Annotated in this window: 49 protein-coding genes, 3 tRNA genes and 2 rRNA genes (2 of these 54 running past the window's edge); 8 read left to right on the top strand and 46 right to left on the bottom strand. The window is 39.0% G+C overall.

The features are described from left to right. The 8 genes from motA to bsdcttw_RS00735 form a co-directional block, all read right to left on the bottom strand. Window positions 1-655, bottom strand: partial view of a flagellar motor stator protein MotA gene (gene motA, locus bsdcttw_RS00770; RefSeq protein WP_185257561.1) — the 5' portion only. 131 nt of this gene lie to the left of the window's left edge; only the first 655 of its 786 coding nucleotides appear in the window; its start codon is at window positions 653-655; its stop codon lies off the left edge, out of view. A gap of 155 nt (window positions 656-810) precedes the next feature. Next, the gene (locus tag bsdcttw_RS00765; protein WP_185257560.1) at window positions 811-1,701 is read right to left on the bottom strand and encodes a LysR family transcriptional regulator; all 891 of its coding nucleotides are present in this window, start codon (window positions 1,699-1,701) and stop codon (window positions 811-813) included. 303 nt (window positions 1,702-2,004) lie between these two features. Then, window positions 2,005-3,168, bottom strand: a complete 1,164-nt coding sequence (locus bsdcttw_RS00760; protein WP_207726473.1) for an SDR family NAD(P)-dependent oxidoreductase — start codon at window positions 3,166-3,168, stop codon at window positions 2,005-2,007. A 74-nt stretch (window positions 3,169-3,242) separates the two neighbouring features. Continuing rightward, window positions 3,243-3,833 (bottom strand): TetR/AcrR family transcriptional regulator, encoded by a 591-nt coding sequence (locus tag bsdcttw_RS00755; RefSeq protein ID WP_185257558.1) that lies wholly within the window; start codon window positions 3,831-3,833, stop codon window positions 3,243-3,245. A 287-nt stretch (window positions 3,834-4,120) separates the two neighbouring features. Beyond that, on the bottom strand, window positions 4,121-5,353 hold the full coding sequence (locus bsdcttw_RS00750) for an RtcB family protein (RefSeq protein ID WP_185257557.1): 1,233 nt from the start codon (window positions 5,351-5,353) through the stop codon (window positions 4,121-4,123). A 108-nt stretch (window positions 5,354-5,461) separates the two neighbouring features. Next, window positions 5,462-7,582, bottom strand: a complete 2,121-nt coding sequence (gene feoB / locus bsdcttw_RS00745; protein ID WP_185257556.1) for a ferrous iron transport protein B — start codon at window positions 7,580-7,582, stop codon at window positions 5,462-5,464. Window positions 7,583-7,692: 110 nt separating this feature from the next. Beyond that, on the bottom strand, window positions 7,693-7,917 hold the full coding sequence (locus tag bsdcttw_RS00740; protein WP_185257555.1) for a FeoA family protein: 225 nt from the start codon (window positions 7,915-7,917) through the stop codon (window positions 7,693-7,695). Window positions 7,918-8,065: 148 nt separating this feature from the next. Continuing rightward, entirely contained in the window at window positions 8,066-8,659 is a 594-nt protein-coding gene (locus bsdcttw_RS00735; RefSeq protein ID WP_185257554.1) for a flavin reductase family protein, read from the bottom strand. A 400-nt stretch (window positions 8,660-9,059) separates the two neighbouring features. Here bsdcttw_RS00735 and bsdcttw_RS00730 point away from each other — a divergent pair, with 400 nt between their 5' ends. Then, entirely contained in the window at window positions 9,060-9,944 is an 885-nt protein-coding gene (locus bsdcttw_RS00730) for a VOC family protein (protein WP_185259640.1), read from the top strand. 118 nt (window positions 9,945-10,062) lie between these two features. Continuing rightward, complete coding sequence (locus tag bsdcttw_RS00725) at window positions 10,063-10,605, top strand: beta-class carbonic anhydrase (protein WP_185257553.1); 543 nt, start codon at window positions 10,063-10,065, stop codon at window positions 10,603-10,605. Between the two features lie 33 nt (window positions 10,606-10,638). Here the strand turns inward: bsdcttw_RS00725 and bsdcttw_RS00720 are convergent, their stop codons facing one another. Next, entirely contained in the window at window positions 10,639-11,838 is a 1,200-nt protein-coding gene (locus tag bsdcttw_RS00720; RefSeq protein ID WP_185257552.1) for a DUF438 domain-containing protein, read from the bottom strand. A 22-nt stretch (window positions 11,839-11,860) separates the two neighbouring features. Further along, window positions 11,861-12,091 carry a DUF1858 domain-containing protein gene (locus bsdcttw_RS00715; RefSeq protein WP_185257551.1) on the bottom strand — a complete coding sequence of 77 codons (231 nt, stop codon included), beginning with the start codon at window positions 12,089-12,091 and terminating at the stop codon, window positions 11,861-11,863. Window positions 12,092-12,435: 344 nt separating this feature from the next. Here bsdcttw_RS00715 and bsdcttw_RS00710 point away from each other — a divergent pair, with 344 nt between their 5' ends. Then, on the top strand, window positions 12,436-13,605 hold the full coding sequence (locus bsdcttw_RS00710; protein WP_185257550.1) for an iron-containing alcohol dehydrogenase: 1,170 nt from the start codon (window positions 12,436-12,438) through the stop codon (window positions 13,603-13,605). A 235-nt stretch (window positions 13,606-13,840) separates the two neighbouring features. Here bsdcttw_RS00710 and bsdcttw_RS00705 read toward each other — a convergent pair whose 3' ends face one another. The 9 genes from bsdcttw_RS00705 to bsdcttw_RS00665 all read right to left on the bottom strand — a co-directional run bounded on the left by bsdcttw_RS00705 (window position 13,841) and on the right by bsdcttw_RS00665 (window position 25,322). Next, on the bottom strand, window positions 13,841-15,685 hold the full coding sequence (locus tag bsdcttw_RS00705) for a beta-N-acetylhexosaminidase (RefSeq protein WP_185257549.1): 1,845 nt from the start codon (window positions 15,683-15,685) through the stop codon (window positions 13,841-13,843). Continuing rightward, window positions 15,676-16,578, bottom strand: a complete 903-nt coding sequence (locus bsdcttw_RS00700; protein WP_185257548.1) for a Gfo/Idh/MocA family protein — start codon at window positions 16,576-16,578, stop codon at window positions 15,676-15,678. Before bsdcttw_RS00700 ends, bsdcttw_RS00705 begins: the two co-directional genes overlap by 10 nt. A 27-nt stretch (window positions 16,579-16,605) precedes the next feature. Beyond that, a complete protein-coding gene (locus bsdcttw_RS00695) occupies window positions 16,606-19,017 on the bottom strand; it encodes a glycoside hydrolase family 9 protein (RefSeq protein WP_185257547.1) in 2,412 nt (803 codons plus the stop codon). 12 nt (window positions 19,018-19,029) lie between these two features. Next, complete coding sequence (locus bsdcttw_RS00690) at window positions 19,030-19,821, bottom strand: ThuA domain-containing protein (RefSeq protein WP_207726472.1); 792 nt, start codon at window positions 19,819-19,821, stop codon at window positions 19,030-19,032. Between the two features lie 35 nt (window positions 19,822-19,856). Then, on the bottom strand, window positions 19,857-20,582 hold the full coding sequence (locus bsdcttw_RS00685; RefSeq protein WP_185257545.1) for a 6-phosphogluconolactonase: 726 nt from the start codon (window positions 20,580-20,582) through the stop codon (window positions 19,857-19,859). Between the two features lie 22 nt (window positions 20,583-20,604). Beyond that, window positions 20,605-21,555: an ROK family protein gene (locus tag bsdcttw_RS00680; RefSeq protein WP_185257544.1), complete on the bottom strand. Its 951-nt coding sequence runs from the start codon at window positions 21,553-21,555 to the stop codon at window positions 20,605-20,607. Between the two features lie 121 nt (window positions 21,556-21,676). Then, complete coding sequence (locus tag bsdcttw_RS00675; protein ID WP_185257543.1) at window positions 21,677-23,296, bottom strand: DUF3502 domain-containing protein; 1,620 nt, start codon at window positions 23,294-23,296, stop codon at window positions 21,677-21,679. Between the two features lie 109 nt (window positions 23,297-23,405). Then, complete coding sequence (locus bsdcttw_RS00670) at window positions 23,406-24,308, bottom strand: carbohydrate ABC transporter permease (RefSeq protein WP_185257542.1); 903 nt, start codon at window positions 24,306-24,308, stop codon at window positions 23,406-23,408. Between the two features lie 54 nt (window positions 24,309-24,362). Then, the gene (locus tag bsdcttw_RS00665; RefSeq protein ID WP_185257541.1) at window positions 24,363-25,322 is read right to left on the bottom strand and encodes an ABC transporter permease; all 960 of its coding nucleotides are present in this window, start codon (window positions 25,320-25,322) and stop codon (window positions 24,363-24,365) included. A gap of 329 nt (window positions 25,323-25,651) precedes the next feature. Here bsdcttw_RS00665 and bsdcttw_RS00660 point away from each other — a divergent pair, with 329 nt between their 5' ends. Together bsdcttw_RS00660 and bsdcttw_RS00655 are read left to right on the top strand one after the other, a co-directional pair. Next, window positions 25,652-26,722 carry a LacI family DNA-binding transcriptional regulator gene (locus tag bsdcttw_RS00660; RefSeq protein WP_225903755.1) on the top strand — a complete coding sequence of 357 codons (1,071 nt, stop codon included), beginning with the start codon at window positions 25,652-25,654 and terminating at the stop codon, window positions 26,720-26,722. A 21-nt stretch (window positions 26,723-26,743) separates the two neighbouring features. After that, window positions 26,744-26,944 carry a hypothetical protein gene (locus bsdcttw_RS00655; protein ID WP_185257540.1) on the top strand — a complete coding sequence of 67 codons (201 nt, stop codon included), beginning with the start codon at window positions 26,744-26,746 and terminating at the stop codon, window positions 26,942-26,944. A gap of 154 nt (window positions 26,945-27,098) precedes the next feature. Here the strand turns inward: bsdcttw_RS00655 and bsdcttw_RS00650 are convergent, their stop codons facing one another. The 12 genes from bsdcttw_RS00650 to bsdcttw_RS00595 all read right to left on the bottom strand — a co-directional run bounded on the left by bsdcttw_RS00650 (window position 27,099) and on the right by bsdcttw_RS00595 (window position 39,931). After that, window positions 27,099-27,734 (bottom strand): GyrI-like domain-containing protein, encoded by a 636-nt coding sequence (locus bsdcttw_RS00650; protein WP_185257539.1) that lies wholly within the window; start codon window positions 27,732-27,734, stop codon window positions 27,099-27,101. Between the two features lie 272 nt (window positions 27,735-28,006). Continuing rightward, window positions 28,007-28,897 carry a serine hydrolase domain-containing protein gene (locus bsdcttw_RS00645; protein ID WP_185257538.1) on the bottom strand — a complete coding sequence of 297 codons (891 nt, stop codon included), beginning with the start codon at window positions 28,895-28,897 and terminating at the stop codon, window positions 28,007-28,009. Window positions 28,898-28,910: 13 nt separating this feature from the next. Next, window positions 28,911-30,044, bottom strand: a complete 1,134-nt coding sequence (locus tag bsdcttw_RS00640; protein WP_185257537.1) for a YcjF family protein — start codon at window positions 30,042-30,044, stop codon at window positions 28,911-28,913. Between the two features lie 33 nt (window positions 30,045-30,077). Then, entirely contained in the window at window positions 30,078-30,302 is a 225-nt protein-coding gene (locus tag bsdcttw_RS00635) for a hypothetical protein (RefSeq protein WP_185257536.1), read from the bottom strand. 304 nt (window positions 30,303-30,606) lie between these two features. Continuing rightward, window positions 30,607-31,806, bottom strand: coding sequence for a sialidase family protein (locus bsdcttw_RS00630; protein ID WP_225903754.1), 1,200 nt, complete (start codon window positions 31,804-31,806; stop codon window positions 30,607-30,609). A 53-nt stretch (window positions 31,807-31,859) separates the two neighbouring features. Beyond that, window positions 31,860-32,735 (bottom strand): carbohydrate ABC transporter permease, encoded by an 876-nt coding sequence (locus bsdcttw_RS00625; protein WP_185257534.1) that lies wholly within the window; start codon window positions 32,733-32,735, stop codon window positions 31,860-31,862. A 21-nt stretch (window positions 32,736-32,756) separates the two neighbouring features. Next, the gene (locus bsdcttw_RS00620) at window positions 32,757-33,722 is read right to left on the bottom strand and encodes an ABC transporter permease (RefSeq protein ID WP_185257533.1); all 966 of its coding nucleotides are present in this window, start codon (window positions 33,720-33,722) and stop codon (window positions 32,757-32,759) included. Between the two features lie 94 nt (window positions 33,723-33,816). Beyond that, on the bottom strand, window positions 33,817-35,457 hold the full coding sequence (locus bsdcttw_RS00615) for a type 2 periplasmic-binding domain-containing protein (RefSeq protein ID WP_185257532.1): 1,641 nt from the start codon (window positions 35,455-35,457) through the stop codon (window positions 33,817-33,819). A gap of 58 nt (window positions 35,458-35,515) precedes the next feature. After that, complete coding sequence (gene pdxA, locus bsdcttw_RS00610) at window positions 35,516-36,517, bottom strand: 4-hydroxythreonine-4-phosphate dehydrogenase PdxA (protein ID WP_185259639.1); 1,002 nt, start codon at window positions 36,515-36,517, stop codon at window positions 35,516-35,518. A 49-nt stretch (window positions 36,518-36,566) separates the two neighbouring features. Beyond that, a complete protein-coding gene (dapA, locus tag bsdcttw_RS00605) occupies window positions 36,567-37,460 on the bottom strand; it encodes a 4-hydroxy-tetrahydrodipicolinate synthase (protein WP_185257531.1) in 894 nt (297 codons plus the stop codon). Between the two features lie 42 nt (window positions 37,461-37,502). Next, window positions 37,503-38,669 (bottom strand): iron-containing alcohol dehydrogenase, encoded by a 1,167-nt coding sequence (locus bsdcttw_RS00600; protein WP_185257530.1) that lies wholly within the window; start codon window positions 38,667-38,669, stop codon window positions 37,503-37,505. Continuing rightward, window positions 38,663-39,931, bottom strand: coding sequence for a four-carbon acid sugar kinase family protein (locus bsdcttw_RS00595; protein WP_185257529.1), 1,269 nt, complete (start codon window positions 39,929-39,931; stop codon window positions 38,663-38,665). Before bsdcttw_RS00595 ends, bsdcttw_RS00600 begins: the two co-directional genes overlap by 7 nt. A 520-nt stretch (window positions 39,932-40,451) precedes the next feature. Here bsdcttw_RS00595 and bsdcttw_RS00590 point away from each other — a divergent pair. Then, a complete protein-coding gene (locus bsdcttw_RS00590; protein WP_185257528.1) occupies window positions 40,452-42,248 on the top strand; it encodes a sigma-54-dependent Fis family transcriptional regulator in 1,797 nt (598 codons plus the stop codon). Between the two features lie 129 nt (window positions 42,249-42,377). Here the strand turns inward: bsdcttw_RS00590 and bsdcttw_RS00585 are convergent, their stop codons facing one another. Beyond that, entirely contained in the window at window positions 42,378-44,090 is a 1,713-nt protein-coding gene (locus tag bsdcttw_RS00585; protein ID WP_185257527.1) for an alpha-amylase family protein, read from the bottom strand. Between the two features lie 28 nt (window positions 44,091-44,118). Further along, the gene (locus bsdcttw_RS00580) at window positions 44,119-45,105 is read right to left on the bottom strand and encodes an adenylylsulfate kinase (protein ID WP_225903753.1); all 987 of its coding nucleotides are present in this window, start codon (window positions 45,103-45,105) and stop codon (window positions 44,119-44,121) included. A gap of 147 nt (window positions 45,106-45,252) precedes the next feature. Between bsdcttw_RS00580 and bsdcttw_RS00575 the strand changes: the two genes are divergently transcribed. Beyond that, window positions 45,253-46,071 carry a helix-turn-helix domain-containing protein gene (locus bsdcttw_RS00575; RefSeq protein ID WP_185257526.1) on the top strand — a complete coding sequence of 273 codons (819 nt, stop codon included), beginning with the start codon at window positions 45,253-45,255 and terminating at the stop codon, window positions 46,069-46,071. A gap of 274 nt (window positions 46,072-46,345) precedes the next feature. Here the strand turns inward: bsdcttw_RS00575 and mscL are convergent, their stop codons facing one another. Further along, window positions 46,346-46,771 carry a large conductance mechanosensitive channel protein MscL gene (gene mscL, locus bsdcttw_RS00570; RefSeq protein ID WP_185257525.1) on the bottom strand — a complete coding sequence of 142 codons (426 nt, stop codon included), beginning with the start codon at window positions 46,769-46,771 and terminating at the stop codon, window positions 46,346-46,348. A 329-nt stretch (window positions 46,772-47,100) separates the two neighbouring features. Between mscL and bsdcttw_RS00565 the strand changes: the two genes are divergently transcribed. Further along, the gene (locus bsdcttw_RS00565) at window positions 47,101-47,589 is read left to right on the top strand and encodes a hypothetical protein (RefSeq protein WP_185257524.1); all 489 of its coding nucleotides are present in this window, start codon (window positions 47,101-47,103) and stop codon (window positions 47,587-47,589) included. A gap of 247 nt (window positions 47,590-47,836) precedes the next feature. On the opposite strand, the gene bsdcttw_RS00560 is transcribed toward bsdcttw_RS00565, so the two are convergent. The 12 genes from bsdcttw_RS00560 to rrf all read right to left on the bottom strand — a co-directional run. Further along, complete coding sequence (locus bsdcttw_RS00560; RefSeq protein WP_185257523.1) at window positions 47,837-48,670, bottom strand: hypothetical protein; 834 nt, start codon at window positions 48,668-48,670, stop codon at window positions 47,837-47,839. Window positions 48,671-49,299: 629 nt separating this feature from the next. Next, on the bottom strand, window positions 49,300-50,082 hold the full coding sequence (locus bsdcttw_RS00555) for a PHP domain-containing protein (protein WP_185257522.1): 783 nt from the start codon (window positions 50,080-50,082) through the stop codon (window positions 49,300-49,302). A 632-nt stretch (window positions 50,083-50,714) separates the two neighbouring features. Then, window positions 50,715-52,382, bottom strand: a complete 1,668-nt coding sequence (locus bsdcttw_RS00550) for a DUF2326 domain-containing protein (protein ID WP_185257521.1) — start codon at window positions 52,380-52,382, stop codon at window positions 50,715-50,717. After that, window positions 52,376-52,603: an ABC-three component system middle component 6 gene (locus tag bsdcttw_RS00545; protein ID WP_185257520.1), complete on the bottom strand. Its 228-nt coding sequence runs from the start codon at window positions 52,601-52,603 to the stop codon at window positions 52,376-52,378. Before bsdcttw_RS00545 ends, bsdcttw_RS00550 begins: the two co-directional genes overlap by 7 nt. A 20-nt stretch (window positions 52,604-52,623) precedes the next feature. Next, on the bottom strand, window positions 52,624-53,160 hold the full coding sequence (locus bsdcttw_RS00540; RefSeq protein WP_207726471.1) for a hypothetical protein: 537 nt from the start codon (window positions 53,158-53,160) through the stop codon (window positions 52,624-52,626). A 13-nt stretch (window positions 53,161-53,173) separates the two neighbouring features. Continuing rightward, window positions 53,174-53,398, bottom strand: coding sequence for a hypothetical protein (locus bsdcttw_RS00535; protein ID WP_185257518.1), 225 nt, complete (start codon window positions 53,396-53,398; stop codon window positions 53,174-53,176). Window positions 53,399-53,562: 164 nt separating this feature from the next. After that, window positions 53,563-53,832: a helix-turn-helix transcriptional regulator gene (locus bsdcttw_RS00530; protein ID WP_185257517.1), complete on the bottom strand. Its 270-nt coding sequence runs from the start codon at window positions 53,830-53,832 to the stop codon at window positions 53,563-53,565. Between the two features lie 355 nt (window positions 53,833-54,187). After that, window positions 54,188-54,258: transfer RNA gene (locus bsdcttw_RS00525), tRNA-Cys, on the bottom strand. Window positions 54,259-54,281: 23 nt separating this feature from the next. Beyond that, window positions 54,282-54,353, bottom strand: a tRNA-Asn gene (locus bsdcttw_RS00520). 97 nt (window positions 54,354-54,450) lie between these two features. Next, window positions 54,451-57,365, bottom strand: a 23S ribosomal RNA gene (locus bsdcttw_RS00515). Window positions 57,366-57,569: 204 nt separating this feature from the next. Next, window positions 57,570-57,642, bottom strand: a tRNA-Ala gene (locus bsdcttw_RS00510). An 18-nt stretch (window positions 57,643-57,660) separates the two neighbouring features. Beyond that, window positions 57,661-57,671: ribosomal RNA gene (gene rrf, locus bsdcttw_RS00505) — 5S ribosomal RNA — on the bottom strand; it runs 107 nt beyond the window's last position.

The following is a 57,671-nucleotide window of genomic DNA, read 5'->3' as shown; positions in this document are numbered from 1 at the left end:
TAAGCAGTGCTTCTTCATGGCTCTTAACCTTTAATTTTTTAGCGAAAGGATTCCACAATACATATCCGGTAAAGATACCAAGGATAGTTGCAATAAAGGCTGCCGCAATGGCTTCAGCCATGGCTGCTGTATCATCGATATGTGACATGGCCGCAATCAGACCGAATACGGCACCCAATACACCGAGGGTAGGTGCATACATACCCGCTGAAGAGAAAATACTCGCATTTACTTCATGTCTTGCTTCCATGGCAGAAATCTCTGAATCCAGAATGTCAGCAATGACCTCCTGATCAATTCCGTCTATTACCAGACGAAGTCCCTTCTTAATAAAAGGGTCCTCGATTTCACTTATCTTACTTTCCAGTGCCAGCAGACCTTCTTTTCTGGCTACATTGGACAGTTCTACAATCAGCTTGATAATTTCTGACTCTGACATACCTTTTTGCTTTGTAAATAGGACTTTGAACAGCGCTCCTAAACTTTTAAGATTTTCTGCAGGGTATGAATTTAGTATGGTAGCAACAGTACCTACTATAATTACGAAAAAAGCTGCCGGATTCGCTAATACACTGAAATTAATATGTTTAAAAATCATCGCGCCGATTACGGCTATCAGACCGACTATAACTCCTAATATTGTTGTTATTTCCATTAGGCTTGGCTCCACCTTTCGTTACTTATGCATTCTTTTTTGTCGAAATAGTCCTATTATACCAGAAAAATAGAGACTCTTATCACATATTCTAAAGTGCTGGCAGATAAGATGTCTAATACAAATTTCTTATGTACTTATATTGAAATCTTATGTTAAATCTTATGTTCACTGCGAACTACCTCTAAAAAATATTTTAGAGAAGGATTTTCATTGTTTTTATTATAAACAACGCTCATATCAATATATTCAAGCCCTCCTTCTACCGGTATCTTTACCATATCAAGACCTTTTACTTCACAGCACATCTCCGGCACTATGGCAATTCCCTGATTCATACCCACATAGATATTCATGATATCCATATCTTCAACACTGGTTATTTTTTCAGGCAGAATTCCTTTTTCACTAAAAAAGGAGATTAAATGCTCTTTACTCCTTTCCATTCCAACAAGATTTAGAACAATGCAGTTTTGAGAAGATATTTCTTCTTTGGTGAGACTCTGCTTTTTCGAAAGCGGGTTCTTCTTATTAACCAGGGTATATGCCTTACATCTTGCAAAATTCTGAAATCGAATCTCTGAGTGATCCGTAAAGTCATAGGGAATCGTCAAGGTGCAATCATATTCTCTGTTTAGCAGATCCGCAGCAACCGTACTGACCTTTACCCGTTTATAATTAACACTAATTCCCGGATATTCTTTATAGAGTTTACTTACCAGCTCAATGACATAAGCATTTTCATCCCATCCGGTAATGCCTATATTTAATGTTCCGGAGAATTTCTGAGAGATATCCCTGCATTTATCAACTGTATAAGTGAAGTCATTCAATAGTTTTATCCCATCCTGGTAGAGTGCACGTCCTGCCTCTGTAAGCTTGAACTGCTTTGAGGCTCTGTCTATCAGCTCAAAGCCTAAATCCTGTTCCAGGGATTTAATCTGCTGACTGATTGCCGGTTGAGCAACATGGCATTTTTGAGCGGCTTTGGTAAAACTTTTGTATTTTGCAACTTCAATAAAATATTCCAGTTTCATCAAATTCATCTAGGGATCATCCTCCGCTGATTATCTTTAGAATACACTTTTATTCTATATTAATAATACCATATTGGCACCCTGAAATAAATACAAAGAAGGTCTGAAATTAGTGGATTTGTTTACAAATTATACAAAAAAAGATAAGAAGCCCCACGGACAATGTGGTGACCCCAAAAAGTTAGACCGAATCTAACGATTGGAGGTCGGTACATTGTCCGTGGGTCTACATTTTCGATATTTTCTACTAACCTTTGACAACGCCGACTGTTTTCAGTCGTTTACCGGCCTTACCAGGTCTTTTTGATTGCCTTATCTATAATTTTGCGATTGAGACATTATATTAATTATTTCTTGTAGATTCTCAATCCAACTATTTATAAGTTTTGTATCGTCTGCCAATTGTGCTGCATTCTTTTCATAACCTTGTAGTAGTTTAAGTTGATGTTCATAAAAACACTGCCACTTTATAAACATCTCCTTGCTATCTAAAAAGTTGCCCCACTCATTATTGTGAATCTGACCTTGCAGTGTTTCAATTTGTATTTTAAAGCTCTCGGCAGGCATCCCCATTTGTTTTTTAAAATCAGAAAGTATAAACTGTTTTTGGAACAGTTTTTTCTCCTGCCAATTTTGATATTGGTCAAAAAAAACATCTGCAAAACTCTTAAACAAGAATGACAATTTATCAAAATCAACCTGTGTTTGCATACTATTTAATTTTTCCTTACCACCACTGATTAAACCACTTTCCATTAGCACTTGATAGGACATGATTTCTTTTCCGTTATACTGTTTTGCCTTTACAACAGAAACGGCATAGCCCACCCCTGCAATCTCAGCATCTGTTATAAACTCCTCAAGTGATTTGTAAAAGTCTTCTACTGTGATTCCCATTGAAGCTGCTACAGTTTCTACCGCTTTGACAGCGGTATCTGTTTTTACAAATCCGGGGGCTATTGAATATGTAATAATGCCCATTCCGTCAATTTCTTCACATAAGGTGTTGCAAAGCTCCACCTGTGCTGTCTTGAAGATTTCATAAGCCGACATATACGGATTTGTATCCCCTGATGGTACAAAGACAATAATTCCGCCTGTTTTCTTCATTGAAGAAAGGAATTTTTTTGTTAAAAGAACAGGAGCTCTCAGGTTCACAGCATAGCTTAAATCCCAATCGGATATTGAAACCGTATCAATCGCTCCCATCGGAACAATGGCGGCGTTATTTATCAGAACATCAAGACGCGTGTATTTATCCATAATATATTCGTATAATTTATCAATCTGCTTTTCATCTGTAATGTCAATCTGAAAAAAATCCACGGTTCCATTAAGGCTTTCCTCATTTATCAGTTTTTCCGCCTGCTTTCCTCTGTCAGCATCTATTTCCGCAATAATTACATGAGCGCCCATGTAAGCAAAAGCCCGTGAAGCCTCAATGCCGATTCCACCTCCACCGCCTGTAATCAACACTATTTTATTTTGAAGTGCGTTTCTGTCATAATTATTTTTCTCCAGGATCATATTGTTCCTCCTTGAAATGTGTACTATTTTTCATAGTTATTACTTGCTCTTAGTATATCAACAAACCAGTTAGTTTCCGGGTAAGGTATATCAGGATTAAGGGCAATCATTTCCACATATGCCTCTATGGAGAGCCAAAATGTCATTGCCAACGCCATAGGATTTCCTTTGCGAATGATTCCTTGACGTTGACCTTCTTCTATAGTAATAATTGATTTCACAATAATATCGTTTTGTTTTAGTTTTTCTTTTATATGGATTGGTAAGTTCTGATTGCTTTGTGCATGTTTTATTAATACAAAATATTGAGCATAATCATGGTCTGATTTTATTACATCGAAAATATGGCTTGCTGATTTTAAAAAGTAATTAATAGGATTATCATACTGAGGGAAATATTGTCCTGTACGTCCTGCTAATGCAATGTTAATCAATTCTTCATGTAAAATCTCAATTGATTCAAAATAATGATATAGCAAGCCAAGGCTCATTCCTGCTTCCTCTGCAATATCATTTATTTTAGTTGCTTCATAACCTTTGCAAGCGAAAAGCTTCAGACCAGCTCGCAAAATATCTTGTCGACGTTTTTCTTTTTGTTCTTCTCTTTTGGTCATTACATGCCTCTCTTGTTAAAATAAATTTCATTGAAATTATTTTTAATATTCTATCAAATTTTCATCTATACGTCAATATGGATGTCAGCTTTTTATGTTGAGGCTACTTTTGAAAGACAAAATAATAAGGTTCCCAGTAATCGGTTATTGTTACCGAAAGTCTGAAAACCTTTAAATAAGCCATTTCTATCATGATTTTTTATCTTTACTTGACATCAAACATATTGTCTCCACGTATTCAAAAATTTTATTTTGAAAGTATTAGAATAGTAAATAGATTAGTTTTACTAACCTTTGACAACGCCGACTGTTTTCAACCGTTTTACCGGCCTTACCAGGTCTTTCTGGTTTTCCATCACTTCATCAATATCTTTATAGGCAAAGCGGCTTTCCTCAGCTACATCACTTTTTTTAAGTTTCCCTAAGGTAACACCTTGCTTTTGCAAGTCATTCATAACTTCTTCCGCAGTGAAGTTTTCCATGGCACCTTTTCTGGAATATCTTCTGCCTGCCCCATGGGAAGAGGAACGAAAGCTCAATTCATTTCCCAGTCCTTCCACCACATAGCTGTAAGACCCCATGGCTCCCGGAATAACTGCCAGTTCTCCGTCGTTTGCTCTTGTAGCTCCTTTACGGTGGACCCATACCTCCTTACCGTAGTGGTTTTCCAGTGCTGCATAATTGTGGTGGCAGTCAATTTCCATGGTATATTCAACCTGTATTCCAGTATACTTCCCAATCCATTTATCTAAAATAGCTTTTACCGCCAGCATCATACGAAGTCTGTTTTCCTCTGCAAAGTCTAGTGCAAGATTCATCCAGTTAATATATTGCCTTCCTTCTTTGGTATCCACAGGCAGAAAAGCAAGGCGGTATTCATCCGGAATCTGACTATGCCATTTCTGATTCAAATCTCTGGCCTTCTGATGAAAAGTATCACATATCTGCTTTCCGAAGTTACGGCTTCCAGAGTGTATCATAATACTAAGATATCCTTCATCATCCTCCTGCAACTCGATAAAATGATTACCGCCTCCAAGAGTACCCACCTGATAGAAGCCTGCTTCCAGCTGTCCCAACAGCTCAGCGTTTTCTTCATATTTGGAAAGCTCCTCAAAGGCTCTCTCCAGAGTATTGCAAGGCTGCTCATGGGTATGATGTTTAAATCCGGTGGGTACATTTCTTAGAATATCTCCTACCATAGCCTGAACCAAGCTTCCGCTTCCGGTCTGTATGTTCTTAATCTCTTCCGTCCGGATATTAGTCCCAGCAAACGCCATACCGCAGCCTATATCCACTCCGACTGCATTGGGTATAATAGTGTCCTTTGCCGCAATAACTCCGCCGATTGGCATTCCCATGCCGACATGGGTATCCGGCATAAGAGATACCCACTGGTGCAAAAAAGGCAATTTGGATAGATTATATGCCTGCTCCAGACAACCTTTCTCTATACTCTCCTCACTCTTTAACCACACCTTAATGGGTATTTCCGTATTTTTATCTGTAATAACAAACATACAATCACTTCCTTTCATTGTCTATTATCTGTTTTTGTTTGCTATGTTATGATGATATTTTAAATTTTATTTTGAAGAACTGTCTTAGCGATACTTTTAAACCAAATATTAGAAAATCAGATATATTAGTTTTGCTATACAGGTGGTAGTAAAGCATACCAGAATCGCTATTGCAGTAGGCAGCACAGCAGATACAATCGTCCACTTTACACTACCGGTTTCCTTGCGGATTGTCATTAAGGTGGTGGCACAGGGCCAATGCAGCAGACTAAATAACATGGTATTCAGAGCGGTCAGATATGTCCAGCCGTTGTCCGTTAATACTGTCCTTAAGGCTTTAAGGCTGTCATATTCCATCATAGAACCATTGGCCAGATACGCCATTAAAAGAATGGGCAATACGATTTCGTTTGCCGGTAAACCCAATATGAATGCCAGCAGAATAAAACCATCTAATCCTATAACCTTTGCAAAAGGGTCGAAAAATTCCGCCATGTGGGTCAGCAGGCTTGCATCCCCTATACTGACGTTAGCCAATATCCAGATGACCGCTCCCGCAGGGGCTGCGACTACTACAGCTCTCTTTAATACAAATATCGACCTGTCAATCATGGAAGTATACAATACTCTTCCTATTTTTGGCACTCTGTAAGGCGGAAGCTCCAGGGTAAAGGTGGAAGGAATTCCTTTGAGTATGGTCTTTGATAATAGAAAGGATACTAAGAGAGTAACTCCTATCCCGATTACTATCATAAAGCTTACTGCCAGTGCAGGAACGATACCGCCGGAGGAGCCTGTTATCAGGAATACACTGGCAATAGCTATGAGGGTGGGGAATCTGCCGTTACAGGGGACAAAATTGTTGGTTAATATCGCAATCATTCTCTCTCTTGGGGATTCAATGATTCGGCAGGATACGATACCTGCGGCATTACAGCCAAATCCCATTATCATCGTAAGGCACTGCTTACCATGGGCACAGGCTCTCTTAAACAGGTGATCCATATTAAAGGCGACTCTTGGCAGAAAGCCTAAGTCTTCCAGAATAGTAAAGAGCGGAAAAAAGATTGCCATGGGAGGGAGCATAACAGATACTACCCAGGCCAATGTCCGGTACAAGCCAAGAATTACAACTCCGGTCATCCAGTCAGCTACATGGAGAAAGTGAAAAAGCTGTATAAACTTATCTTCTAATCCGAATAAAAAAGCAGCTAAGAGTGCCGACGGAACATTCGCTCCGGCTATGGTAATCCAAAATACTACCGCCAGGCATAAAAACATAATCGGTATTCCAAATCGCCTGGAAGTGACTATATTATCAATTTTTCTGTCCCTCTCATTGGAGGCACTTTCCTCGTTCATGTATTTTCCCTTTAGCTCTTCTATCTTACGATAGATGGCTTCGGATATTTCATCCCTTAGCATCTCCTTCTCAAACTGTACTTCTCCCACATTAATTCCTGCGGCCTGAACCGTTTCCTCCAAACGTTCGCCTCCAATATGGGAAGCCATCGTCTGATAGAGTTTTTCATCTCCGTCTAACATCCGAAGAGCCAGCCATCTAGCCGGGACTCCGTCACAGATATCCGAAAGCTTGGAGTGCAGTTCATGGATATACTTTTCTACCTTAGGACTATATTCTACCAGCTTCGGAGCCGGTGTAACCTCCCCCCTTGCCACTTTGATAACTGCTTCTTTTAGCTCTGTCATGCCTATGCCGCTTCTGGCAGCACACATAACCACCGGAATTCCGAGTTCTTTTTCAATCCCTTTTCCATCAATATAAATTCTTTTCTTTTTTGCTTCATCTATCAGATTAATGCATAACACAACCTTAGTCGTAAGCTCCATTACCTGAAAAGCCAAATTTAAGTTACGTTCAAGACAAGTTGCATCAGTCACTACAATTACTGCATCGGACCCGCCAAAGCAAATAAAATCCCTGGCGACCTCTTCTTCTACCGAAGAGGCAAAAAGTGAATATGTTCCCGGTAAGTCTACCAGTATATTTTCTTTTCCTCCGTAGGTGAACTCTCCTCTTGCGTTGACAACTGTTTTCCCGGGCCAATTGCCGGTATGCTGATGCAGTCCTGTAAGCTCATTAAATACCGTGCTCTTTCCGGTATTGGGGTTCCCCGCCAAGGCAATGACATACTGTCCCTCTTTTCTCTCCACATGATAGAGATCCGTCATTGCACTATTTTGGGTCGATTGATAGGTTAGACCCATGATATTCCTCCCTTTATTTCAACAAATGGTTTCTGGCTTCACATGAAGTTTGATTCAAAACTTTCATTGGCTCAAACTTGTGTAGGATATATGCGGCTTTCGTCTTCCCGCTATTCGATGACACTGATCAAATCTGCTTCTTCTCTTCGCAGTGCAATCATGGTTCCTCTGATACCGTAAACTGTTGGATCACCGGAAGGGCCTCTACGTATAACCTCAATTCTGGCCCCTCTTGTAAGACCAAGTGCAAGCATTCTCTCACGCAATAAATCAGATGCTTTTAATTCCAGGACTGTCGTGTGTCTTCCTACTGATATATCTGTTAGCTTTGTCATAAAATCGCCCTCCCAGGTTTTAGATTAATTTAACTTTCTTAAATAAAACTAATTCCATAGTATGAAGGGTAGAAAAAAAGGTTCCGCATTTGATGAATATTGTTAGAATATCATGTATTTGCTTTTATTTCCCTGTTTTACATCTTGCTTACATCAGATGGGGATTTGCTGTATCCGGTATGTCAAGATTCTTTTTCAATGCAAGCCCTTCTTTGAAAACACCTCCCACCGGCTGCTTAAGGTTATAATACTGCATTCCCATCAATAACAGCGGATTGACTTTGAGTGGGTCTATGGTCCCTTCCGTTAAGCATTCTTCTTTCGCGTAGGTAGATACAATCTCTCCAAAGAATACCTCAAAGCCATGTACGGTTGTGGTCTGGATAACTTTACATATATAATTCATAGGTGCCTCTTCGATTAACGGAACTTCTCCCTGTTCCTCGAATACGGTAGTAAAGAGACTAGACTTATTCGTGCTCTTACCTGATACCATTCCTGCATAATCCGTTTTTTGAACCATATCGGCGGATGGCAGGTTAATACTGAAATAGCCGGATTCTTTTATTCCCATCGTACTATGGTGTGTGCTCTTTAGGGAAATATAGAAAACGGGTTCCATGCATACTACTCCAAAAGCTCCAATAGTTGTATAATTGGCCTGTCCATTAACCATTGCACCAATAATAACCACCGGTGTTGGATTGACCATAGGATAATTTTTTACTGCTATTTTGTTCATAATAACTCCTTTCGTGGATATCAAATCTTTGATTTGATATTCCTTATCCGTAGTTGAAAAAACATCTTATGTTTTTTTCAACCTAACATGTATGTTGTTAAATTAACTGGCCGCCAGTAGGATAAATTATAACGGGAATTCTAAAAAAATATAGACTTTTTCTTACAGATAAGATATCATATGTTTATAGTGCGCCCCAGATTAGTCCTATATTATCTTGAGGCTGTTTAAAAGTCCATTACAGAATTTGCAACAGAATAAGACAGAACTTATAACACCGATGTGAGATATCCCGGTGTTTTTCTTTACCTCTCATTCCGTTTTTGGGTTTGCGGCACGTTGGTACCGGCTATACTTAACCATGAATGAAATTAATAAAAGAAAGGATAAGTGTGAAAGTATGCAGAATATAACTCCCCATCTTTGGTTTGACACAGAAGCATTAGAAGCTGTTACCTGGTATACTGAACTTTTTGAAGATTCCAGTATAACAGAGGTTGTAACTATTCCGGATACCCCTTCCGGAGATGCAGAATCCGTAGAATTCAAGCTTTCTGGTCTTACTATGAATGCCATCAGTGCCGGTCCTTATTTTAAGTTCAATCCTTCTATCTCTTTTATGGTTTCCTGCCGGACAAGAGAAGAAGTGGACAAGCTCCACGGGGCATTTATGCAGGGCGGAAGTGAGCTTATGCCTCTTGGCGAATACCCCTTTAGTGAACATTATGCATGGGTGGCGGACCGTTACGGATTGAACTGGCAGTTAATGTACCAGCCAGAGGAGGTATCACAGAAGATCAGACCGGTTCTGCTGTTCACGTCAGATGTATGCGGAAGAACCGAAGAAGCTCTCTCTTTATACGGCTCTATCTTTAAAGAATCTCAACTGAAATTTGTAAATCGGTATAAGCAAGGTGAAGCACCTAACAGTAAAGCCATCATCAATTATTCTGAAATCAGTCTCCTGGGAACGGAATTTATATTAATGGATAACGGCTACGAAGGAGATTACACCTTCAACGAAGCAATCTCCTTTATGATTCCCTGCAAAGACCAGGAGGAAATCGATTATTACCATAATAAGCTTTCCTTCGTGCCGGAAGCCGAGCAGTGCGGCTGGGTAAAGGATACTTTCAATGTGTCCTGGCAGATTGTTCCTGAAAATCTTGGTGAAATCTATTTCAGTGGCAGCGAAGAAGAGATTCAACGGGTGACAGCCGCATCTCTTCAGATGCACAAGCTGGATATTGATACTTTGTTAAAAGCCAAAGCCGGAACCCTTTAATAGCAGCAATAACCCTTTTCTTTTAGATTCTGCAAGCTTACCTGAAATTTTGGGTATATAATTATGATATAAGTGCTTGGGCTGCACAGCTTGCAGATGGAAAGGGTGGAGTATCATTATGATAGATGAAATATTGGAGTACAACCGGGCTTTTGTTGAAAAAAAAGAATATGAACAGTTTATCACCAGTAAGTTCCCCGATAAGAAGCTTGCCATTGTCTCTTGTATGGACACAAGGCTTACCAAGCTGCTTCCGGCGGCTTTAGGCCTAAAGAACGGTGATGCCAAATTTATTAAAAATGCCGGCGGAATCATATCCCATCCTTTTGGAAGTGCTATGCGAAGTCTTTTAATCGGAATTTATGAGCTGGGCGTGGAAGAGATTCTTGTTATTGGGCATACCGACTGTGGTGCCAGACATACGGACAGCCATAAGCTTCTGGAAAAGATGAAAACACGTGGAATCTCCCAAGAGAATATTAATATGCTGGAATATTGCGGCATTGATTTTAATTCCTGGCTGGGAGGCTTTAAGAATCTGGATGAATCCATCAAAAAGTCTGTAGAGCAAATCAAAAAACACCCCCTGGTTCCAGAAGGTGTTATTGTACATGGCTTGATAATCGATTCTCTGACAGGTGAACTGACCCCTGTTATCTGAACCGTCTTATAAGTTATATCTAGTTGCTGGAAATTACTCGGGACCAACCAGTCTTTTCTCACCGGTAATTTCCTGTATGGGTTTAATATCCTGGGTTACCTCCAGTACTCCGAGGAATTCTCCCCCTTCGCTGCGAACTGCGAAATAACGGATTAGAATATATTTATCCTTCATCTTAATCCAAAAGTCCTCATTATCCTTCTTACCGCTCTTAAAATCAGCTACCAGCTGCTCCACAATATGCACACTGGCCGGTGGATGACAATTGGATACATTCCGTCCGATAACAGCTTTTGTACGCGGGAATACTCTGTCAGGACCCTGTGAAAAGTATTTCACCACATCATTCTTATCTACAAAGGTAATATCAAAGGGCAGCGTATCCAGCATGCGGACAAGCTCTTCTAAGTGGAATACACCTGTTGGCATCGTTATAACACCTGCCTGGCTTTTCTCCTCTTTGACAGCCGGCTGGTATTCCTCCACCGGATTCCATGCCGGAACCTTCTCTACCAGGTACCCCAGTTCACCGCTCTCTGCGGCAATCTTCTTCCATTCATCCTGTGTAAGTGTTTCTAAAAGCATGGGCAGCAGTATATTCTCTTCCTTAAAAATCATTTCTGTAATTTTTGTGATAGCCTCTTCTGCTTTTTCCTGTATCTGTACCCACTCCAGGTTGTTCAGATTATTCTGCAGTTCTTTTATCATGTCCCGGATTTCATCATCTACACCCCACATTACTTTAGGCGGTGCGGTAATCCCGTACTTTTCCATATAAGGAAAGATAAGATTCTCCTTTCGCAGATAATGAACATCAATGGAAGATAACTTTTGAAGGCCGTTAGCAACATTTGATAGGTTTTCTTTTGTATCCTCTTTTAAGTAAGGTCTTAATTCCTTTTCTATGATTTTCTCAATAACGCGATTTTCTCTGATTAAAGTATTGGCCGGATGCCCCGGTATCTGGGTCTGGTCTGTGGGCTGGTGAATTTCTTCAATGGAACCCTTAAAAACAGCTGCATGTACATCACACAGACGCTGTATTTCCTCCACAGGAAGACCTCCGGCCATCAAAGCTCCTTCTGCTTCTGATATTTCAGTTGCCGAAACCCCTTGAAAAGCTGCTTCAAATATACCTTTTACTTCTTCTACCGTCTTACCTTCATGGAGCTCCGTAATCACCTGCTTTAGTACCTTTTGCCGATACTCTCTGTTGTTAATACTCTCGCTCATAGTACATCCTCCTTTAATCTATCTATTCTTTGATATCATAACCTTTCTCAATCAACTTTTCTTTGAGGATAGAAAGGTCTATTTTCTTCATCTGTGCTCCTTTGGGCAGGGTCATAAATCTTCCTGCCGTCATAAGCATTCCGGGTTTCGTAATATCCGTAAACCCTAGTTCTGAAAGTATTTCAGGCAGTGCATCATCGCTGCTGCACAGTTCATAAACTGATTTATTTAAATCTATTATTTTCTTTTCCATAAGTACTTGTCCTCCAATCAGATTATTGACGGTTAAATATTCTTTAAGCAGTAATATGTAAAAAACCCATAATTACTTTCCTGCGAAATTTATACCCTTAATATATCAAAACATTGAGCTGCATTCGGTGATTTAAATCATTATCCAAATAAATAATAATCTGTTAGGGAAACTCTGAATGTTTTAATAATAACTTCATACACTTGAACTTAAGCAGGTTTCACGTATCATATTAAAAAAGCTTGACTTGTAGTTAACTCTATGGCGTATACTAGAAAGTAATAAATATCCAGTTTATGGGTTTCTGGCTAAAAACCCAAATAATCAGAAAAAGGATGCAGCATATGAATTTTAATTATTTTATCCCTACGAAATTACTATTTGGCAAGGGCCAGCTTAATAATCTTCATTTAGAAAAACTCCCGGGAAAAAAAGCCCTTATTGTGATTTCCTCCGGAAAATCAATCCGGGAAAATGGATATTTGGACAGGCTTGAGAAAGAACTTGTCCTTGCAGATGTTTCCTATGCCGTATTTGATAAGATTCTTCCCAATCCAATTAAATCCCATGTAATGGAAGGCGCTGCCTTTGCAAAGAAAGAGGGCTGTGATTTTGTCATCGGCCTTGGAGGCGGCAGCAGTATTGACTCAGCCAAGTCTATTGCCGTTATGGCAGCTAATGAAGGAGACTATTGGGATTATATTGGCGGTGGCAGCGGAAAAGGACTTCCCGTACCTAATGCCCCCCTTCCTGTAGTAGCTATTACTACTACGGCTGGTACCGGTACGGAAATTGATCCCTGGACTGTTATTACGAAAGAAGATACAGAAGAAAAGATCGGCTTTGGCTATGATAAGACTTTCCCGGTTCTCTCCGTTGTCGACCCGGACTTAATGCTAACCGTTCCGCCCCACCTGACCGCTTATCAGGGTTTTGATGCCTTATTTCATAGCACTGAGGGGTACATCAATAAAACTGCTTTTGTTATGAGTGATATGTATGCCTTAAAAGCTATTGAATTAATCGGAAGAAGCCTTCCCTCTGCCGTAAAGAATGGCAAGGATGACAAAGCCAGAGAAGAGGTTGCTCTTGCCAATACTCTATCCGGCATGGTAGAATCCACCTCCGGCTGCACCTCCGAGCACTCCTTAGAGCATGCTTTAAGTGCTTATCACCCAAGCCTGCCTCATGGAGCAGGTCTCATAATGATAAGCCGCGCTTATTATACTCATTTTGCTATGTCCCATAGCTGTGATGATAGGCTTATTCATATGGCAAAGGCATTAGGTAAGAAAGATGCGAAGGAGCCTATGGATTTTGTATATGCCCTTACAGAATTACAGGAGGCTTGCGGGGTTTCGGAGCTTAAGATGTCTGATTACGGAATAAAAGAAGCAGAACTGAAAAAGTATGTGGAGAAGGCTTATGAAACCATGGGCGGGTTATTCGAGGTTGACCCGGCTCCGCTTACAAAAGGAGACTGCCTTGCGATATTAAGGGCGTCTTACCGCTAAAAGAATAAATAGATAAGGGAAGTATTTCTATAACAAAGGGCTGCAGGAATAGAAGGCTCCGGTGAGATGTCTTGACATACTACACTTTTTGAGTGAGGCAAGATATCTCTCCAGAGCTTCCTTTCATGACAGCCCCTTATCTTTTGCTAATGTATCTTTTGCTAATGCATCTTCTGTTAATGTATCTTTTGCTAATATATCTTTTGTTAATGTATCTTTTGTTAATGTATCTTTGCTAATTTAATTTTCTTAAATAATCCGCATACCAGAATATAACCTCACCAATACGGTAAAGCTCCGCTTCTTTACTGGTACTGCGCCATAGTTTCTTATATTCATGATACCAATATTCCAGGCGTACAGCCAGTTCATTAATCTCTTCTTTCTTGATTACGGTATCACAGCCGGATACGACCCCGCCGATTTCATTCCACAGCTTAATGCCTTCTGCCGCCAGAATATAAGCGCCATAAAGACTTCGTTTTTCTCTCTTTGCCCCTGAAATAATTTCATATATCCTTTGAATTGCTTTCTCTAAAAGAGCATTTGCTATTCTTACCTTTTCCAGGGTTATTTCTTTTAATACCGGTGAATAGGGCTCACGTTTAAGCTGCCCTGTTTTGAGCTCCTTAAAGCAGATAACTTCAAACCAGGATACCACAACCGCCTCATCCAGCTGAGAGATAATATGCAAGAATTGCTTTGATGGGTCTCCATATTCCAGATAGGATATAGATTCGTTTAAAGCTTCGAATTCGGGAATATGTTCATTCCACGAGTTCACTGCCCCGTATATTAGGCCAGCAGTAGAAAATTCTGGGTGATTGATGTGCCCAAAGTCACCCCAATCCGTATTTAAAATACCTATGGCTCCATATTTTCTTCCGAAAGAACACATTCTTTTGATGTTATCATAGGAAGTTCTTAAATCATTTATCAGCCGGTTCCAGCCACTGACTCCCGGACATATATACTGTGTTGCCCCAGCCATTGCAAGTTTTTTTGTGCCTTCCTCACTATGGTCAGGCGCATAGCCCCAATTCAAGCAGATAGTTTCCTTCGGCAACTCTTGAATTGCCTCGGGTATCTCACATATGATATCTCCCCAAAACATGGGTATTTTTTTCATAGAGATAATAAATGCACAAATCCGTTTCAAAAAGATAATATACATTTCATTGGTCCCGATTTTATCTGAAAGGCCCTTACTTCTCCCTTTTCCAAGGTCAAAGGTCTCATCTGCACAGATGTTAAAAAACTGCGATGAAAATAGGGGCATATATTCTTCTATCATTCTGACAACAAATTGAAAACTTTCTTCTGAGGATATGTCCAGAGTATGATGTGCCATTCGTTCATAAAAAGAGAAGGGTTCCTGATCTGAATTCTCAAGTTCACATAAATGGGCATATGTATGGGTTCGCAAAACCTTATATAGATGGCCAAAGCTTGCAATAGAAGGAATAAGGTCAATATGGAGATTCTTGCAGTAGCTGTCAAATTCAAGTATTTCCTCCGCTGTAAGCGGCGTATCATCACGCCATACTTCACTGAAATCACGGAACAAGAAACTATGTTCAATATACAGCTGCAGCTGATTCAGCTTATAGTAAGCAGCTTTATCTGCCAGTGCTTTCAGGGTTTCCAGCGTTGGTATTCTGCCTCTGGTAATATCATGATAATAACCACGATTCGCCATATCCGGAAAGTCCTTTATCTCAACTCCTTGCAGTACTGCTCCCTGCTCTTTTATAATCTGTCTAAGAGTTTGGATTCCATAAAGAATTCCGGCATTGCTCCCGCCGCTTATTTCCACCCCTAATTCTGTAATAGACAGATGATATTCCTCTGTTTTTAAAGTATTATTAAAGGAGAAAAAGATATTTCCCTCTGTCTTGCTTCCCTTGCTGATAGGACAATCAAATCCCAATTCCTGATAAATAGCTTTTTTCAATATCCGGGCATGTAAAAAGGTCTGGGAATCACTCTCAGGGGATAAAATTATCCTACAGTTATAACATAATCGAAAGCATTTCTCCCCAGTAAACTTAATACAAACCGGCTCAGGTATTAAATACATTCTATCTCCTTATTCTGCATTACACTGCTGTTGTACTTTATAGTAATCCATTCGCCGGGGTTTTGTATTGCCCATCTGCCGGCCTGCTGCATTGCCATAATCTCCAAGGTCTCTTCCTTGGCAACCGGAAGCTGCTCCCTGTCTTGAAAGAAATGCAGTAATTTATTCATAAAATTCATATAGTAGTCCGAAACAGCAATTTCCTTAATACCCTCTCTTTTTGTTGACGCAAATAAATGAAAGGGCATTTTATTGCCTTGAGTAAAGGTACACATTCTGCCCGTCTCATACTGATACAGAATATGAACAGCTTCACCGGACAGATGAGCCTGACACCTAATAGCACCCGGTCCCATTAAAGCTTCTAACATCTCAAACTGATGAATCGAATAGTTTACCATATCTCCCGGACCGGTGGTAGAACAATACTCTATTTCCTCTGTCTCCATTTTTTGAAAACTTAAAAGTTCCATGCAAAAACGTTGGGCAGAGCAAGTAAACACTGGTGTATGATATTCTTCAGCTAACCGGAACATTCTGGCTGCCGCCTCAAAGGTAGGAGCAAATGTCTTATCACAATAAACCGGTTTTCCGCTCTTTAACGCTTCCTGTGCCAATGACTCATGAGGCAGGCAATCATCCGCGCACATTACCATGATAGCATCCACACTCTCAATGAGCTCCTCATAGGTTTTACAATGAATACAATTATATTTTTCGCACCAGGCCTCGGTCGTTAAGCCATATACGGCATCCGGATGATCCATTTCTGCAAAGGCATGTGTTACTTTGGCATCTATCCCGTATAACTCTGCTGCCAGCAGAAGATACTCCGGATAATGATTGGAATGCCAATTATCCAGGTATTGATCCACAAATCCTATTTTTATCATCACAACCTCCATGCTGTAAAAGATATGTTATCTTTCATTCTGATATATTTTAGCCAGCAGCCATAGCCACCTGCAGGCAGAAGAGGTCCAAACCTCTTTATATGTTGCATTATTGTTATGGGGCCAATAGGGAATATCTTCATTTTCATTTGTCTGAATACCTACCGGCAGTTCTCCTGTCATTTCACCAGGCATAACCGCATATTGCTGAGCGTAACGTTCCCCTTCCCCATACATCAGGGACTGATGAAAAGGATTTCTGCCGCCAATCCAATAAAGCTGTTCTTTGGCAAATGACAGCAATTCCTTATCCTTTAGATATGCTCCTGCTACGGCAGCTCCCTTACCCATGGCAAGATGGATAGCCGTATTCCCGCGAAAAGAGAACCAGACCGGAAAATTACGAACATAATAACCGTCCTTTAATTCAACTCCCGCTTTAAGCTGCTTCTGATAATTAACCTTCTGTTCCTCGTAATCCACCAGAAGATGCATTATTTTAAAAGTGTCCTTATATTCTGTTTCACTTTCATGGTATAAGCCTGCCGGTATCATATGATAAGGACTAGCATATTCCATTAGTTGTTTCAAATACTCCCCGTAAAGCTGTATACCCCGCTCCCACTTCGGTAAATCCGAATGTTCCGGCTGAGAAAGGCATAAGCGCTCCAGTGCCTCTATAAACATATACTCCCTTGATTGATGGCTGTAGTGAACAATTTCCTTCCTGCTCTCATCCCGATAGAAAAACCCGGTAAATTCACCGGCCTTTACCTCCTGCTCCTGACAATTAAGAAGTCTCTCTCCGTACAAGGCAGCCTTGCCACTATAGACTTCATCCTTCGTCTGCTCAAAAAGAATAGAGGAAGTCCAGACAATTAAGGAATAGTACTGGGATTTTGAAGAGGAGTAGGTATGCTCCCACATAATCGGCAGCTCCATCCCCACTTCTTCAAATCGGTTAATGCCAAAGGTATAATCTTCTTTTGCTGCCTCCAGGCATTTCCAGGCAAGCTCTTTGTCCTTATCCGCCAACAATTTGGAGGCCACTGCGCAAATCCCGCTGCACAGAAGATTTTCGAAGGCATGGTTATGACAGCGCACCTCCACATCATCCTCATCCCCGATACGATTGTTGGTCCAGCGAACCAATCCCGCACTGGTGGCGCGGTACCCGTCTCCGAATCGGCTGTTCAGGACAAATTCCAGTCCCCACATAGCTTCTTCCAAAAGACGTTCTTGAAGCAGGGTTCCATAAATATCCTGCTCAGTTTTGTGCTCTTTTATCTTTTGTTTTTCAAGGGCGTCTGCCATCTCTAGCAACGCCAGGGTTACCTCTGCCGTATGAATCAACTGCTGTGACATATCCCCTGCATCATGCCATCCTCCCCCAAAGGACAGGAGCGTTCCATTATGCTTCGCCACAACATCCTGATGACATTTTCCATGCTTTCCGGGAACGGGGTAACCGCATCTTTCACAGAATATAAAATTAATTACCTTCCAGAGAGCTTCCTCGAAAGCATTTTCAGAAATAGGAAAAGGTCTTGTCTCCAATCCATCACAGCGGAGAATATAGGTTCCTTCTTTCGTTACCTCGGAAAAATCCATGATAAAATATTCTGACCCTTGAAAGACCTGCTGTCTTACCCTGTCTTCATAAATTATCTTATGGGTATCTGCCTCCAAAAGTTGAAACGTCTCTGATTTTCTAGCAGTAACTGCAAATTTTTTGCCGATACTAAAGTAACCGGAGGAAGAATATGAGATTTTTTCAGTACTGCAGAGCCAACCTTTGTCCGGCTCCGGTTCCATTACCTTTTGAAGATATACCTTTCGAATGTAAAAAGTGACCTTATCACCGGAGGAGGTATCTTTTCCATTCAATCTGCAGCTAAAATCCAGTTCTGTGATCTCATCCCTTCCCATACTTCCGAATTCCCAGAGGCATGGGTTCCATTCACCATTTTTCAGATTAACGACATGGGTGCCTTCTCTGTAATATTCATCAGGAACCTTCACTTTACCTTCATTTCGGATTCCTAGATTTAAGTTAACACTGCGTACTCCCTCACAAACCGGCTTAACCTCAAATACCATACAGTGGAATTGCTCCCAATTTTCATGTTCAAGTTCGATTCTAGCATGAACAGTTCCATAAAAAGCACAGTCTCCATCGGGACTCATGGCCTCCGGCCAGCAATAGGTAATAGATGTTCCCATAAGCTTAATCGTCTGTGTGCCATCATTTGTTTCAACTGAAACGGTTCCTTCTCCGCTATGATGCAGTTTCGGATATATAGAGTCCGCCCATATAGGTTTGCGCTCCAAGACCTTTCTTTTTAGCAGACCGGTCTCCAATCTTCCGTCTTCATAAAGGGGTAACGGCCTATGTATAAATCCGCTCTGGATAAGCTCTTTACGAAACTCCTCTTTCATTATCGAATCCTCCTAGCACTCCTTCGTTACAAGTACCTGTCCGGTCACTGCCCATTCACAGCTTCTTAAGAACATGGCTTTAAACTCTGCAGGTTCCAGTGCAATTGTTGTATTTTCCGTCAGACCGTGCCCGGTATAAAAGGGCCAGACATGGCCCAAGATAAAGTTAACCGTATTACCCTTGCCGTAATTTCCAACCGTTAATACCGGTTCTTCATATCCGGTTCCCGTATGACCCCATCTGGATATCACTTCAGGATCAGAATAAGCGGTTGCAAGTACTTGCACCGGAACATTCCATGGGTTTTCCAGCCTGCAGAATAACTCGTCGGCTGTCCGGAAATTACCGACACCCTCTGTAATTGGATGTCTCCCTTTATCAGGCAGGTCTGATATCGTAATATCCCAGTAATTAAAATCACCGTGAGTTGCCGTCTCCCGCCACAAAAGCCCGATCATCTTCTCTATCTCAGGATTATTTCCAAAGCAGGGATGCAATCCGTGGTAGAATAAAACACCCTTCCCCTTCTTTACTTCTTCTGCCAGACATAACTCTATTTCCCTGTTAGACCAATACTCATCAGAGCAGAGAAAAATAAAAAGATCTGTCTTAGCTGCTTTTTCTTTGTTGAGCATATAGCTTTCAATGGAATATTCTGCTCCGGGATAGGTTCCTGCGGCTTCCACAAAAAAGAGCCCGGTTTCATTAAGCCAGCGGCTTAAAATCGTACATACCCGGTTTACATCATGTCCCATTGGACTTACAAATATCACTGCATTATATTTACACACACTAACACCCATGCCCTTTCCAACGCAATTCTACATACATACTCTAATTATAGCATTGATGCTGCCTCTGTATCCAATAAAACTTCACAGTTTGGATGCAGTTGTAATACAGATGCCGGAATATCAACGGTAACCGGCCCCTGAAGTGCCTTTTTGATAATCTCTGCTTTTTGTCTTCCCTTTGCAATAAGGACAACCTTTCTCGCCTGCATAATGTTCTTGATCCCAAGAGTCAGACCCCCAAGATAATAATTCTCGTCTACCTTGGTCTCCCTGCGAACTTTTTCCTCAAATATCGGATCCATTGGAGAGACCCAGGTCGTACTTTCAAAGGGTGTTCCCGGTTGATTGATACCGATATGCCCATTCCAGCCAATACCAAGCATCTGAAGATCAATCCCGCCCGCTGCCTCTAATGCCTGATCAAACTTTTTACACTCCAGTTCAAAATCCTCACTAAAAGTCGGCGGCATAATAAAATGTTCTTCCGGAATATTTAAGGAATCACACAACTGGCTTTTTATCATGGCATAGCAGCTGCCGGAATAGGTTCTTGGCAGATTAATCAACTCATCCACGTTAAAAACCTGTACCTTCGACGTATCAAAAGGATTCATTTTGTATATTTCGCTGACAATTCGATGCATATTCATAGTAGTCTGCCCGGTTGAAAGCCCAATCAAGCTCTCCGGCTTTGACAGCATCTGACCGATAATTTTCCATGCTGCTATCTGATCAAACCTTTGTTCATTTTCTGCAATTATTATATTCATACTAATTCTCTCCTTAAATATATTATTTTTGATGTTGAAGTCCAATTAGTCCGATTGCGCCAGCACCTATCAATCCGACAAATCTTGGGTCGAAGCTGGATAAAATAACTCCGTTTTTTACACCGCGCATGGTTGCTGGATTCAATTTTTCTTTGATTCTCGGCAGAAGCCAGCCGTCACTAACTAAACCGCCACCCAAAATAATCGTATCCGGATCTGAAACTCTTACCATATTCATAATTAAATTAGCTAATTGATCTTCAAGCTGTTGGGTTAATTTATGGCATAAGGGGTCGCCTTCCTCCGATAAACGAAATACTTCAGCCGCATTGACTCTGTTTCCTTCACTCGGTCTGCTAAGCTTTGTTTCAAAATCATCATATAAACAAAGCGCCTGGGCATGTAAACCCGACCCGGAGGCGAGACTCTCAACACATCCCTTTCTGCCGCAAATACATTGGTTTTCTCTTGTGAGATCAATCACACTATGCCCAACCTCACCACTGTTGTTATTTGCTCCCCGAATTAATCTTCCTTCTGATACAATTCCTGCGGCTATGCCGGTTCCGATATTTAAGTAGATAAAATTCTGGCTATCCTTACCATGACCAAATATCATCTCCGCACCAGTTGCACATTTTACGTCATTATCTATATAAGCGGGTATATTCAATTTCTCTGAAATAAGCTTCCCAAGGGGAATTGGATTTGTCTCTATATGGTCCATTGATTTCCATATCCCGTTTTCATAATCAACTACACCCACAACGCCTGCGCCAACTGCTGCCGGAGATCCTATAAATCCAACTTTGCTGATATAGTCGTTTAAACACTCCAGAACTCGGTCCGCTGCTTCCCTGTGATTCTTAATACCGGTTTCATACCTTTTCATCCCCAATATGTTCCCCTGCATATCAATCTCACCGATTAACAGCTTTGTACCTCCAAAATCACAACCAATAAAACTATCCATATTTCCCTCCAAAGATAAGTATCCTATAAAATAAAGGCTGTCATATTAGCATGATTGCAACGATAGTACATGACTATTTCTGGCAGCCTTTCTTTCTCTATTTATTTACATTTGTATTACATTATTTTTTATTAAACTCCTGCATCTGGCGTTCTACTTCCTTCATATAATCCTCGATGCCGGCATTGGTTAAAGCATCACGGTACTGTTTTACGGCATCTGCCGGATCACCCGCTTTACCGAATTGAATTGCCGGAAGCCAGGTGGTTCCAGCCTCATTTATTGCTGTTACCTGTGCATTCATATTAGAAGTATCTACAATAAAGGAACCCCAGGGATTCATTCGTGTCCAAGGCTTAATCATAGCATTAATTTCATCGATTTTGTCTTTATATGGATTAAATTCCGGCACTTCAAGAGCATCATTTCTGGTACTCCACATATCCCAATAATAAGAATCCTTCTCTTCCTTGTAGCTGGCAGGCTTTTCACGATATCCGTCTTTATTGATAACGTATTGCTCTCCTTCAATACCATACTGGGTCAAACGGTAAACTTCAGGATCATATTGAAACAAGTCATACATCATAAGAGCTCTTTCCGGGTTCTTTGCATTTGCAGTAATGGAGCAGGCATCCTGGGTTACAACGTCAGAAATCGCAAAACCTCTTTTTTCATCAAAGAAAAATCCGCCTAACTCAGCCTTCGGATTTTCCTTTGCCATCTCCTGGAATAAAGGATAATAGTTAGCTACGTTAACACTGTAGAGTCCGGAGTTTCCTGCAAGAAACGCAGCTTTTGTATCAACGGTAGTTGACATTACATCATTGGGCCAAAATCCTGCATCGCCCCACTCCTTCATTTTCACAGCAAAATCAAGAAATTTATCATCAAATACCGGTGAAACGGAAGTCCAGGGTTCATCGATACTTTTATTTGTTACCGGTACTGCCATACCTACGCTGCCGGCACCTAAAACATAATCGGTATCCTGGCGCAGCCACATAGCATATAATTCATTGGAGCCTGCACTTCCGCCTACATTGTATGGAATTACACCCGGTTTATTTGCTAAAATCGCTTTGCAGTATTGTTCTAATGTATCAGTGGAGTCCACTTTATCGATTCCAAATTCTTTTGCCCAGTCTGCGCGGTAAACGAATAACGGAGTGGATAATTGCCATTTTCTATGTTCCGGCAGTGCAACAATTTTCCCCTTGTAGGTACAGCCTTCCCATTCTTCCTTTTTCGTATCTGCCCACAACTGGGGTGCGTAATGGGGAAGCATCTCTGTCAGGTCCATAAATGCACTTTTTTCTGCATTGTCCCATAAATTCAACCAGGTTGAACTTGTGAATATAAGATCAATATCGCTGCCGGAAACCAATTCCATCTGGTATTTTGTAGCATAGTTATTCCATTCAATCCACTGAATATCCAGCTCTGCATTCAGCTTTTCCTTAAAGATCTTATTTAGCTGTTCCAGCACTCTTTTGTCAGCGCCACCCTTTGGGGGGTCACCTAAAACTAACATCTTAACGGTAACAAATTTTGAGGTATCAACTTTCCCGTCTATGACAGGCGTATTTCCGCTGGGACCTTTATATTTATTCTGTCCGGCAGCATCCCCTGATTCTGTTGTTTTGCCTGTAGTTTCCTTTGAATCGGATTTACCGCAGCCCGTAAAAGAAAAAACTATCAGAACGAATACTAAAAACATTGAAATCCATCTTTTTTTCATTTTATATCTCCCATACTATAGTTTTTGAATCTAACTACTTTATATTGAACCCCAATCAATCCAGCCAACCTGCGCACAATCGGTCAGACCAAATGGAATTTTCAATAACTTATCCTTTCACGGCTCCAACGGTAATACCGGATATAAAATACTTTTGTACCATGGGATACGCAAGGATGATAGGTCCCGTGGCCAAAACAGCCGTTGCCATCTTGACTGTTTCTAAGGGCAGGTTCTGGGCTAGAATATTACGTCCTGCCATGGAATTTTTTAGATATTCCGCTCTGTTAATAAGATTGTAGAGCAAAAGCTGCAGAGGTCTGTAAGCAACACTGCTATCCAAAAATAACATGGAATTATACCATTCATTCCAATAGCCTAATCCGATAAATAAACCGATTGTAGCAAGTGCCGGCTTTGACATTGGAAATATTACTCTTGTGAAAGTTACAAACGGAGATGCACCGTCGATATTTGCCGCTTCACTGACGCTATGAGGAATGGAGTTGCGAATAAAATTCTTCATCATAATGATGTTCCATGCACTAAGAAGGGATGGTAATAATATCGCAAGGTAATTATTCTTCAGATGAAGATATCTCGTCATTAAAAGATAAAACGGTACCAACCCGCCGGAAAACAGAGTTGTAAAAAACAGAAATAACGAGACTTTATTTCTGCGCTGGAAATCTGGTCTTTGCAAAACATATCCGGTCATAGCAGTAATAAATAATCCCAAAGTGGTTCCAATAATCGTTAAGAGTACCGTTACAATATAGGAACCTACAATTTCATTGCTTCCACCCAGAATAATCTGATAGGCATAGACTGTAAATTGTTTCGGCAGCAAATGATACCCCTGAGTAACTAAGACTTTTTCATTTTCAAAAGAAGCCGAAACCATGATAAGAAAGGGCAGCAAACATGATATGGCTAGAAACGAAATAAATAAATATCCAATAATCCGGATAATCCGGCCCGATAAATCACCCTTTTTTTTGTTTTTCTTCATTATTGGCTCCCATCTGCGTACTTTAACGCGTACATAATTAAGGGCTGTTCTGTCCTAAAATAATGCATAGTCGGGCTCTATCTTTTTCACAATCATATTGGTGGTCATTACCAGGACAAAACCAAATATGGATTGTACAAAGGATACCGCTGCTGCTGTGCTGAATTGAAAATTATTTGTCATTGCCCGGAACACATAGGTTTCAAGCACATCCGTAGAATTATGTAATACCACATTACTGCTGCCAACCATATTGTAGAATAAATCAAAATTCCCTCTTAGTATTCCTCCAATTGACAAAAGAACTAAGATAATAAATGTTGGTTTCAGGCTGGGTAAGGTAATATAACGTATTTTCTGAATGGTACTGGCTCCATCTACCTGCGCTGCTTCCAGGATTTCATGGTCCAAACCGGTAAGTGCTGCAAAATACACAATAGAACCATATCCCGCTCCCTTCCACAGGTTTACGATTACTAATATTGCCGGCCACACGGATGGCGTAGAGTAGATTTGTGCTTCATTTCTACCCAGGCTCATTAAAAAATGATTTAAGATACCGTTGGTACTATTAAAAATTGCAAAGCTAAACAGACCAACCAAAACATAGGAAATGAAATTTGGTAAAATTAAAAGTGATTGAGACAGCTTTCGGAACTTTTTATTACGGATTTCATTCAGCAATACCGCTATTGCTATCTGAATGAGATGGCTGGTAACCAGAAAGGCAAGGTTATACAAAACTGTATTTCTAATCAGCACTCCCAGTTTTCCAGACAAAGTAATAAATTTCAAATTATCCAGTCCTATAAAGGAACTTCCAAAGATACCTTTGTTGTAGTTAAAGTTTGTAAAGGCTACATAAATACCAGGCATCGGAAGATAAGCAAATATCAAAAAATACAAAATTGCAGGAATACACATAATCAGAAATGCCTGATCCTTGCGCAGAGAGACTGCCCACTTTCCAAATCCCTTCTTTTTATCTGCAGATTCTTTTTTACTTAATTTCATTTATCCATCACCCCTTTCGTTTTTTGTAAACGTTTTCACAAGCAGAAATATATCACACGGATTTTTGATTGTCAATAGTGAGTTCAGAATTATTTTTGTAATATTTATCACTATAATTCGATATTATCATTGTCTTATTGGCTACTTTTAAGAGTTTCTTACATTGAAACAAAATAAAATCTTTGTGAATATTTGAAAACGTTTACATTGTCATTGATTTTTTTTAAGGACTATGCTATATTATTGATAACGAGAATAGAAATGAACGCTTATGAATCATATATGATAGATTTGCCATAGAAAAGCAGACTGCAGAAAGGATGTAATAATTGGGAGACAAAGAACATATCACAATAAATCAAATAGCCGATGAAGCACAGGTATCAATTGCCACAGTTTCCCGTGTCATGAATGGAAACACCTCTGTCTCAGCAGAACGCCGAAAGCGTGTTGAAGAGGTGATTCAGAAATACAATTTTTCTCCAAACGCACTAGCCAGGGGGTTAATCTCTAAGCAAACAATGACTATTGGTGTTGTTCTGCCTGATATTTCTAACCCGTATTTTTCATCTATGTTCTTAGAAATCGAGCGTTTTTCCTTAGAGGCCGGTTACACCCTGCTTCTTTGTAACACCTTGTTTGGCGGTTCTTCCCACGGAATTCGTAATACCAGAGATGAGGCGTATTACTTTCAGATGTTAGTAGAAAAACAGGTGGACGGAGTCCTTATTATAGGCGGTCAAGTGGATTTAGTTACTGTAGATGTGAATTACAAGCAAGCGTTAAAAAGATTATCCGACCAGCTTCCCGTTGTTGTAATTGGTAAAGAAATAGAAGATACAAATTGTGTGTTTATACATCCGGAAACCGGACAGGGAGTTACCCTGGCAATAAATTATCTTTACATGCTCGGCCACAGGCAAATTGCCTTTGTAGGCGGTCAGCCTAATGTAACTATTACAGATATTCGTGTAAACGCTTACAAAAGCGCCTTAAAGGAACTTGGCTTATCCGTCGACGAACGGTTGATCTCCCTTTCCGATTATTATTCAAAGGACGGATATTCAGCTATCAATACCTTAGTCAGCAGAAATGTACCTTTTACAGCCTTTCTGGCTATTAATGATAATGTAGCCATCGGCTCGGAGCGTGCCTTGCAGGACTTGTCCATAAAGGTACCGGAAGAAGTTGCTTTCATAAGCTGCGATCAATTTGAAAACGGAGAATTTCATATCCCAAGGCTGACAAGTATCAATCAGCATCATGATTTACTAGGTAGACTGGTAATTAATACTTTAATTAACATTATCGGAGGGAACAGCAGTCCCCCAAAGTTTTCACTGGCACCGGAATTGGTAATTCGAGAAAGCTGTGGTACTCATCTTGGTATCAAGCGTTAACTAACTAAGAAAGGAACTAACATGAATCGTACAGAATATTTCAAGACACTAGAACAAATTTATGAAGACCTGGAGAATCCTAACGGCAATTTTCAGGCATCCTACCCTACCTCCCAAGAAGAGCTGGAAAGCCTTAAAAAATATGCCGCAGTATCTCTTATGGTTACTGACCGTTATTATAGTAATTTATCTAAACTGATGTCGGAGCACAATACTTTATAAAGTTGTTGAGCATAGCAAAAGTACTCTGGTTTCCTTATCTTTACGAATAAACGGACACCAGAGCACTTCTTTATTTTAACAATCTTATACTTTTTTTATTACTCCTTTTTATTACTACCTTTTTTATTATATCACTTTATTATAACGTATATTATCATATCCTTTTTACCGGATACCGAAGAATAGTCTTCCTGCTTGAAGGTGTTCCTTTTCGAGGGTCAGAAAGATATATCTCGTGATGTTTCCTTTCCTCCGATAAATCGAACACCATACCATTAGTCTCTATGAATTTTCTCATTTTTTCAAGTGTCGCCGGCTCATCATCATAACTTCCAAGATGCATGCACTGTACACATAAGCCCTCTGTAAATGATACAAATCTTGCCTTTTCCAATAACATCTGGGGCTTCTTCCTTCTGGTAAGTTCTAATGCAATTTTAAAAACTGCCTCATCCACAAATTCAGGCTGACGAATCATGGATGTCCAAACAAACTTTGATTTCTTATTAACATCGTAGTCTTCATTGTCTTCTATTTCCCAGAAGCCCTCCAGGGGAGGTACCACATATTCAAAATAACCAATCGATTCCTCTTTTTTCAAAGACATCTTAATTGTATAGGATAATGCATAGAGAATCTCCACTGCCTGCTGATACTCCCCATCAGGCTCATTGGGATCTCCGTGTCCATCCACCTGTATGAAATTCATTTGGGGAACTTCAATCGCGGTAGGAACTGTCCCAGGCTGATATAACTCTTTAAATGCTTTTTTGTAGTCCACCTTATCCATATCCTGCTCCTTTATTTGTTTAATAAAATTCCTGATTCTATTTCTACTATACCTGATAAAAGAGGACAACTATATGTCATGTTCTAAATTTTTTTCAAAATACCATTCTGTTTGTAGATTTTATCCCTTCAGTTAATTTCTCTCCGGATAGAAGTTTACACCTATAATACCCCTGCATAGCATAGCACTCCAGCTAAATATCTAAACTGCTCTTTCGTTTCAACACCTTCCGCAATTACTGTTATCTCAGATTTTGGGCAATAGAAATTACTTTAAAGCTTAGATACTATCTGCTCCCAAACTGCTGAAAACACATCTCTGCTCTCCAGTGATTGAACTGCCACTACCGCCTCTTTCTGAGGCAGCACTATAACATATTGACCGAACTTGCCGTCTGCTCGGTAGGATATATGATCCGGATTAATCCAGAACTGATAGCCATATCCATTTTCCGGCTCTGATAAGTCTAAGCGGTTGGTAGTTGCTTCCTTCACATAGTCAGCGGGAACAACCTGTTTATTTCCGTATTTTCCGCCGTTTAGAAGCATTTCTCCGAAATTTGCCATCTCATCAATTGTCAGATACAGGCCGTTGGCAGCATGTACATGTCCCTTGGGGCAGAAGGTCCAATCGGGACTTAGGATACCCAAAGGTTTAAACAACCTGTTTCGCAGATATTCCAGTAAGTTCTGACCGGCTCTCTTTTCAATCAGACAACTGACCATATAGGTATTAAAATTACTGTATAGAAAACGGCTGCCCGGTTTATAAAGGAACTTCTGCTGAAAGAAAAATTCAATCCAGTCCTCTGTTGCATATCTCTGTGCATCATCCGCAAAGAATAGCGGCGATTCCAGCCCTGATGTCATAGTTAACATATCTCTTACCGTAATATGAAATAAATTCTCATCGGGATGCTCCGGCAAATATTCTTCAAAACTTAAATATACCTTCTCCTGTAGATCAAGCAGTCCTTCCCCTATAGCAATCCCCGCAGCCGCTGAGACAAAACTTTTGCTGGCAGACCAGGTATTCAGACGGGTTTTAGATTGAAGCCTCTGATACTCCTCTAGTATTTCACCCTGTTTTCTCACCTGTATATAATTAATAACCAGCCTTTCCTGATCTGCATAATTTAAAAATTCCTTCAATAAACCCGACATAACATCCTCCTAATTACTTCCTGTCTTTTAGTTCTTCTTTAAAGATTTCTTTCATCTCTGTCATGGCCTCTTTGCTGGAGATATCAGACGCCTTTATTTCCCCCAGACACATTCTCTCCATCAATCTGATATAGGCTTCTCCCAGTGCCGTGGTTATAAGTGCGGCTGTCCCTCCCGAGATAGCACCGCCAATAATAGTTCCAGCACCCGGAATAAGCTTAAATAAACCAGCCACGATAGACCGCCCTGCAAGAGTTGCTCCGGTAGTGCCAAGAATCGAGGTAATAAAAGAAGCGATGATACCCTTGTCCACTTTCAGGCCAAAGGCCACCGTGATAGAGGCAATCATTGCCACCTGGGTCGGTACAAGCAGTGCCGCATCGGCGAAAGGCACAGGGGTAAAGCCTTCGGCAAAGCTGGCTGTAACCGTAGTAGCAACCACACCTCTTGCATACTTTACCTTCTGTTTAACGGCTGCTCTTTGAACATTCTGGAGGGTGGGGATCAATTCCTCCCCTAACAGCTCCCCCATGATTTCAATCAGCTCCTCACCGCCATAAGCCTTTGCTATATATTCTTCATCTATTTCGTAATCCAGTGCCAATACCGGTACAATAGCACATACCGGCAGATTCAGGCTGTCGATATAGTCCTTGAATTCCTTCGCTTTTTTCTTTGAGAAGGATTTGGTCAATACGATAATAAGAGGCACCTGAATATCTTTATTGTCCTCTGTGAATTCTTTGATCCACTCTATCTCGTCTTCTTCGATACGGTCAGATGCCGTATTGATACAGTACCAGATACAATGAATGCATTTATTTTCATCCTTGGAATATAACCCTTCTTTGATTTTATCTATAATCTCGCCTTTGATCTCCTTCTGGGTATCACGCCCAAGCTCCAGGCCTTTGGTGTCATAGATGGTTAAGGGTACATCCTTTTTCGTAATCATCTGAATATGCTGGGTTACCGGTCTGCCTATTCCCGTCTGTGCAAGCTGCTCCCTGAAGATATAATTAATTAGCGTACTTTTGCCTACTCCCGTCTTTCCGGCAACTATGATATTAAGATTTTTCAGATTTTTAATTTTTTTATTGATTTCAGTAATGCACTGACTGGCTATATCTGAAATATTAAGCTCCATCTTTCCCTCTTCCTTTGCAGTAGATTTCTCTGTTTATAGCTCCTTATTTTTATGGATTCTCATTTTATATATTCTGGATGCCCCTTTTCTTAGCAATTCCGGTATAAATAAAATAACCAAAAAACTGCAGGCAATCCCTGCAATCGTCCACCCGAAGGCTTTCATCGCTGACACCCTCTGTTTTCTATCACTTTGCAATTCGTTCTCAACTATACTTTTTATTGTTCCAATTTGATTTTCTGAAAATGTTTTCTTCATATTAACCTCCATGTGATGGGCTTTCGCCCATGCTCAAATCAAAAGAGAAAATTGTGAAAAGCCTGTTTATCCTTTTATACTGTTCCATATGGCAGACAAGCTTATGCAAAAAGCCTCAAGCCTCTGTAACCAGAAAACTTGAAGCTTTGCTTTTTGTTATTTTCCCATATAATACTTTCAATGTCAACGTGTCAAAGATAAAAAAGAAGTATAAAGCCCCTGTTGTTTCTTAATAGTAAGCATTTATACTTCTTGTAATTTTATTAGGATGTCTTAAAACTATATTATCCTTATTAATTTCTTTCTACCTTCTGCAAGGCATGGAAGGATTATTTTCAGCACCATAGCACACCTTACTCCCACGGATCCAGGCTTCCTCCACACAGAGATACTTTATACATTTTCTTTTACCGAACTTCATGTTACCCCAGCTGTATGCCACATGTATATTGCCATCACTTCCCTGCATCATAACCGGGTACTCATATCTGCCGTTATTAATATCGTTCCATATACCGGTAAACCCTTCTCCCAGTTCAATGATTCTCTGGTAAGGCCAGGTAACTCCTCCATCCTCCGATATAGCAAGGGTGACCGGACATCTCTGGTCAGGCCAGACAGTCTTTTTTGTATCCGCATTAAACGCTACCGGATTATAGATAAGGCCGATTGCTCCGCTTTGAAGCTTGATTGCGGAGATACTGGAGTTATTATTAAGAAGCTCTGTCGCTGTGGGGACACTCCAGCTATCTCCGTTATCTTTTGAGAAGGAAACATAGATGTGGTCCGCAAAGCGGCTTCGAAAGATTGCTGTCAACATACCGGGCTCTGTCTCTACGATATTGGCATGTACTCTTCCCTGGCTCTCGGGTACTGGAACCTCTCTCCAGCTTGAACCCTTGTCATCTGATATCTGCATTACTGTAATATCACTCCCGTTTCGGGAGTCATCGCTAAAGCATATCCAGTTACCAAATATAAAACGACCGTTTGATAGCACCTGGATCTTCTGCCTGCAAAAGGAACCCGGACGCTCAAACATTACTTCTGTCTTACCCCAGGTATAACCACCATCTTTTGAAACTTTTCTTCTAATCTCAGCCGTATACTGAAGATTGAATCCTTCCTCTATCTCCGGGGTCCTTGCAACCTGGGCGGTATACATAAGCCAGATCTCGCCCGCCGGTGTCAGAAAAAGGGATGGGTTCTGTTCAGAACGGGTAGAATCATCGGATACCTTTACCGGTTCTGTCCAGGCACTGGAATCTGCATTTAATCTTGATAATACAATACTTACATCTGCATTTCCCTCATCGGAACCCGCGAACCAGCAGCACAGAAGATCTCCGCCTGGAAGCTCCAGAAGGTCTGCCGCATGACAGCTCTTATATGGCGTATTCGGAATACGGGCTTCGATGGTGTCCATCAATTTATTTCTGTATAGTTTACCATTCTCTTCTATTATCTCGATATCAATATAATTTCTTTCCATTTCAATTACCATACCTTTCCACGAATTTTAACATCACCACCAAAAACTTCATTACAGTCCTGCAATCAGCCTTTCACCGAACCGATTAAAATTCCCTTTTTAAAATATTTCTGTACAAAAGGATAGAGAGAAACAATAGGCAGCATGGCAATAAAAATAGCTGCAGCCTTCATATTATACTGGTTTAGTGTATAACCATTCTTAACGACATTGGTAAACACTGTTCCGGAATTACTGGAAGTAATTACGACGCTCTTTAATATCTGCTGGATGGTTTTTAAATTATTGGATTTTAAAAACATTTGGGGAATAAGATATTGATTCCATAAACTTACAGCATTGAATAATGCAATCGTTGCTACGATTGGTTTGGAAACAGGAAGAAATATTCTGGACAGGGCCTGAATATCAGATGCACCGTCTATAAAGGCAGCTTCCTCCAATTCCGTGGGCAGCCCGTCCAAAAAAGCCTTGGTTATCAGAAGGAACTGCGTATTGATGGCACCTGGTACTATCATAACCCAGATGTTATCAATAAAGCCCAACTTGCTGTACACAATATACTGAGGAATAATACCGGCTTCAAATACCCAAGTCACGATAAACAGGGACATAATAACGTAACGCTGCCTTAAACGGGGTCTGGAAAGGGCATAGGCCGTTATAAAGGTAAATATTACAGCAATAAAGGTTCCGGCTATGGTATATATAAAGGAATTCCTCATACCTGTAAAGATATCGAATTTCGGATTAGTCAATACATAAGAAAATGCTTCCAGATTAAAGCCTTTTGGGAAAAAGCTTACCTGTCCTTTTGTCAGATATGTTCCATCACTTAGTGCTATGAACAAAATATACAGGAAAGGATAGATACAGAATAAGGCAATCAACAATAATACCAGACTGTTCACTATCTCAAATACGGATATTTTCTTCTTCATTTACTGTACACATCCTTTCCGTTAAAATAATCTGGTCTCAGCATATTTATTTGCCGCTTTGTTTGTTAACATTACCAGAATAAAGGCCAAAATAGATTTCAGCAGATTCACCGCAGTTCCATAACTGTAATTGGGAAAACCCGAACTTTCAAAGGCTATACGGTATACATATGTCTGAATGACATCCGCTGTTGAGAATACGCTGGAATTATACATAAGCAGTATTCTGTCAAGGTCTACTGTAAAGATATTTCCTACACTAATAATAAACATGGTAATTACTGATACGGAGATGGAGGGCAGAGTAATACGGAACATTTTGACCCAACGGCCTGCACCGTCCACTTCAGCCGCCTCATACAGTGCCGGATCAATCGAAGTAATAGCCGCGATGTATATAATTGCGGAATATCCAAAGGTTTGCCATACTTGCAAGAATACATACATAGGCCGAAACCATGCCGGACTGGCCTGAAAATGAATTGCTTCTCCACCGAATGCAACTATGATATTATTAATAACACCACTGGTAGGGGAGAGCATTGCAAATAGAATACTGACCATAACCGCTGCTGAAATAAAATAGGGGAGAAAACTTAAAGATTGAATAAATCCTCTGATTTTATTCCTCTTAACCTCATTTAGAAACAGTGCAAATATAATTGGTATAGGAAATACCACTACTAAGGAAAGCAACGCCAGAATGAGTGTATTTTTTAGTAACTTAAGCATATATGGGTCATGGAAAACTTTTAAGAACCATTTTAGTCCGACCCAATCGCTCCCGGTAATTCCTTTAAAGGCACTGAAATTCTCAAAAGCAATTGCCATACCGAATAACGGGCCGAATTTAAATAAGACCAAGCTTATTATACCCGGCACTAACAGCAGGTATAATTGCTTGTTCCTACTTAAGTCTTTTATTATGCGTCGTTTCAGTGGTTTTTTTGCTAAAGGAATTACTGCTGATTTTTTTCTTTTATCCAACGTTTTATTCCTTCCTTTCTATCTCTGACAGGAGAAGCGGAAACGCTTAAGCGTTTCCACATCCCTTGATACTGCCGGCTGTCAGAATGTTTAATTATTTACTAAAGGTGTTCGTGTAAGCTTCTGCCTGAATTTTTTCTATCTGGGATAATCCCATGTTATCCATTTCTTTAATAAAAGCATTCCAATTATCTTTGTTTAATTCTTTGCTGCCGGTGATAAATGCTGTCAAACCTGCAGATTCTCCTTCAAATACGGAAGCTACCAGATTAGTGAGTTCTTCTTCCTGACTTGTTGAGTAGATCAAAGTAGGTCTGTCCAGGAAATTTTCAGTCTTAAAATTACTGTTAGCCGCATCTGCAATAAGCTTGGTATTCCAGCTGTAGAAAGCAGTCTGATCAACCGGCTTGCATACGGTAAATCTGTCGCTTAAGAAAGACCATCTCTTTTCTCCGGCGGCTTTGGATTCTTCCGTTGTATAGTCCGCAATAAACATCTTTGTGCTGTCATTGGTTGTAAAACTTTCTCCTTCTACTCCCCAGTTTGCCAGAGTAATACCTTCTTCACTGTAGAAGTAGTCGATAAACTTCAGGATTGCTGCTATAGTGCTTTCATTGCGGGCACTGTTAACAGCTGTTACACATCCGTTCTGATAAAGTATTGAAGAGGTAACCGGTATGGTTTTTCCACTTGCATCCTGTAAGAAATTCAAGACCTGCATATCATAATTCTTGTTGCCGTCTGCACCTACATTTTGCATAAACCATTCTGCACGATTATAATAATCATAGAAAATACTTGCCTGTCCCTCTAAAGTTTGGGACTCCCAATCACCTTCACTGTTGGTTCCTGCTACCCAAAGAGGATTGATAAGGCCTTCGTCATACCACTTTTTCATTGTTTCAATCCATGTATAAGCCCCATCTGCCTTAATATTAAAAGAGCCGTCTTTTTCATGGTTGTAGTATACACCACCGGAACCATTTGCATCAGCATAGCTTGCTGCCCCGAACCAGGCTGCGAAGCGAAGAGCACTGTCACGGCCTGATAAAGGATAATAGTTCTTGTCTTTCGCACCATAGAATTTCTTTAATGTTTCCATCGCTGCGGTGAAGTCATCAACCGTCTTAACGCTTGCTGGATCAATACCGGCTTCTTTGAACTGGTCTGCACGGTAACCAATTAAATCTGCAAAGATGGGTGATTCTTTCACTAAACCATAAATTGCACCATTATCACTGGATACATAAGACTTATAGTCAGGATTTTTGTCTATGTAAGCCTGCAAATTAGGAGCATACTTTTTGATGTAAGGTGCTAAGTCCACGAAAGCGCCCTGCTCACCATATACCTTAGCCTGAGCCAGATTGACCATAGCCGCATCGGGAAGAGTTCCGCTGGCAATTCTCTCATCTACTTCTGTATAGGTATCGGCAATTTCTTCAGGACCTTCCACATATTCAACATGAATTCCTGTTTTCTCTTCTGCTACATCATACCATTTCAGTTCTTTAATCCAGTCCGCATACTGGGAACGCATAAACATCTTATAAGATGTTGCCGGTGTAACCCCGTCAGAATTTCCGCTGTTATCTGCTGCCTGAGTTGCCTGTGCATCGTTACCGGTGTTGTTATTTGTTTTATTTGTTGATTTGGATGAACCGCAGCCGGATAGTGCCGCAGCCATCATGACAAGTATCAAAGATACCGCCGTCAGTTTTTTCAAATTCCTCATAAAAAATACCTCCCTTAAGCTTTCACTTCTTCTATTATGATCAGTTACCGGACACAGATTATTTTTTTCCGGCAAACCTGATTGCATAATCAATTGCATTAATAAGACTTACTTCACTTGCTGTTCCTGTTCCTGCCTGGTCAAAGGCAGTTCCGTGGTCAACAGATGTCCTAATGATCGGTAAACCCAGTGTTATATTGACGCCTTCCACCGCATCCCATTTATTAAGCTTCCGGTTAAATACAAATCCTGTTACCTTTAGAGGGATATGCCCCTGGTCGTGATACATTGCAACTACCATGTCATACCAGCCTCCTATTGCTTTTGAAAAGATGGTATCCGGAGGCACCGGTCCTTCGGTCTGGATGCCTTTTAGCTTGGCAGCTTCTATAGCCGGAATTATCTCATCTATTTCTTCTCTTCCAAACAACCCGTTTTCTCCGCTGTGAGGATTCAAACCTGCAACCCCAATAACAGGTTTTTCAATTCCCATTGCAAGACAAGCTTTATTGGCAATTTCTATTACCTCCAGAACCCTTTCCTTCCTGACTTTGTCACAAGCCTCTCTTAGCGATACATGGGTGGAAACATGTACAACTCTGAAGTCCTTATGGGCAAGCATCATCGTATATTTAGGTGTATCTGTAAGTTTAGCATAGATTTCAGTATGTCCTGCATAATGATGCCCTGCCAGATTTATAGCTTCCTTATTTAACGGATTGGTAACGGTAGCATCTACCTTACCTTCCATTGCCAGTTCAATGACCTTCTTCACATACTGAAAAGCTGCTTCTCCAGCCATTTTAGATACCTGACCAATAGCAAGCTTCTCACTGTCTGCCAATCCCATGTCAAGTACATCAATCAGTCCAGGCTGAAACACAGCCTCTTTTACATTTGCAATCGGGTGAAGCTGCAGATCAGTAAGCCCTGTATATATAAGTGCTTTTTTTAGAACAGAGAGATCTCCTATTACCACAGGTGCACACCGTTCGTATAAATCCTGTTTACTTAATGCCTTCACCGTGATTTCTGGTCCGATACCGGCAGGATCCCCCATAGTGATTGCAATAATCGGTCTTTTCATTTTAACCTCCATGCTTTTAGCTTTATCTGATACCTAGTACCTTGTTATCCTCCAGCACTTTTTTAATTGCTGTTATCCCTGTATCCGGCAGCTTATGAAAAGGTCTTCTGCAGCTGCCTACCGGGTAACCCAACAGAGCAACGGCAGTCTTCACTATGGTATTAGGGTTTCCATGAACAAAGCACTCTCTGAAGCTGTTTATATTACTCTGGTATTTCTTTGCCGCCTCAAGGTCTCCGTTGATATAGCTTTCATAGATATTTACCATATTTTCAGGAAATACATTTGCACACCCTGAGATAGCACCGGCTCCGCCTGCCAGCAATGTCCATAATATAAGTGCATCATTTCCGCTATAAACAGAAAAATCCATGTTTTTTGTTTTATCGATATATTGAAGCATATTATTAAAATTTCCGCTGCTGTCTTTAATTCCAATGATGTTTTCAATTTTTGCAAGCCTTGCTACAGTATCCGGCTGAAGGACATTTCCTGTCCGTTCCGGTATGTTATACAATATGATAGGGAGCTTTACCTCTCCGGCTACAGCCAGAAAATGCTCATACAATTCTTCCTGTGAAGCCTTTGCAAATGACGGAGTGATGACTGATAATACATCTGCGCCTTGTTCTTCTGCTCTCTTTGATAGCCTTATGGTTTCTTTTGTACTGATACAGCCTGTCCCTGCATAGACAGTTACCCTGCCTTTGACTTCATCTAATACGGCAGACAGCACCTGTTCCTTTTCTTCATATGAGAGAATATATCCTTCTCCGTTAGTTCCCGTTGTAAAAATTCCATGAATTCCCGCATCTATAAGCCGGTTAACCTGATTCCTTAATTCTGCTTCATTTATGCTTTCATCTTCCTTCATGGGAGTGATAATCGGTGCAATAATGCCTTTTAAAAATTTCATTTTAAACCTCCATGCATTACACAAGTTTGCTTGCGATCTACCCTAACCTTCTGCCTCCATTGCTTCCAGATAAAGCATTCTTGCCGCTTCCTCTGTGACTGTCCTTTTATTGTTGACCAGAAGACGCTTTACCTCCAGCCCGTCGTGCACCAACGCTTCCAGATCACTCTTTGATACTCCGTAAGCTTTTAAGGACAACGGTACTTCCAGTCTTTTGATTATTGTATCAATTTCAATTAATAGTAAGTCAGCTTTTTCTTCCTGACTAAGACCTTGTTCCTTCTTTATGACTTCATCATATATTTCTGAAAATTCCTTTAAGCAGGCTTCTTTATTATACTTAAGCACTGGCAGAAGCATCATTGCATTGGAAACCCCATGGGGGATATGGTATCTTCCTCCCAGAGGATAGGATAAGGCATGAACCGCAGTGGTTCCGGAAGCAGTTATCGCTACTCCTGCATAAAATGCTGCTAACAGCATATTATTCTTTTCTTCCACCGCATCCTGCCTTTCGCAGGCAGGTATAATGTTATTAAAGATCAGCTTCAGGGCTTCCATGGCAAACATATTGCTAAAAGGATTTGCCTTATTGGAGGTATAGCATTCAATGCCGTGAGCCAATGCATCAATTCCTGTTGAAGCAGCTATCTTCTTTGGCAATCCAATTAACGCTCTGCCGTCTAATATCACCGCATCCGCAATCATCGCTGGGTTTACAATGCCAATCTTAAGGTTCTTCTCCGGTACCGTAACGATACTGTTGGGGGTTGCCTCTGAGCCGGTTCCGGCAGTAGTAGGAATCAAAATTGCTGGCACCTGTTTGACTCCTCTAAGAGGATCCTCCAGCAGTTCTTTTACGCCATATTCTCCTGAGCTTGCTATAGACGCCAGTTTGGCAACATCCATGACACTTCCGCCACCGATCGCAATAATACAGTCGGCACTCTCCTCCTTAAAAGCATCCACTGTCTTTTGCGCCTCCATCCAGGTGGGTTCCGAGGGGAGCTCATCAAATACTACAATAGGAATTTTGCATTCCTCTAATATATCAAAGAGGGTATCCACTATTCCCGAACCTCTGATACCTCTGTCTGTAAATACTGCGACCTTTTTATACTTATCCATTACAAGTAATTTCAGTTTCTCTAATGAATTGTTACCGCTGTAAATCTTCTCCGGCATCATCAATGAATATTCATTTAGCATATGGCACCTCCTGCTATATGTAATTTCTCTGCAAGCTGATATATAACATCTTCTTTCCCAAATCCGCCGGATTTGGAGATTATCCAGACTATGTTATCTTTATAATTAATATGTGATAGTACCGACCCAGCTTCCAGTTCATACTCGGGGTATATTTCATTACATCCTATCTGGTTGAAAAAACCCAACAGCGTATCGCCTCCTATCACCATGAGAGCATGTCTGTAGTTATTATCAAGAAGTTTTTTAACAATCTCTCCTAATGCCAAGGATATTCTTTCTCTTGCTTCATGAAGAGACATACCATACTCTTGCATATAAGTATTAACAAATTCAGACTCCGGCACCCCTGTGTCTAGCATCACCACAGAGTTCTGAGAAAAAAGCTCTTCCAGCTCCTTCAGCCAAAGTCTTCCCTCTTTGGAATCAAGATAACCTTTCTCTAACTGCTGTCTTGGTGAAAGAATAATCCGCTTGAATCCTTTTTCCTCTCCATATTCAATCTGAGCTTTTGAAATCGGATTAATACTGCCGCATACTACCAAAAGAGATTGATTAAGCTCCGGCATACGAAGGTTTTGTTTCTGAAAATCCATGAATTCCGGAAGGGCTGATGCAAATCCGGCACAACCGGCCATAATTCTAAGCTGTTTTTTTTCATACAAGTCTTTTGTAATTTCAAGTATATCCTCATCTGTCTGTGCATCGTAAATACCGATAACCGGTAACTCAAAGCTTGTATGATATTCAGAACTTTTTTTGAATAACTCAATTCTTATGTTTCTTCTGTCAAAAAGTTCTTGAACCTCAGAGGATATTACCGGTTCAAATGGATCTTTGCCGAAAACACTCTCTCTGATAGGCTGCCCGTCTATATAGTGATATCCGCCTATGGTAATTCTGTTCATCTGTGGGTAGGCCGGTACAAAAGGAAGAAATAATTCTTCACTGGCATCCAGCAAAGCCTTTAATTCACTTCCGATATTTCCTCGAAGTCCGGAATCGGTCTTCTTATAAATATGGGGTATTCCTGCTGCAATTGCACTTTTAACTAACTTAAATACCTTTTGGTATGCCTGTTCTCCGGTAAGATGTCTTGTCTGAGCATCGATTACAAGTACCTCCACTTCATCTTTTACAAACAGGTAATTTTCCGCTTCGGCAGTTGTTATTATTTTTGTTTTTGCCCCATATTGCACGAATTGAATTCCCGTATCCAAAGCCCCGGTGAAATCATCTGAAATCAATAACAGCTTTACCATTCTTCTTTGCTCCTGACTGTTTCATTTTAAATCACATAATAGCTCTTTTTATAAATATTATGTACTTGCTTTATCTTTATCAAGTTTGTATGTTAATTTTAACAGAGGTATTCGACATAATCAAGTATATTTCATGCATTTTTTCTTGACTTATAGTACTATTTTGAAACATTTAATTTTAAATTGATTTATATGTTTCGATATGGTACTATAATATTAGTTAAAAGTACTCTTTTAAAAATCACTTTTATTCCTATGAGGACATCGGCAACCACAGGTTCTCGATATCGCGTCAAGAGAAGGACAGAAGAATTAATTATATATGAAAAGAAGTATAGTTTGATATTCACGAAAGGAGTTAGGTTGAAAACAAAAGATGTTTTTTCAACTATGGATAAGGAATATCAAATCAAAGATTTGATATTCACGAAAGGAGTTAGGTTGAAAAACATAAAGATCTTTTTCAACTACGGATAAGGAATATCAAATCAAAGATTTGATATTCACGAAAGGAGTTAATATGCAAAAAGTGAAAATCCTTGGAATTGCCCCATATGATGGTATAAAATCTTTAATGCTCCAAATTGCGGAGAAAAGGAATGATGTTGAGCTCACAGCTTTTACCGGAAATCTGGATGACGGTCTGGCAATTGCAGCTAAGTACGAAAATAGCGGGTATGATGTTATTATCTCAAGAGGAGGTACTGCAGACCTTATTAGAGAGCACTGTAAGATACCGGTTATTGATATCACTCTCAGTATCTATGATATCTTCCGTTCCATTAAGTTAGCTGAGAACTCCACCAACAAATACGTGATTATTGGCTTTCCGGCCATCACAAAGAATGCGCATTTTATCTGTGATATTCTGCATTACAATATAAAAATCTGCACAATTCATAACGAAACTGAAGCTTCCAATGCATTAAAAGGCCTACGGGAAGAAGGTTATGATATGGTTCTCTGTGACATGATTACAAGTTCACTGGCACAAAAATACGGCATGAATTCCATATTAATAACATCCGGTTCAGAAAGCATTGAAGCTGCTTTTGATCTTTCCATACAAATGTCCGTATCCATAAATAAAATCAGAAATGATGTTACTTTCTTTCAAATGATACTAGAAAACCACCCCCATCCTTACCTGGTGTTTAATGATAATCTGCAGCAGATTTATTATTCCGGCTTCTCCTCGGAACCTCAGCCGGTCATGGACGAAATACGAAAGCATCTTCCCCTTGTTAAAAGTGAAGGTTATCAGAAATCATACTTTGAACATGGAGGACTCCTTTATGTTCTAATAGGAAAAGAACATACTGAAAACGGTCAATCCTATATTATATACTATATCAATCAGCGTAAGCTCCCCTTAGCTCTGACTAAAAACGGTATCTACCATATCAGTAAGGAAGATGCTTACGATAAATTCTTCAATAGCTTTTACGGTATTACTCATTCCACCCAAAATGACTTCATGAGTATTGAGCAATATGCAGAAAGTGATTACCCTGTAATGATTCTAGGAGAGCATGGCACCGGCAAGGAGCAGCTGGCTAGACTTCTATATGCAAATAGCAAATACCAGAATAACCCTATGATAATAATAGACTGTGCCAGACTCGGCACTAGAGGCTGGGAGTTTATTACCGGGGATAATAACTCTCCCTTAAGCGATACCAAAACAACAATTTATATCAAGAATATAAATAGTCTGTCAAACGACCGCTTCATGGAGCTGCTAAGCATCATAAAAGACTTGAATGTTCACCGTAAGAACCGTATTCTATTTACCAACACACTGGATAAGGATGTTTCTCTTCATTACAGTGAAAAGATTATTAACACACTTTCCTGCCTTACCCTGACTATCCCTCCTTTAAGAGAGCACAAGGATGATATCCCCAATCTGGCAAGCCTGTATATCAGTGTACTTAATATGCGTTTTGCCAAAGAAATTGTTGGCTTTGAGCCTGCTGCTTTGAAGCTGATGCAAGATTATAACTGGCCGTTTAACTTTGATCAGTTTAAACGAATTCTTAGCCAGCTGGTTAATGCCACTACTACTTCTTATATATCCGCAGATATGGTATCCGCCATACTGGGCAAAGAATTATCTGATACGATTCAGATGGATAATGGTAAAATATATGTGAATCTCAATCAAACATTAGAAGAAATAAATCTTGAGATTATAAAGATTCTGCTCAATCAGGAAAGCAATAATCAAAGTAAGGTCGCTAAAATCCTTGGTATCGGCAGATCAACCCTATGGAGGATGATGCAAAAGATGGACATGGTTAAGACCGAGGAATAGTTATCAAGGGAACTACATTCATAAACCCCAATAAATAAAACCATGCATAGGAAGGAGTTTTCTACCGTCTAATTGAGAGAGAGAAAACACTCCATTTTATGCATGGTTAGTCTCTTTAAAATAATATACTTATATAACTATCTGTTCATAAACCTTAATACCCTGATTGTTAATTCCATTAATAGCATAGCCTACTGTTTCTAGATTCGCCTGCAATGTTGCAGTATATCCGTCCTTTTCCCAGCTAATCTGCAATTCATTCTCCTTATTTTCTATTGTCAGCTTCGATTCAAAGGAAAAAGCCGGGAAGTCTGAGCGAAATCGCAGCATGGAAAGCTGTTTTTTAACTACCGCTTTTCCTAACTGTTCTTCTATCTGTTCTTTTGTCAGGTTCGTTCTGTTAATTTCTTTATGTCCGCCTTCACCTGCTCTTTTTACCGCCTCCAAATCATTCTTTCCCGTAAATAAATCCAGATACCATACCTGAGGTTTTCCTGGCATGAATAACTGTATCGCTCTGGCAAGCAGCATTTTATTATCGTCTTCATCAAGTGCACTGTAATAGGTTGCATTCACCTGGTAATAGACATTCTTCTGCCCGTGAAGATTCTTAACATAGCCTCCTCTTGCTACCACCGTATCAATCAACTTCTGAATACGCTCGTCAGGAATCATACCCTTTAGATCCAACAACGGAATACCGTCGTGACATCCAAGCATATTAACTACCCTGATTTTCTTATCATAAAGCTCCCTGGCCCAATCTCTTAATACATCACCGCAGCCACACTCCAGGGCATCGATAATCAATCCCGGCAGAAAGAAATCATAGGTCATATAACCTTTCTCTGCAATAAGTTCGTATATTTTCTCTTCATAACCGGCATGAATTTCCGGAAGCAGCGTCAGATTGTACTTATCAGCCAAAACCTGCACTTTGGAAAGAAGTTCCCAGGTTCCCGGGTTGTTTAAGAAATTCTTTTCACCAGGCTCCTTGGGAGCATAGGCGAATGCATCCAGTCTGACTATTCTGGCTCCGTACTCTGATAATTTTTTCAATGTGTTATCATAAAATTCCCAAACCAAAGGTGACTTAATATTAAGATCCATTTGCCCAAGATATTTTATCTCAGATTCCAGATGTTCTACAATATCCATTTTGTATTTCTCGTATCTGCCAACTTCAAGTTCTGAGGGCTTCTTACCCTCCTCCAAAGATGAGTTTATTTCTTCAGCAAGCTTTGCGGCCGAGGCATATTGGACTTTTCCTATTTTCATAATATCTTGAGCATCCAGTTCGGGATAACGAACACTCTGATAAAAAGTATTCCAATAAGGAATCTTTTGTCCATCCGGCATGTGCACCATAAGAATAGGCAGCCCTGGTTTTCGAAAAAACATATTTTTAATAAATTTATCCTCCGGTTGTATATAACCTTCCTCTGTCATATGTCCATAACCTTCCCAAAACCGGTTCCAATTGATAAAGAAATCTATGTATTCTGAACGCTCTCCTTTCTTTAATATATCTTGAAATTGTTCCGATAGCACAGAGGCATGGTTAAGTATAAAGTCCAGTTTTAAATCAATATTAAGTGACTTTAGATCCCTTAGATTTTCTCTCGTCGCAAGTAATTCATTGAGGTTATAGTCAATGACAGAAAAACCTCTATCCAGGTCCGTATTATATATACTTGGCAGAACATAGAAGGAAGAAAATACACCACTTAGCTCATCCTTTTGCAAAAAATCCACAATATCACCTAAGGTACCACCCATACTGTCAGGATAGGCATTAAGCATTACACCGTTGTTTAAAACATCTGTTGATCTATCATTCATTATTCTCCGTCAGCTCCTTTCCATTTACCTATTTATTTGTTTCATCTACCCTTATCTGCTCTTCGGCTGCTCCCATCAAAGCTTGATATGACTTATAATCTATCAACTCTCCCTGTTTTGTCACGATAATTTTTGCTTTACTTGCCTGCTCTCTTAACATATTTTGTTCCAACTCTAATACCTTCATAGTAAACGAACTGTCTGTTTTTCCGTCACGGTTACGTGCCCTGCGATGTGCCAAAGTCTCCTGAGGCGTACTATTTAAGAGTACAGGAATATCTACTCCCTTATAATAATCACTATTACCGTGGGTCCATTCAATAATAAGAATATTTACCTCACTAAAATCAACTTTCTCAAACCACAGCTCTGACTCTTCCCTGCCCATCCGTTTCAACCATATCTCATTCTCACCTTTTTTAAATGCAGATACTATATTAGTCAATGCATCAAAGTTTATCTCATGCGGCGTACCAAGATACCCTTTTAAACCCTTTACCCCACCGGCAAGATAGGAATTAAACCATGGATATCTTATTACATATTTATCATCTGCATCCTCTCCCTTTTTCTGAAGTTCCTGAATAATATGAAATCTTTCTTCCGTGTACACTCCGTCATTAATCATTTCCTGTAATGCACTTTCTCTGAAGATATGCAGTCTTTCAGCATCATTATATACCGGGAACCGCCTCGGATAATTGTCTCCCGATAGTGTATAACTGCCAATACCCATTTTCATAAAATAATAGGAAAGTAAAGATGCAATCTCAGACTTTCCAACTCCTGAACCTCCGCACACCGTGATAACTACGCGGCCTTGCGGGTTTTTTTCCGCCATCTTTGAGAGCTGCTTTAACAATTCCGGAAATATACGATTTGCCTTTTCTATATGGTCCCTGCCTATGCTTATCTTATCTCCCGGCATATCTCCCTGCTTTATCTCCTCCGATATCAACGGTGGCTGCCAATTAATTTCTTTTTCAATTATCTGATAACAATTATTTTCTTTCATCTTACTTACCTCTTTCTTATTTGATTAAATTCCTGAAAAAACTTATTCTGATATAAAACTTCTCTATTTGCCAGGAATTATATTCTATAGCATACTGTTTGTTGCGATGGTATAATAGGTTAAGCAACATTTTTGAGGAGGTGAAGAATGGCTACATTATACGAAGCAATGAATGATAATTTTGACTTATTGCCGGTAAAAATCTATAAACACGATTTAAACGGCAAACATATATGGACGCCTCTCCACTGGCATCGAAGCATTGAGATCTTAGTAACCTTGGAGGGACGGCATTATTTTAATGTAGAAAGCTGTGACTTTCTGTTCACAGAAGATGACTGGCTATTTGTTAACAGCAGCGAGCTCCATTCCTCCCGTTATATCAATATAAACGATCACCTTCGTGGTATCTCCATCATAATCTCCCTCCCCTTTATCGAAACCTGGCTGGGTAAAGGATTATTTTTTTATAACCCTCACAATGCCGAGGTTACTGAACAGGTAAAACAGATTGCATCCTATATCTACGACAGTGATACGTCCTCACCTTATTATGGAATTACATTAATGCAGAAAACCTACGAACTGCTTATGATTATCGGGAACCATTGTATACAAAAAGATAAGGTATATTCCATCCCTCTTTATAAAGAACAGGGAAAAGCCTCCGAGTTTCTGGAGTATATTGAGCAAAACTACAAAGAAGAATTATCATTGAAACAGATCGCTGCCCATTTTAAATACTCTCCAAGTTATTTTTCACGGTTCTTTAAAGAAATTGTTGGGGTTGGTTACAATTCCTACCTTAATTTTGTAAGGGTTAATCATGCCGCTGACCAGCTCCTAAAGACACACAGCACTTTGACCATATGTGCATTGAACAACGGTTTTCCCAATACCAAATCCTTTATTACTTCCTTCAAAAAGCTATATGGATGCACCCCAGGTAAGTTTATAAATTCCTGACTCTATCTACGTAACATAATTATACTCTGCTTATATGGTCATTTCTTTTCCTTTTTCAACCTGTTCATTGTCGTTTCTTTACATAGATAATAATAATCTCTATACGACGTAGATTACCTATCCATTGTTATAGGTATGATTTAAAATATTCTTCACAAGAAAAAGAGGATATGCCAACTCTAAAATACAATCTAGAGTTGGCATATCCTCTTTATAAGACTTCTGCTTATTTTTTAACTTACATTTTTTATCTGTAATGCTTTTTGTAATACTTCTATATCTCTTCCTTGTCTTCCAGAACAGAGGTACAATGCGGGCATCTGGTTGCTTTCATATTGATTTCAGACATACAGAAAGGACAGATTTTAGTCGTCGGGGCTTTGGCTATTGTATCTTCTGTCTTTTTCTTTCCGAAACTCCGAATGCTATTAATCCCCTTCATCATAAAAAATACTGCTATCGCTGTTAGAAAAAATACAATTATATTCTGAATGAAATTGCCATATGTAATTACGGCATCTCCCAGCTTCACCGACAGACCGCCAAAATTAATTCCGCCTATCAGTAAACCAAGTAATGGGGTCAATATATCCTTGACCACAGAATTTACGATAGCCGTAAATGCGCTGCCTATAATTATACCAACAGCGAGATCCATGATATTTCCTTTGGAGATAAACTCTTTAAATTCCTTGATCATCTTTTAACCTCTTTTCTATATGTATTTTAAATATTCTTTCGTTTTTACATAGAATATTTTGGATATGTCATGTAATTCATTTCTTTCCTGTTGAAATTAATCTCATTGGAACGAAAATCTCGAGCTGTCTGTAACCAAGCCTATTATTTATATCCTTCAGACCAACAACATACCACAATAAACTGCTTTTTGAGAAACAAAATTTTATATTATCCAGTATAGCATAGCTTTACTTCGTATTCAATCTGCCTCTGCCAGACAATGTTATTGCAATTTAGTTAATATAGGCTTATTATTTTACTAATATATACAAGAGAGGGTGTAAAGTAATGAAATATGATAAAGAATTAAGAATACCTTTACAAATAGCATTGCTATTTGTAGTTTTTTCCAGTATATTCACTTTGCTGGAGAATCTCAGTTTCTTCGTATCCATGGGAGTAAATAAAGAAAGCATTGTATATTTTTTTAAGCGCAATACATTTTGGTTTATTGTTATGCTCTTAATCATCCTAGGATTAAGTATGTATTTAAAGAAAGTAGATGGAAAGTATAATCCATGCTTTATATCTAATAGAACAATACGGTCAACCTTAGGTCTCTTATTAGCATTTGAGGGTCTAGTCATTATATCCTCCAGAGCCTCCCTCTTCTTACTAACAATTCAAGCGAATCAGCCAGTAGTACCTGCATTTAAAGAGAGTTATATACGAAGTATCTTAGCCTCCTATGTTATACCAATAATATTAAACTTAGTAAAGATATTTCTTGGTTTATATATGGTTTTACAGAAAAATAAGAATAGCGAATTAGAATAGCATTGTCTTATTTTAATTACATAAGTGATTAAAATAAATTATATTTGCATTACCATACTCGGCGTTTGCTTTATCTAGTTCCTTTTCGCTTACGATTTTATTCTCATCACCAATAATTCCAATAGTTATAGCCCTTACCTCTTCGCCTATTGCATCAATTACAAAAGAATCTCTAGATCCTAATACTTTTAAGATTTAGAGATTCTTTTAAGAGAGTTAACAAATCAGATTTGAACTATTTGAACGATTAGTCCCAAATTGGACCTTTAACAAACAAATCATCCTGAGAGCCTTCAATCCATCCTTTGACATTTTTACTATTGATGATTCTTATATAACATTTTCCTTTACTTGAAACGTATACTTTATCCGCTCTAACTTTATCCCCAGAATTTACTTTAAATGCAACTGCTGCGCCTGTAGAAGTAGATTTGTAAGTCACAAATTTCTTCTTTGCTTTATATACATATTTTTTAGAATCGGACGTCAGGTTATACGTATTCGACTTTACCGCAGCTATCTTACCATTGATTAATTTATAAGGTATTATGCATTCATAATCACCTATTGCATCTCCAATGGGCCTGTTAGCTATCAGCTGAAAGGATGCATCATCGGAAATGTCTCCGAAAAAATATATCGCCATATTTAAGTTTTGGGGCCCATCAATCCTTTTTATCGTTTGATTTAGTTTCAGTTTTGAATCTCTATATTGTAAATAATAGGTTTTCAAACAGACAGCACTATAGTCTCTGGCAGTAATAAAAAGATCCTGAACATTATCATCCGCATTTATATCCCCTAGATTGATGGTAAAATATTGGCATTTCAAAGTTTTCTCAAATACAATTTTATCATTGATATATACCGTTAATGTTTTATTGTTATCATCCACATCTGTTTGCTTACATACTACTTTCTCATCTTTTCCATCGCAATCTAAATCCTCATTGTATACCTTTTCAAATTCCATCTCTTTAAACTGTCTCGGAGTAGATGCACTTACCTTTGAGCTACTCGCAACACAAGATAATAATGCCAGAATTACCACCATACATATTATTTGTTTTTTCAGTACCATAATAAGCTCCTTGCTTAATAAGTTTATAACCTAGTAAATGACAGGTTATAGATTTATTTATTTTGTGGCATAGATGAATGTAGATGAATGGGGTTTCATTCTATCCGGAGGGGTCTCCCTAATCAATTCGAATGTTTTCCTTCTCTCAATTTATGCAATTTACAGTTATCTTTACTATTTATATAGAATCATATTAATGTTAAAATAGCTCCTTATGAAAACATCGTTAAGTTTTCTCAATATAGCTTGCTTCTCTAAAATTATTTTTTATCATTAAATAGTATATCAGCAGTTTCTTACTTTTTTATTATCATTTATGTTAATTTTTACTAAATAGTAATTGGAATCACTTTAATATACTTGTAGATGCATCCTGAAAAATCAACGCAAATCTCAATATAAACTTGTCAGTTTATTAATTTCTCAGGATATAGCAACTTTTTTAAACCTAAAACGAACGGTTATACTTAATTGAAATTGTCTTTAATAAAAAAATCCCCAAACCTATGTATTATTAAAGTTTGGAGACCTTTCTTTAAGAGGCGGCAACCAGATTTGAACTATTTGAACATCACCAGAACCGGCATAGAAAGGAGGGTTTTCAATCTCTGGTTACACCTTGATTACGCCTAATTATTTTTTAAACAATTGTTAAGTTCTAGTATTCTATCACCAACATCTTCAGGGCAATGAGCATCCGATACAGTAATGATTCTCACATTATTTTTACTCATTATTTTTAGCATTTCTTCATCCATACCTAGTGTAGCTGTATTAGGACAACGTCGAAATACTCCACTATTTTGTTCTGCGTACATATTATTTTTAGAAAGCTCCTTTGCTAAACTAGTGTAGTATTCTGATAGAGAATATGATTGTTTATGTCCAAAAAGTTTAATTGAATCTGGATGAGCTATGCCGTCATATATGCCACTTTGAGCAAGAGAAACAGATGTTTCAAAATATCTATGATATATTTCATCGACATTAATTCCATTCCAATGCTCCGCCTTATGGTCAAAGGCAAAATTATCAACAAAATGAACACTACCCAGCAAAAAATCAAAATCTTTATCTTTAATTAATTCTACAACTAAATCTTCAAACTGTTTAAAATAACATATCTCAAGACCAAACTTAATCTTAACAGGGAATTGATTATTTCTAATTTGTCTAATAAGTGACAAATATTTTTCCAGTTTCAGAACTCCTGCTTTTCTGTGAAACCATGTATCTATATAATTGCTATAAGCACAAACAGAATCGTACATAGGAACAAATTCTTCAAACCGATAACAATGCTCAAGAAGCCAAATCTCATTTAATTGCTTTTCAACTGCTTTGTTAACAAATTGATTTACCCATTCATTCGTATATTCTCCTCGTTCAATATGAATATGACCATCTATCATACTGCTACTTCCTTATTTATTATTAGAGAAAACCCTTCAAGAATTATAATCTATTCACTAATTCCATAATATCATATTCAATAAAATAATTAAACTTTATTTTCCAGTAGTCTTTGTACACCAATTATCAATGTGTACCATTTACACTTCCTTAAATGTTGTATTCTATCTTCTTTGAATATATTATTAAATCAAAGTCTGTAAAAACAAACAAGCACACTGTATGCAATGCTTATTATAGTATAAATCATCGATTTATCTCTTACCAAATCAGAAACGAAATGAAGCTGATATCAAAAGCAAACGATTTTAATAAACTAAAACACCTTGCAATTACTTGCACTTGGTTATCCCAACAACAAAAAGTCTCTAAACCTTAATATTTTCAAGGTTTAGAGACTCTTCTAATCAAGGCGACAACCAGATTTGAACTGGTGTAATCATCGAAAACACTTATAGAAAGGAGCTTTCTGCATTCCCTCTTTTGCTTTGCATACATTTTGCATACACGATTATTATAATAATTCAAGAACAACTTATTTATTGATAGCCGATTTATTTTCTACAGATAACCTTAAGGTGATCTAAAGCTAGATATGATCTGTTTTAGTTCTTTTAATAACTATATACAGCTATACTCTAAAAAATTTACTATCAGCTGATAGAGTTAAGACAACTTCATTTTCTTTTATTCCTAAAATACTAATTCTATCACTCAATATAGGGAATATATACTGTCCTTCGAAGCTACGAGCTTCTTTGATTATTCCTTTTAACTCATTTAAATCAATATTTTCCAGTTTGTCATGAATAATAAAGTGTGGCATATGATATTGATTTTTTAATATTAAATTAATGTGGGACATATCAAAACATGCAATTAGGGCTTTCTTGATTCCAGTTCCAGGTTTTCCATTTAACCCAACAGCTTGTACAGGAAATTCATCTTTATTTAAATTTAAAAGTAATTTATAAGTTTCTCCAGTAATTTCTTGGGTAAGGACTTTAAAGAATTCATTTAAGGAATTCTCAACTATTTCTTTTTTAGTATTATCATTATCTTCTTTTATCTTTTTTTGATCATTACTTTGTTTTTCAATTATTTTATCCTGTATATATTGATAGTCATTCAAGTAATTATTTAACTTCAACTTATTATCACTATATTTTTTATATTTTTCTTCAAACTTTTCTCTCAACAGTGAATTAAAGCTTATATATTTAGTTTCGTAATGTTGACGTAATTTAGTAAGTTCTTCTTCAATTTCGCTAATTTCAGTTGTAAGCTCTATTAATGATTGTTTAAGTAGATGTTTTCTCTTTTCTATCATTCCATTATGAAATCCTTGTAAATCACTGAAATCCTTTAATGGTTCTTTCATTATTAATTTAGTTTCTTCATATATAGATTCTAAAAATCTTATATCAACAGTGAACTTATTCTTTTCTTCTTTTATTATTTTTTCTTCTATTAACTTCTTTTTTAGTTCCTTAATTGCATATAAATTTTCTTTTTCTGTAATTTTAAGTAGTAAATTTTGCATTTCTTCTTGTTTCTCTTTATAATCATCTATTACAGAAACATCTTTATAATCTTCTTCAAATCTGACAAGTTCCTCTTTAAGAAGTTCAACTTTTGCTTTGAATTCCTCAATAGAAGAAACTGCATTTTTTCTACATATAGCCTCAATATCTTTGTCTATTTTTTCATTAATCTGATCTAAATTAACATTAACAAATTTATTATCTGCAATTCCAAACAAATAAGTATAAATTGCTTGATATTCAGGATTTGTTGTATAGCTTCCTAAGAATTTAAATAGAGCTTCTTCATTACCAGTATCTAACCGAATAAATTTTCTGATTAATTGAGCTAGAGAAGGTTTTGAAGAATTATTATTAAAAATTATTGTATTTAATTTTTTAATATAATCTTCATATTTAAGTGGCTCATCATCGATATAGTTTTTACCATTAGTATATAATTCTCTTTTTAAACTATACATCTTTTTATTTTCTTCAATAATGAGTTCTGCTACTACCTTTTTATCATGAATAAAATTTTTAATTAAAAAATTTTCTCCTGTATCTTTTTCATAATACAAAACTGACTTTGTCTTCGCACCTAAACAAATATCTATAATCTTTACTGCTGTAGTTTTTCCAATGTTACTTCCACTTTTTTTAATTTCAGTTCCAGATTCATCCACAATCAAAGATAAACCTTTAGTATTAAAGTTTATTTTTCTGATGATTTCATGATTTACTCCTTTACTAACTATCAATTCTTTTATTACCATAAAATCACCTCTCCGTCGTCAGTTATTTCCTTTATCACTTCAATTAAATAAAGCCAATCAATAGATAAATAAAAAAGAGCATTTTCCATCTGTTTATCAGCACAATAATTATACAGTCTTTCAAATTCAATTTTATTCTTTGTAGACTTAAAATAGTCAATTATTATTGCAGCAGTATATAGAAGAGAATTTTTGGGTTCACTATCATAATTTATTATCATACTCTTCCTGCCTTTCTAAACTATTCAATAGGTATTAAAAATTTGCATTTGTAAAATACGTAAGAAGTTATTGCTGATATATATGTATCTATTTTATTTTCAGGTATAGAACTTAATTTTCCTTCAAATAATTCATTTTTTATGTCCAGATTTATTTGCCTATATACTTCACCAGATTTTTCTTTAATTTTGATTAAATCATCAGAATCTAATTCCAAATTAATTAAAATATTTACATAAGTTTCATAATAAAAGTCATACAAATCTTCTCTTAAACATGCATCATATTCAGCTAAATTTTTTATAGCTTCTTCAACAATATCATATGCATCTATATGTCTTCTCTTGATTAAATCAGCTAAACTTCTAGGTATATTGTTTAATAGAATTTTATCTTCTATACTATATGGTAAAGTTTGCTTTTTTATAGTTCGAGTTTTATCATTTTTGACTACTATCATTTGTCTAATAATGTTACTAATATCAGAAACTTCATTCATAGTAATATCGAAATTTTTCATAATACCTACTGTATTAATATTAAAGCTATCTCTCATATTAAAAGCCTCATTATCTAATAGTTTTTCTATTATCAAAAGTATTTACTTGTTTTATATTAAACTCATCTTTACTTTTGATTTCTTTTGAATCATTTGTAATTCTTAAGTCATTTTTTATCTCTGTACGAATCTTAATACATTGATCTTTTTCATTCTTTGCTTTAAAAAACATTATTATACTTCCTATAGAACAAACTACAGATAATATCACATCTAAATTATTTACTATTTCCATTTTTTACTACCTCCTCATTTTTTACATTATAACACATAAAACTATTCCAGAGAATAAAATTTTTATTAGAATTATTATTAAAAAACAAAAGGGCTCTTTATTTCTAATTTATAGAACGTATATATATATTAACATTTTTTAACTCTTTATTGCATCGATTAATATTAATACACTTGAGTGATCAATAGCTGGGTTAAACCGTAAATGTAGTCTAAACTAACATTGTATAGTGCTGCTAATTGAAGTGCGTTTTCTATAGTTATATTTCTATTTCCATTTTCTAACGATTCAATTAGAGACTTGCTTACATGAATTATGTTAGCTAACTCTTCTGGTGTTAAATTATTAGCTTCTCTAAGTTCTTTCAATTTCTTACGTGCTGTTTCTTTTGCCTGTTTTTCATATTCATCAAATTTTTCCTTTTGTATAACCATAACGTTCTCCTTATAAAATATTTGTGTGCTAAATATATAGTAGATTATATAATGTTTGGGAATAAAAGTATACATACATAAAAAGCTATAACTATACAGAGAAGTAGAATAATTGTACAAAAAAGCATTTAGAACATACAAAAAAAGTTATATGAGGTGATGATGTAATTTGAAGTATACAGCCGAATAATTTAAACTTTTTGTAGTAGCCTTTAAGGACGTTATGACAGAGGAAGACACCTTTAATGCCATGAAAGCCGTTTTAGGATAGTCAAAATATTTTGCATACAAAAACTAAAAATTAAAAAATGCTTCAAACCCTTGGTTTATAAGGATTTGAAGCACTAACTTAGAGAGGCGACAACCAGATTTGAACTGGTGATCAGGGTGTTGCAGACCCATGCCTTACCACTTGGCTATGTCGCCATATATTTTTTTAGTAATAAAAACTCCCCGAGTAGGGCTCGAACCTACAACCCCACGGTTAACAGCCGTGTGCTCTACCATTGAGCTATCGAGGAATACGGGATTTATTGTAATACTTTTTACTTAAAAAGTCAATACCCCATTATTGTACTTTTACGCTACACATTAAATTATCCAAATAAAAACCATTTTTAGGTCAAGCCCTCGACCTATTAGTATTAGTCAGCTGCATGCATTACTGCACTTCCACCTCTAACCTATCCACCTGGTAGTCTTCCAGGGGTCTTACTAGCTTACGCTATGGGATATCTCATCTTGAGGGGGGCTTCACGCTTAGATGCCTTCAGCGTTTATCCCTTCCCGACTTGGCTACTCGGCCGTGCACTTGGCAGTGCAACCGATACACCAGAGGTCAGTCCAACCCGGTCCTCTCGTACTAAGGTCAGCTCCTCTCAAATATCCTACGCCCGCGCCGGATAGGGACCGAACTGTCTCACGACGTTCTGAACCCAGCTCGCGTACCGCTTTAATGGGCGAACAGCCCAACCCTTGGGACCTAATACAGCCCCAGGATGCGATGAGCCGACATCGAGGTGCCAAACCACTCCGTCGATGTGAACTCTTGGGAGTGATAAGCCTGTTATCCCCAGGGTAGCTTTTATCCGTTGAGCGATGGCAATCCCACTTTATACCACCGGATCACTAAGTCCTACTTTCGTACCTGCTCCACCCGTCGGTGTCGCAGTCAAGCCCTCTTATGCCTTTGCACTCTTCGGATGGTTTCCGTCCATCCTGAGAGGACCTTTGAGCGCCTCCGATACCCTTTCGGAGGCGACCGCCCCAGTCAAACTCCCCACCTGACATTGTCCACCAGCCAGCTAATGGCTGCATGTTAGAAACCCAATACTGCAAGGGTGGTATCCCAACATCGGCTCCACGGCAACCGGAGTTACCGTTTCATAGCCTCCCACCTATCCTGTGCATGCAATACCGAATCCCAGTATCAAGCTAGAGTAAAGCTCCATGGGGTCTTTCCGTCCTGGCGCAGGTAACCAGCATCTTCACTGGTACTTCAATTTCACCGGGTGCATTGTCGAGACAGTGCCCAAATCATTACGCCTTTCGTGCGGGTCGGAACTTACCCGACAAGGAATTTCGCTACCTTAGGACCGTTATAGTTACGGCCGCCGTTTACTGGGGCTTAAGTTCAACGCTTCGGATTGCTCCTAACATCTCCCCTTAACCTTCCAGCACCGGGCAGGCGTCAGCCCATATACTTCACCTTACGGTTTTGCATAGACCTGTGTTTTTGCTAAACAGTTGCTTGGGCCAATTCTCTGCGGCCTGTATTTCTACAGGCACCCCTTCTCCCGAAGTTACGGGGTTATTTTGCCGAGTTCCTTAACAATGCTTCTCCCGTCGGCCTTAGGATTCTCTCCTCATCCACCTGTGTCGGTTTACGGTACGGGCTTATAAAAAGCAATAGCGGCTTTTCTTGGCAGTGCCTTCATCAGCTTCCCTACTTTAAATTTCGGTCCACATCACATCTTCCCATTATGGAACGGATTTTCCTGCTCCACTGGTACCTCGCTTGTACCGGGTCTTCCTCTCCCGGCTCTGACTTCGTCTCTGCGTCCCCACAGTTCTGTTTTTATAAGGTACAGGAATTTCAACCTGTTGTCCATCGACTACGTCTTTCGACCTCGCCTTAGGTCCCGACTTACCCAGAGCAGATCAGCTTTACTCTGGAAACCTTGGATATTCGGCCTGAAAGATTCTCACTTTCATCTCGCTACTCATTCCGGCATTCTCTCTTCTTATCCCTCCACGGCTCCTTACGGTACCGCTTCATCAGTCTTAAGAATGCTCCTCTACCACTGCAGTTCAACTGCAATCCACAGCTTCGGTGTCGTGTTTTAGCCCCGGACATTTTCGGCGCAGGACCTCTCGACTAGTGAGCTATTACGCACTCTTTTAATGTGTGGCTGCTTCTAAGCCAACATCCTAGTTGTTTTCGAAATCCCACATCCTTTTCCACTTAACACGCACTTTGGGACCTTAGCTGGTGGTCTGGGCTTTTTCCCTTTTGACTACCCAACTTATCTCGTGTAGTCTGACTCCTAATCATCATCTGTATGGCATTCGGAGTTTGATAATCTTCGGTAAGCTTTGACGCCCCCTAGGATATTCAGTGCTCTACCTCCATCAGACTAAATTAAGGCTAGCCCTAAAGCTATTTCGAGGAGAACCAGCTATCTCCGGGTTCGATTGGAATTTCTCCCCTACCCACACCTCATCACCACCCTTTTCAACGGATGTGTGTTCGGTCCTCCACCGCCTTTTACGGCAGCTTCAACCTGGACATGGGTAGATCACCCGGTTTCGGGTCTACATACATTGACTACGTAATCAAAGATTACACGCCCTATTCAGACTTGGTTTCCCTTCGGCTCCGAACCTTTAGTTCTTAACCTCGCCAATGAATGTAACTCGCCGGACCGTTCTACAAAAAGTACGCGGTTCCACTCGTATGGTGGTTCCACAGCTTGTAAACACAGGGTTTCAGGTTCTCTTTCACTCCCCTCCCGGGGTTCTTTTCACCTTTCCTTCACAGTACTATGCACTATCGGTCACTAAGTAGTATTTAGCCTTGGGGGGTGGTCCCCCCGACTTCCCACAAGGTTTCTCGTGTCTCGTGGTACTTCGGATCCCGCTCGCTGACTTCCGGTTTCGCATACGAGGCTTTCACTCTCTTTGGCTGGCTTTCCCAAAACCATTCTGCTACCTTTCATCTCACTTATTGCGGTCCATTACCCCAGAGGATAAATCCCCTGGTTTAGGCTCTTTCCATTTCGCTCGCCACTACTTTGGAAATCGAGTTTTCTTTCTCTTCCTCCGGGTACTTAGATGTTTCAGTTCCCCGGGTTCCCTCTATTAAGCTATGTATTCACTTAATAGTAACGGAGGTCTTCTCCGTCAGGTTTCCCCATTCAGAAATCTGCGGGTCAAAGGATATTTGCTCCTCACCGCAGCTTATCGCAGCTTATCACGTCTTTCATCGGCTCTTAGTGCCAAGGCATCCACCCTGCGCTCTTATTAGCTTGACCTATGATCTATCCGTTAGGATATAATCTCGCCTGCCTAGCGTAGCAGGTTTTGGTCTGTTTAAAATTGCTTATTTGGATGTCGTATTAATCTTATTATATATTACTATATTTTTTAGATTAACGTTTTCTAATTAAATTAGAAAAATTTATTTAATGTGTAGTTGTCAAGGTACTTTCATCATTAACCATAAGGTTCATGATGAGTGGAGATAGTGAGATTCGAACTCATGACCCCCTGCTTGCAAGGCAGGTGCTCTCCCAGCTGAGCTATACCCCCATTTTAAAACTTTTTATAATCCGGCAGCC

Origin of the sequence: Anaerocolumna chitinilytica (genome assembly GCF_014218355.1) — a bacterium.
In the GTDB taxonomy this organism is placed as follows: Bacteria; Bacillota; Clostridia; order Lachnospirales; family Lachnospiraceae; genus Anaerocolumna; species Anaerocolumna chitinilytica.
The sequence above is the reverse complement of the archived record's forward strand: the minus strand, read 5'-3'. Positions and strand labels throughout refer to the sequence as shown.

Bases quoted from the DNA above. Each gene is read 5' to 3' on its own strand.
- bsdcttw_RS00765 (WP_185257560.1), bottom strand. From the start codon at position 1,701: ATGAATTTGATGAAACTGGAATATTTTATTGAAGTTGCAAAATACAAA.
- bsdcttw_RS00755 (WP_185257558.1), bottom strand. From the start codon at position 3,833: ATGACCAAAAGAGAAGAACAAAAAGAAAAACGTCGACAAGATATTTTG.
- bsdcttw_RS00750 (WP_185257557.1), bottom strand. From the start codon at position 5,353: ATGTTTGTTATTACAGATAAAAATACGGAAATACCCATTAAGGTGTGG.
- feoB (WP_185257556.1), bottom strand. From the start codon at position 7,582: ATGGGTCTAACCTATCAATCGACCCAAAATAGTGCAATGACGGATCTC.
- bsdcttw_RS00740 (WP_185257555.1), bottom strand. From the start codon at position 7,917: ATGACAAAGCTAACAGATATATCAGTAGGAAGACACACGACAGTCCTG.
- bsdcttw_RS00735 (WP_185257554.1), bottom strand. From the start codon at position 8,659: ATGAACAAAATAGCAGTAAAAAATTATCCTATGGTCAATCCAACACCG.
- bsdcttw_RS00730 (WP_185259640.1), top strand. From the start codon at position 9,060: ATGCAGAATATAACTCCCCATCTTTGGTTTGACACAGAAGCATTAGAA.
- bsdcttw_RS00725 (WP_185257553.1), top strand. From the start codon at position 10,063: ATGATAGATGAAATATTGGAGTACAACCGGGCTTTTGTTGAAAAAAAA.
- bsdcttw_RS00720 (WP_185257552.1), bottom strand. From the start codon at position 11,838: ATGAGCGAGAGTATTAACAACAGAGAGTATCGGCAAAAGGTACTAAAG.
- bsdcttw_RS00715 (WP_185257551.1), bottom strand. From the start codon at position 12,091: ATGGAAAAGAAAATAATAGATTTAAATAAATCAGTTTATGAACTGTGC.
- bsdcttw_RS00710 (WP_185257550.1), top strand. From the start codon at position 12,436: ATGAATTTTAATTATTTTATCCCTACGAAATTACTATTTGGCAAGGGC.
- bsdcttw_RS00705 (WP_185257549.1), bottom strand. From the start codon at position 15,685: ATGTATTTAATACCTGAGCCGGTTTGTATTAAGTTTACTGGGGAGAAA.
- bsdcttw_RS00700 (WP_185257548.1), bottom strand. From the start codon at position 16,578: ATGATAAAAATAGGATTTGTGGATCAATACCTGGATAATTGGCATTCC.
- bsdcttw_RS00695 (WP_185257547.1), bottom strand. From the start codon at position 19,017: ATGAAAGAGGAGTTTCGTAAAGAGCTTATCCAGAGCGGATTTATACAT.
- bsdcttw_RS00690 (WP_207726472.1), bottom strand. From the start codon at position 19,821: ATGGGTGTTAGTGTGTGTAAATATAATGCAGTGATATTTGTAAGTCCA.
- bsdcttw_RS00685 (WP_185257545.1), bottom strand. From the start codon at position 20,582: ATGAATATAATAATTGCAGAAAATGAACAAAGGTTTGATCAGATAGCA.
- bsdcttw_RS00680 (WP_185257544.1), bottom strand. From the start codon at position 21,555: ATGGATAGTTTTATTGGTTGTGATTTTGGAGGTACAAAGCTGTTAATC.
- bsdcttw_RS00675 (WP_185257543.1), bottom strand. From the start codon at position 23,296: ATGAAAAAAAGATGGATTTCAATGTTTTTAGTATTCGTTCTGATAGTT.
- bsdcttw_RS00670 (WP_185257542.1), bottom strand. From the start codon at position 24,308: ATGAAGAAAAACAAAAAAAAGGGTGATTTATCGGGCCGGATTATCCGG.
- bsdcttw_RS00665 (WP_185257541.1), bottom strand. From the start codon at position 25,322: ATGAAATTAAGTAAAAAAGAATCTGCAGATAAAAAGAAGGGATTTGGA.
- bsdcttw_RS00655 (WP_185257540.1), top strand. From the start codon at position 26,744: ATGAATCGTACAGAATATTTCAAGACACTAGAACAAATTTATGAAGAC.
- bsdcttw_RS00650 (WP_185257539.1), bottom strand. From the start codon at position 27,734: ATGGATAAGGTGGACTACAAAAAAGCATTTAAAGAGTTATATCAGCCT.
- bsdcttw_RS00645 (WP_185257538.1), bottom strand. From the start codon at position 28,897: ATGTCGGGTTTATTGAAGGAATTTTTAAATTATGCAGATCAGGAAAGG.
- bsdcttw_RS00640 (WP_185257537.1), bottom strand. From the start codon at position 30,044: ATGGAGCTTAATATTTCAGATATAGCCAGTCAGTGCATTACTGAAATC.
- bsdcttw_RS00635 (WP_185257536.1), bottom strand. From the start codon at position 30,302: ATGAAGAAAACATTTTCAGAAAATCAAATTGGAACAATAAAAAGTATA.
- bsdcttw_RS00630 (WP_225903754.1), bottom strand. From the start codon at position 31,806: ATGGTAATTGAAATGGAAAGAAATTATATTGATATCGAGATAATAGAA.
- bsdcttw_RS00625 (WP_185257534.1), bottom strand. From the start codon at position 32,735: ATGAAGAAGAAAATATCCGTATTTGAGATAGTGAACAGTCTGGTATTA.
- bsdcttw_RS00615 (WP_185257532.1), bottom strand. From the start codon at position 35,457: ATGAGGAATTTGAAAAAACTGACGGCGGTATCTTTGATACTTGTCATG.
- pdxA (WP_185259639.1), bottom strand. From the start codon at position 36,517: ATGGGGGATCCTGCCGGTATCGGACCAGAAATCACGGTGAAGGCATTA.
- dapA (WP_185257531.1), bottom strand. From the start codon at position 37,460: ATGAAATTTTTAAAAGGCATTATTGCACCGATTATCACTCCCATGAAG.
- bsdcttw_RS00600 (WP_185257530.1), bottom strand. From the start codon at position 38,669: ATGCTAAATGAATATTCATTGATGATGCCGGAGAAGATTTACAGCGGT.
- bsdcttw_RS00595 (WP_185257529.1), bottom strand. From the start codon at position 39,931: ATGGTAAAGCTGTTATTGATTTCAGATGATTTCACCGGGGCTTTGGAT.
- bsdcttw_RS00590 (WP_185257528.1), top strand. From the start codon at position 40,452: ATGCAAAAAGTGAAAATCCTTGGAATTGCCCCATATGATGGTATAAAA.
- bsdcttw_RS00585 (WP_185257527.1), bottom strand. From the start codon at position 44,090: ATGAATGATAGATCAACAGATGTTTTAAACAACGGTGTAATGCTTAAT.
- bsdcttw_RS00580 (WP_225903753.1), bottom strand. From the start codon at position 45,105: ATGAAAGAAAATAATTGTTATCAGATAATTGAAAAAGAAATTAATTGG.
- bsdcttw_RS00575 (WP_185257526.1), top strand. From the start codon at position 45,253: ATGGCTACATTATACGAAGCAATGAATGATAATTTTGACTTATTGCCG.
- mscL (WP_185257525.1), bottom strand. From the start codon at position 46,771: ATGATCAAGGAATTTAAAGAGTTTATCTCCAAAGGAAATATCATGGAT.
- bsdcttw_RS00565 (WP_185257524.1), top strand. From the start codon at position 47,101: ATGAAATATGATAAAGAATTAAGAATACCTTTACAAATAGCATTGCTA.
- bsdcttw_RS00560 (WP_185257523.1), bottom strand. From the start codon at position 48,670: ATGGTACTGAAAAAACAAATAATATGTATGGTGGTAATTCTGGCATTA.
- bsdcttw_RS00555 (WP_185257522.1), bottom strand. From the start codon at position 50,082: ATGATAGATGGTCATATTCATATTGAACGAGGAGAATATACGAATGAA.
- bsdcttw_RS00550 (WP_185257521.1), bottom strand. From the start codon at position 52,382: ATGGTAATAAAAGAATTGATAGTTAGTAAAGGAGTAAATCATGAAATC.
- bsdcttw_RS00545 (WP_185257520.1), bottom strand. From the start codon at position 52,603: ATGATAATAAATTATGATAGTGAACCCAAAAATTCTCTTCTATATACT.
- bsdcttw_RS00540 (WP_207726471.1), bottom strand. From the start codon at position 53,160: ATGAGAGATAGCTTTAATATTAATACAGTAGGTATTATGAAAAATTTC.
- bsdcttw_RS00535 (WP_185257518.1), bottom strand. From the start codon at position 53,398: ATGGAAATAGTAAATAATTTAGATGTGATATTATCTGTAGTTTGTTCT.
- bsdcttw_RS00530 (WP_185257517.1), bottom strand. From the start codon at position 53,832: ATGGTTATACAAAAGGAAAAATTTGATGAATATGAAAAACAGGCAAAA.